We start from the raw sequence: 57,671 nt of genomic DNA on the forward strand, positions 1-57,671 counted from the left end.
GGCCGCCTCCTACTTTTTTTATCACCCCCCCCGCCCCCGGGGGCGGGTCGGGGTCCGCCGTCCACCCACCGCCCCCCCGGGCCGGCGCCCCCCCGGGGGGCCCCCCAGGCCCGGGTGCCCGCAACAGTGCCCTCCCACCTGTGCCTCCTCCCTTCCCGGAACCCCGCGTACGGCGCGCTCGTCGACCTCGCCCGCGGAGGCCACTGCGCGAGGGGGTCGCTCGGCTGGTCCACTCCTTCGACGCGACCCGGATCGGGCGTCGCGACGTTGGCCGTTCGCCCGCCGGCGGGTGTTGCTCCGCGCCCGCCGGCGTGGGTCCGGTGCCGTCCGGACCGGCGGACGGGCGACGTCACGCGGGGACGCCGAGCGGCGGGTGTTCGAGCACGCGGGGTTTGTACTCGACCAGTTGGATGCGGCCGTCGAAGGTGCGGTGCTCGATCATCTCGAGGGCTACGTCCGGATAGCCGTCGTAGATGCGTTCTTCGCCCGTGGCCCCGGTGATCACCGGGAACATCACGACCCGGAAGCGGTCGACGAGTCCGGCTCGCAGCAGGGACCGGCACAGGCTGAGGCTGCCGATCGTGCCGAGGAGCCCCGAGCCACTCGACTTCATGGCGCGGACCGCCTCGACGGCGTCGTCGCGGACGAGCGTGGAGTTGGCCCACGTCAGTGGCTCCTCGAGCGAGGAGGAGAACACCACCTTGGACGCCTGCGTGAGCTCGTCGACGGACGCCTCTTCCTCGGGCCTGAACTCGTCTTGGCCTTTCGGGACCCCGCCTGCGGCGAAGCCCGACATCAGGCGGTAGGTGTTCGCTCCCATCAGGTGGGTGGCCTCGGGCTGCTCGCCGAGCCATGCGAGGTACTCCGGGCCCTCGAGGCCCCAGAACCCGGGCCATCCCTGTGCCGACGCGTGGCCGTCGAGGGAGGTGATGAAGTCGACGAGAAGCTCCGACATGGCGGTGTCCTTTCCTCGGATGTCACGAGCTTGGACCGACCGGGAGCCACAAACTCATCGGCCGCGTTGTGGAACGACGAGAAAACCCGTGACGCTGCAGCCGATCCGGTCGGCGGAGCGGCGGTGCTCCGGAAAACCCGGAGCCCTACTCGATTGCACCATGCACGCAGTCGGGTCGGCATCGTGAAGGCAAGCGCCTCTACTCCTCCGTCGAACCGTCGAACCGTCGAACCGTCGACCCGTAGACCGTTCCGGGTCCGGTCGGCGTCGGCCCGGCTGCGGAGGAGGCGACGCCGGGCGCCCGCTGCGCGGTCCCGGTGGCCGATCCGAGGCTCGTCATTCCCGCCGGGGCGCCGGCCGATCGAACCACTCCTTGGCGGGGGTGCGGGTGAGTTGGGTGGCGACCACGATGGCGCCCGCGATCTGGACCAGGCCGACGGATTCGCCCTCGGTCGCCATCCTGACGGCGGAGAGGAGCGTCAATGCCGCGCAGACGATCGCGGCCACGCGTGTCCTTCCGGTGCCGCGCGCGAATCGGAGGGCGAGCAGCGCACCCACGAGGGCGGCAAGCATGTCGCCCATCAGTCGTCCCGCACGGTACGCGTGGCTCTCGCCCTCGGCGTTCACGAAGACGAACACGCCGACGGCGAAAGCGATCGCGGCCATGGCGAACAGCCACCACCTGGCGACCTGTACCTGCCGCGGCATGGTGGGCAAGGGTGGGAGACGCATGTCGATCCACGTCGGGGGCTCGGTCATCGGCACACCCTACGGCCCGTGCCTGAGCCGTGTCCTCCAATTGCCGCCCGGCGCAAGGGAGATGCGGCGGAGCGAGCGAAGACGTGGATGGTCCGGGCAGGGGTTCACCGGGGAGAGGGAGACGCGGGGAAGCGGCCGCCGAGTTGGGCCGATCGGTCCCTGCGCCTGGACTCGCACCGCTGGTGAGCGTCCTTGTCGGGTGTCGAGGGGCGGGGACCGTGCTGGGCAGGGCAATCGGGGCCGTGGCCGTGCTCGGGCTCTCGGCGGTGGGCTGCGCGGACTCGGGCTCGCCGCCGCCCTCGACTGCGGACTGGGATAACCCACTCACCCCACCCGAGAAAGGTCGCGGTCGGACCGAGCGTGGCCGGCCGCGACGTTCCGGGCGGTCGGCGCAGCCTCGGACTCCCGGGGTCGGGCCGCGCGCGTCCGGATCCGGTGACCGGCCGGCAATGGCGTCGGCCCTTCCCGAACTCGGGAGGTCGGCGAACCCGGGAGACGACGCGTCGCGGCGCTGCCCGGCGGTGGGGTCAGGACAAGCCAAGGTGCCTGGCGATCATCATCTGTTGTACCTCGGTGGTGCCTTCGCCGATTTCCAGGATCTTGGCGTCGCGGTAGAAGCGGCCCACGGGGCTGTCGTTCATCACTCCGGAGCCACCGAAGATCTGGGTCGCGTCCCTGGCGTTGTCCATCGCCGCCCTGGAGGAGACCAGCTTGGCCATCGCCGCCTCCTTCGAGAAGGATTCGCCGCGCAGCATCGAGGCCGCAGCCGAGTAGTAGGCCAGGCGTGCGGTGTGGGCGCGCGTCTCCATGTCGGCGATCTTGAACTGGATCGACTGGTACGCGCCGATGCGCTGCCCGAACGCCGTCCGCTCCTTGGCATGGCGCACACACTCGTCCACGCAGCCCTGGGCCATCCCCGCCCCGACGGCCGAGATCGCGATCCTGCTCTCGTCCAGCACCGACATGAACTGCGCGATGCCCAGGCCGCGTTCGCCGAGCAGGTGCTCGGCCGGCACCCGGCAGTCGGCGAAACCGAGTTCGTGGGTGTCCGAGGCGCACCAGCCCACCTTGGAGTACGACGGTGCCACCGTGAAGCCCGGGGTGCCCGACGGCACGACGAGCGCGGAGATCTCCTTGGCGCCGTCGGCGCGGGTACCGGTCACCGCCGTCACCGTGACCAGGCTGGTGACGTCGGTACCGGAGTTGGTGATGAACGCCTTGCTGCCGTTGATCACCCATTCGTCACCGTCGAGTTCCGCCTTGGTGCGGGCCGCCGCCGTGTCGGTCCCGCCGCCGGGCTCGGTGAGCCCGAAGCCGGCGATCCGCTCGCCGGTGCACAGGGCGGGGAGCCAGCGTTCCTTCTGTGCCGCGGTGCCGAACCGATGGATGGGGATCGCGCCGAGCGTCACGCCCGCGGACAGTGCGACGGCCACCGAGCAGTCCACTCTGGCCAGTTCCTCGATGGCCAGACACAGGGTGAACACATCCCCGCCCATGCCGCCGTAGCGTTCCTCGAAGGGCAGTCCGAACAAGCCCATGCGGCCCATGGCGGCGACCAGTTCGTAGGGAAACTCCTCGCGTCGGTAGATATCGGCGATCACCGGAGCCACCTTGGCGCGGGCGAAGTCGGCGACGGTCTCGCGCAGCAGCCGGCGTTCCTTCGACAGGCGTGAGAGTGTCATCGTGCTCCTTCGGGAGGATCGGACGTGGACCCGGAGCCGGACCCGGCGACCGCCCGTCGGGCCGTCGACGAGAGCAGGCCCGGTGCGGGTTCGCGGTGGGCGTACAGGGCGTGCGCGCAGGCCGACGCCAGTGCGTCGACGCTCGACACCTGGAATTCCGCCGGCAGCCCGCTGTGCGCGTAGGCGAGCGGGAGTTCGGTACAGGCGCTGATCACCGGCAGGCACCGAATGCGCAGCAGCTCGTGGACCGCCGAACCCAGGGTCGTGCCGGCAGCCGGCAGCCGGTTCGCCTTCACCAGCACGGTGGCGGCGTGGATGCGCTGCTGGAGCGCCTCGTCGGGGAGCAGGAGTCGGTATCCCCGGTGCTGCGCATAGCGCTGATAGATGCCGCCGGCGACGGTACCCGCGGTCGCCGTCAACCAGGCCCCGTCGGGACTGGCGACCTCGGCGGCCCGCACGCTCGCCTCCACGATGTGCACCAGGGGCACCGGCAGTCGGCTGCGGAATCGATCGATGTAGACGTGCGCGGTGTTGCAGGGCACCGCGAGCAGCTCCGCGCCCCAGCCGGCAAGGGTGAACAGTGCCTGCCGGATCGGCAGGAGCGGTGCGTCGTCGCCCCTGAGCAGCGCGGCGGTCCGGTCCGGGATGCCCGGCTCGGACAGCATCAGGATCCGGGGGTGCTCCTGGTCGCTGCCGGCCGCGACGCGCACGGCCAGCAGCCGCAGGAACTCCGCCGTCGCCGCCGGTCCCATCCCACCGAGCACACCGAGGGTGCGTGAGCGCGCCACCTCAGCCGGCCTGCTCCCCGATCAGCCGCCGCGCGACGCGCTCGGGGATGTGGGCCGCCGCCAGCCGCGTGCCCACGGAGTCGGGACACCACCAGGTGAGCACGAGCTCGCCGGCGTCGACGACACCGGTGATCGTCGCATCGGTGTCACCCGGGTGCCCCGGCCCGGCGAAGTCCCGCCACACCGTGTCGCGCAGCGTCCAGGACACCCCCGACGGAAGCAGCGCGGCGGCCGGATCGCCGAAGTGTTCGTAGCGCACCGGGGCCGGCTCGGCCGTTCTCGCGACCCGTACGACGCTCGCTCCCCGCGCGAGCGGGGTCACCACCCAGCGGTCCGCTTCGGCCAGCGGACCGATCACCCGTGCCGCGGGCCTGCGCGTGGTGTGATCGAGGACGTCCGCGACCAGTCGCCCGCCGCCGAACTCCTCGACCAGCACGTGCGCGATCGCAGCGGCGACGTCGCGGGCCGTCGCCGCGCGCACCGGGCAGCGCGCTTCGAGCGGCTCCTCGGCGATCGGCTCGGGTGCGGGCGAACCCGGGAGGACACAGCCGGCCCCGGCGACCTTTGGGCCCGCCTCGTCCTCGACGCCGGCGGGCTCGGCCGGGTGGTCCAGGAACGACGCGGCAGGCGGCAACCGGACGTCCGAGCCCGCCTGGAGCTGTCCCAGCCCCAGGGCCAGGTCCGCCAACAGCACCCGCCAGGACTCGACATCCGCGGCCAGTTCGTGCACCACGACCAACAGACCCGCCGGCCGGGTGCCCCGGTCGACCACCGCGGCCCGCAGCAGCGGACCCCGATCGACGTGCAGCCGGCCCCGCATCCGGTCGGTGAGCCGACGCAGCACCTGCCCCTGCGCGCCCGGGTCCTGGCCGGTGAGGTCCACCCGCGAGACGTGGACCGCACCGCCGAGGCCGCCCCGGGACTGCCGCCAGCCCTGATCCCCGTGGCCGAACCGCAGCCGCAACGCCTCGTGGTGCAGCAGCAGTTGCAGCCACACCCGCTTCAGGTCGGCGACCGGGAAACCAGACTCCGAGGTCAGGAACAGGGCTCGGGCCCGGTGCGCCGCCCAGACCGGATCCCGATCGAGAATCCGACGCTGCACCGGACGGACCGCGACCGAGCGATCGGAATCCGCGTCCGCGGTGACGCCCCCGCCCCGCGAGCCCGGGGCCTTCGGGCGGTGCATCCCGCGCAGAGCCCACTGATCCACGGCGCCCGCGACCCTGGGGATCTCCGCCACCTGCACCCACTGCGCCGGTACCAGTGCGGGCGGCAGGGCATCGGCCACCGCGGCCGCGAGCCGGTCGCCCGACGCGCTTCGGTCGGCGACGTAGTAGACCGCCAGCCGGGCGCCCGTCCGGTCGGCGTCGGCCGGGTCCGGATAGCCGATCCTGGCCAGCATCCGTTTCACCTGCGCGGTTTCCACCGGGGCCCGCAGCTCCGCGTCCGCCTCGGCGACGTCCAGATGCCCGAGCCGTACCTCCCAGCGGGTCGGCGCTTCGTAGTTGTGGAAACCGCGCTCCGCGGCGTGAACGTAGGTGCCCACATCGTTGATCATGCAGTTCGAGCTGCAGAACCCCGTATCGGTGGGCTGCGCCCAGAACGACGAGCGCTCGCGCAGGAAGGCTCGCACGTCCTCCTTCGTCACCGCCGAGTAGCGGAAGTAGTCGACGACCTGGACCGCGTTCACCGCGGCGGCGTCGACCGTGCCCGCGGCCCGGTGGTACACCTCCCGGCCCAGCCGCAGCTTCTCCTCGATCTCGGCCACGTCGAAGATGCCCTGCTCGTGGAACCAGGACAGCCGCTCGTCCATGATCTGGCCGCGGGAGAGCCCGGTGACCACCGTGGGGATGTCGCGCCGGTGCGCGAGTTCGGTGCTCAGGTCCAGGAGGGAGCGGAAGCACCCGTTGCACACGCTCTTGTGCTCCTGGAGCGAGTTCAGGAAGATCCGCTTCTGGTCGGCGTGGGTGGCGGTGACGTGTTCGATGCCCAGTTCGGCGGTGACGGTCTCGACGTTGCGCAGCGCGGTCCGCGAGATGAACCCGTTGTCGAAGGTGAAGGTCATCACCCGCAGACCCAGTCCCACGAGCTGGTAGAGCACATATGTGCTGTCCTTGCCGCCACTGAACAGCAGCAGGCAGTCGTAGTGCGATTCGCGCCCTCGCGCGGCCTCGCGCAGCCGCGGCGCCAGCTCCCGCGGGTCACGGAAGTAGGCGTGCATCGCCGATCGATGGGCGGCGTAGCGCGCGCACAGCGAACAGACGCCGTCCGGGTCGAAGCGCAGTCCCGGGTACGCGGCGCTGATCCCGCACCGGACACAGGCGCGGGCGCCCGCTGCCGCGGGGTCGGCCTCGTTGAACACGACGGCGCAGTCGAGGACGCCGTCCTGGTCCAACACGGCCGTTCGCACCCGGCGTTCGACGGACTCGATCTGCTCGGCGTCCAGCGGCTGGTCGGTCATGTCAGCTCCCGAAGAGGTCGTCGGCGTCGTCGTCGTCGGCGAGCAGCAAGCGCTCGACCAGGTTCGACAGGCCCTCGATCGTCTGGTTCGCCAGGAAGTCCGCCAGCGGGACGGACACCCCGAACTCCTCGGTCAGCCGCGCCAGTACCGAGATCACGGCCAGCGAGGTGCCCACGTCGAAGAACCGGGTGTGCACGTCGTCGACCGGGGCCGGCAGCGTACGCGCCCAGATCCCGGCGATCGTGCGTTCGGTGGCGGTGCGCGGTGCGACGGCGTCCGCGTCGGGTCGGGCGGGGGACCGCACGGGCACGGTGAGCGCCTTGCGGTCGATCTTGCCGCTGATGGTGCGCGGGATGAGCTCCAGCGGCACGATCACCGCCGGGATCGCGCCGTCCGGCAGGTGTGCGCGCAGATGCTCGCTCAGCCGAGCGCGAAGTTCCTCGGAGTCCGTCCCGGTGCCGGTCTCGACGAACGCGCACAGGTATGGCGGGGCGTCGTCCGGCTCGACCGACACGACGGCCGCCTCGGCGACCGACGGGTCCTCGCGCAGGAGCTGCTCCACCCCGTCCAGCTCCACCCGCACGCCGCCGACCTTGACCTGTCGGTCCCGGCGGCCGAGGAAGTCGAGCGTGCCGTCGGGCAGCAGGCGGGCGAAGTCCCCGGTCCGGTAGACGACTTCGTCGTCGCCGGGCCGGGTGGGGTCGGCGATGAAGGCGCGTTCTGTCTCCTGCGGCCTGCGGTGGTACCCGAGGCTGCGGTAGGCCGTACGCAGGTGAACCTCGCCGACCCGCCCCGGTGGTACCTCCCGGCCGCGTTCGTCGAGCAGCAGGACGGCGGTGTCGGGCATCGGGCGTCCGATCGGGACGGACCTGCCTCGGGCATCGGCGGCGGTGACGAAGTGGAAGGTCTTCGTCATGGTGGTTTCCGAGGGCCCGTAGAGGTTCAGCAGCCGGATCCGCTCGCCGAAGCGGTCGAACCAGCCGGCGGCGTCGGCGGGCAGCACGCGCTCGCCGGACAGGGCCACGCACTTCAGCGCCTCGAACCCCGGCCGGACCGTGTCGATCGCGCCCGCCAGGGCGCGAAGGACCGAGGGCACGCAGTGGATCAGATCGATCCGTTCCCGGTCCAGCCACCGGCACAGGGCGACCGGGTCGAGCCGGACGTCCTCGGCCGGCACGCATACCGTCGCGCCCACGCTCAACGGCAGGAGCAGGTCGCGCAGCACGGCGTCGAACGCGGGCGAGATCAGCTGGCCCACCCGCCATTGGGGACCGGCGCCGAGCAGCTCCGCCTCCCAGCGGATGTAGTGGTCCACCGCGCTCAGCCGGCCGAGGATCCCCTTGGGTCGGCCGGTGGAGCCGGAGGTGAAGAACAGGTAGCAGGGATCGTCCGGCGCCGGCACGTGGGGCGGGTAGTCGTTCCCGGGTCGGTCCTTGACCGTGCCGAGATCGACCAGGGTGGCCCGGTCGCACGTGTCGCGCACCTCCTCCGCGAGGTCACCGTCGTCGGCGCCGACGACCAGCAGATCGGGGTCCGCCTCGCGCAGCATCCAGCCCAGCCGATCCGGCCGGGTGCCCACGTCGAGGGGGACCACCACACCGCCCAGCCGCAGGACGGCGAGCAGGGCCGCGGTCAGCTCGGCCCGGTCGCCGGCGAGGACCGCGACGACGGAGGCGCCGCGTGCTCCGCACCGGTACAGCTCGGCCGCGACGGCGTCGACGCGTTGGTCCAGTTCGCGATAGCGCAGCGAGCCGTGCGCGGTCTGTACGGCGACTCGGTCGGGGAAGCGGTCGATCGCGCGGGCGACAAGCGACTGGATCGGTTCGAACGCCATTGCGGTTTCCTTTGCTCGACCCGCGTTCACACGTGACCGGGAAGGTTGAAGGTGTCCAGCAGAATTCCGAACGTCAGGACGACCAGCAACAGATCGTCGTCCAGGTGCGGATGCAGGTCGAAGCCCGCGTCCAGGCTGCGCGAGCGCAACTGCTCCACGACCGCCGGATCGAAGTAGCCCTGACGGGCGATGCGCGCCGGGGACAGCAGGTCGTCGACCCATTCGACGTTGCGCCGGAGCAGCCGAGGGCTCGCGGGCGCGCGGAACCCGTACTTCTCCCGGCGGATGATCTCCGGCGGGACCAGTCCCTCTGCGGCCTGTTTCAGCACGAGCTTCTCGCCCCGCGTGCCCACCTTGAGCCGGTTGGGAATCCGCGTGGCGAAATCGAGCACGGCGCGGTCGAGGAACGGGTAGCGGGCCTCCACGGAATTGGCCAGGGCCATCCGGTCCCCGTGGTCGGTCAACAGGTGGTCCGACAGCCGCAGGGTGAAGTCCAGATAGGAGCGCTGACTGAGCCGCGGCCTGCCCACCAGGCGCTCGTGGTCGACGACCGGGTGGTGCAGACAGTCGAACTCCTCGAAGGCGGCCCGGGCCTGCTCGGAGTAGAGCTCGAGCTTCGCGTCCCGCCACGCGTGGTACCGGCGCTCGTAGAAGAGCTCCGGGTCGCCCCACAGCCGGGCGCGAAGGTCGTCCTCGAAGGCGTCCTCCAGGGGATCGCCCGACACCACCGGGCCGCGCCCGCCCGCGTCGAACCGGTACCCGGGATACCCGCCGAAGAGTTCGTCGGCCCCCTCGCCGGTCAGGATCGCCTTGACGCCGTGTTCTCGCGCGAGCGCCGACAGGACCAGCGAGCAGGTGTTGTAGGTCTCCTTCACCGGGCACTCGGCATGGCGCACCATGCGCTGGAGTTCGGCGACGGTGTCCTGCTCCGTGAAGACCGCCTCGTGGTGCACGGACCCCACCTTGGTCGCCATCAGGCGCTGATACCCGGACTCGTCGATGGCCGCGTCGGGGAAGGTGATGGAGAAGGAGTGGGCGGGGGGTCCCGATTGCGACGCCAGCGCGCCGATCAGCGAGGAGTCGAGGCCGCCGCTGAGATAGAAACCGACCTCGACGTCGGCTCGCATCCGGAGCCGAACGGCCCGGGTGAGCAGTTCACGCAGGTGTTCCGGGTAGAACTCGTCGGGCCGGTGCGCGACGTCGTCGCGGGGGTAGTCCAGGGCCCAGTAGCACCGGTCGGTGACGACACCGTCCCGCACGATCAGGTAGTGGCCGTTGCGCACGCTCTCGATGCCGCGGAACATGGTGCGCGGACTCACCAGCCCGGGGAAGGTGAGGACCTGGTCCAGACCGGTGAGGTCCACGTCGCGCGGTACGCCGGGGTGTTCCAGGATCGACTTGATCTCCGATCCGAAGACGAAGTGCCCGCCGGTGTCCGTGTAGTACAGGGGAGCGATCCCGGCGTGGTCGCGCGCGAGGAAGAGCTGTCGCCTGCGCCGGTCGTGGATCGCGAACGCGAACTGGCCGTTGAGTCGGGCCAACAGCTCGGGCCCCTCGTCCTCGTAGAGGTGCAGGATCACCTCGACGTCGCAGGACGACCCGAATCGGTGGCCCCGGGCGAGCAACAGGGCACGCAGCTCGACGTGGTTGAAGATCTCGCCGTTGCACACCATCGTGACGCTGCCGTCCTCGTTGGACATCGGCTGCCCGCCGCCGGCGAGGTCGACCAGACTCAGCCGGCGGCAGGCCAGCGCCACGCCGTCCTGGATCAGGGTGCCCGCCGCGTCCGGGCCGCGGTGCGTCAACGTATCGCTCATCCGCTCCAGTACCTCGGCCGTCGTCGGTCGAGCGTTGTGCAGGACCATGGACCCGGTGATGCCGCACATGTCAGATCCGCTCCTTGATCGCCGGCGACAGGGGCATCGTCGATCGCAACGCCCGGGCGAGGACCGGTCCGATCACGCGCACCGCCGCGGGGCGCATCATCCGCAGGTGCTCGCTGTCCACCGGCACCACCGCGATGTCCCCGCCGATGCAGGACCGCCACCGTTGCCCGGCCTGCGTTTCTCGGCCGCCGGGCGCGGCCTCGAAGAGCAGCAGCGAGCCGTCGAAGAACTCCGGGACGATCCCCGGATCCTGCAGGAGGCGGATGTTGTTGCCGGTGGCCCGCAGCAGCGCGGCCACCGACTCCTCGTCCAGGGCCGCCATCGCCTCCCCGCCGTCGAAGGCCACCAGCCGGACGTCGGAGGGCTCTTCGGTGTCGCGATCGGTACGGGCGCCCGCCGGCCAGGCGTCGATGGCGGCGAGCAGAGCGACCGCATGCCCCGACGCGCGCAGTCGGACCGCGACGGCATGGGCCGCGGCTCCGCCGAAGGACCAACCGACAAGCAGATACGGCCCGTTCGGTTGCATGTCGACGATCCGCGCGCAGTAGTCCCGGACGAGCTCGGAGAAACTGCCGGCCAGGGCGGTGGAGCCGTCGAGGCCGCGCGCCTGGAGGGCGTACACCGGGTGTCGGGCCGGAATGTACGGCAGCAGGCCCGCGTAACTCCAGCCCAGGCCACTCCCCGGATGGATGCACCACAGCGGCAGACCCGTTCCGCCGCGTAGGCGGATCAGCGGGCCGAGCAGGTCCGCCGTCGCGGGCTGGTCCCGGAGCAGCTGCGCCACGGTGGGTCGCACGAACAACTGCTTCAGGGTCAGTTCCAGCCCCAGGGCCTCCTTGGCCCGGGTGAGCAACCGCGGCATGAGCAGCGAGTGCCCGCCCAACTCGAAGAATCCGTCGTCGATGCCGACCGTGTCGACGCCGATCACCTCGGCGAACACCTGGCACAGCGACGCCTCCGCCGGGGTACGTGGCGCCCGCCGGTCACCGACCGCTGCGTCGGTCTCCGGCAGCGGAAGAGCGGCGCGGTCGAGCTTGCCGTGTGGCGTGACCGGCAGTTGGGCAAGGACCACGACGGCCGAGGGGACCATCGGCGCGGGCAGTGCGTCGGCGAGGGCCGCCCGGACGGCTGCCGGGCTCACGCTCGCGACCGGACCGGTCGGGACGACATACCCGATCAGGCGTCTGTCGTCGGAAGAACGCTCGTGGACCACGACCGCGCACCGGGAGATCCCGGGCAGGGCCAGCAGCGCGGCCTCCACTTCGCCCGGCTCGATGCGGTGGCCGCGCAATTTGATCTGGTGGTCCGCCCGCCCGACGTATTCGAGTTCGCCGTCGGAGCGCAGGCGGACCAGATCACCGGTGCGATACATCCGGGTACCGGCCCGGCCGAACGGATCCGCCACGAAACGCTCGGCCGTCAGCGCGAACCGGCCCAGATAGCCTCGCGCGAGGGCCGGACCCGCCACGTACAGTTCGCCCGCGACGCCGCTCGGCACCGGGCGCAGCCGCTCGTCCAGGACGTACATGCTCAGGCCGTCGTGGGGGCGGCCGATGGGAACCGGTCCGGGCGGTGTGGGCTCGCCCGGGTCGAGCCGGAACCGGGCACAGTCCACGGTCGCCTCGGTGGGGCCGTAGACGTTGTGGACCACGACGTCCGGGTGTTGCTCCCGCCACCCGGCCAGCGACTCCCCGCGCAACGCCTCACCGCCGATCAGCAGGCATCGGGTCGGCGAGGGATCCACCGGCATCGCCGCCATCAGGTCGAGATGGCTCGGCGTGACGTCCAAGAGGGAGTGGCGGTGCGGGCCGGTGTGGGGCCCGGCCAAGTCGTCCAACCGCACGTGCCCGCCGCTCACCAGCGGGGTGTACAGGGCGGTCACCGTCAGGTCGAAGGACAGCGAGGTATGGACCAGGCTCGACCCGGCCGCGCTCGGATACGCCGCCCGTGCCTGTTCCACGTAGGCGGCCAGGGAACGGTGTTCCACCACCACGCCCTTGGGGCGGCCGGTGGAACCGGAGGTGTAGATCACATAGGCGGCGTTCGCCTCGTGCGGCACACCGGCCCGCGCGCTGCGGGTCGGTCCCGCTTCGGGCGGCGTATCCGCCGCCTCGTGCCGCCAGGCGGCGATGTCCAGAACGGGGACGGTGCCCGCCCCGGCCGGGCCGGCCGCGCTCCCCGTGGTGATGAGCAGCGTGGGCGCCGAGTCCGTGAGCATGAAGGCGATCCGGGCGGCCGGGTAATCCGGGTCCACCGGCAGGTACGCGGCGCCGGCCTTGAGCACGGCGAGCATGGCGACGACCGCGTCGATGGAGCGGGGCAGCAGCAGCGCCACGATGTCCTCGGCGCCGATACCCCGGCCGGTCAGCCATCGGGCCAGCCGGTCGGCCCGCGCGTTCAGCGCCCGGTAGGTCGTCCGTGCCTGCCCGGCAATCAGTGCCGTCGCCTCCGGAGTACGCGCCACCTGCGCCTCGAAGAGCCCGGGGAGCAACTGCTCCCGGGTTCGAGCCGGGGCCGGGCGGCACGCGCCGAGGAGGGCGCCGCGCTCACCGGGCCGGAGAATCTCCACGTCGCCGATGGAGCGGTCCGGGTCCGCAGCCATGGCCGCGAGCACCGACTCCAGTCGTTCGACCATGTGTTCGGCGGTGATCGAGTCGAACAGATCGCGGGCGAACTCCAGGCCGCCTTCCAGGCCGTCGGGGCTGCCGTCGCCGGTCTGTCGCTCCCGGAGGTGGAGTGACAGGTCGACTTTCGAGTCCGGGTTGTCGATCGGTTCCTCGGTGGCGGGCAGGCCCGGGAGGTACGGGAGGTTCGTGGTGCGGTCCTCCAGGACGAGCATGACCTGGAACAGCGGGTTCCACGCCGCCGAACGGGAGGGGGAGAGCACGTCGACGAGCCGTTCGAACGGCACGTCCTGACGTGCGTACGCCGCCAGGTCCGTCTCCCGTACCCGGGCCAGGAGTTGCCGGAACGACGGATTGCCGCCGGTGTCGGTGCGCAGCACCAGCGTGTTGACGCACATCCCCACCAGATCGTCCATCGCCTCGTCGGACCGGCCGGCGACGGCCGAGCCGATGGGGATGTCGGTGCCGGCGCCCAGCCGGGTCAACAGGGCGGCGAGCCCGGCCTGCAACACCATGAAGAGACTGACCCGCTCCCGTCTGGCCAGCTCGATCAGGGCCAGGTGCGTTCGCGGTGCGATCAGCATCGGGATCGTCTCGCCGCGATGGGAGGCCGCGGCCGGCCGAGGCCGGTCCAGGGGCAGCGACAGATTCTCCGGGATGCCGGCCAAGGCGCCGCGCCAGTAGGCCAGTTGCTCGCTGATCAGACTGTTCGGATCAGCCTCGTCGCCGAGCAGTTCACGCTGCCACAGGGTGTAGTCGATGTACTGGACCGGCAGCGGATCCCAGCCCGGCGCCCGCCCCGCGCACCGCGCCCCATAGGCGGTCGCCAGGTCGCGCAGGAGTGGTTCTCGCGACCAGCCGTCCGCCGCTATGTGGTGCAGGAGGATCAGCAGGACGTGCTCGTCCGGTCGAAGCGAGAGCAGGGTGAACCGCACGGGCGCTTCGGTGGTGAGGTCGAAGACGTGCGCTCCCGCGGCTCGAAGGACCCCGGGCAGTTCCGGCGGCCGAATTCGTTCGACCGCCAGGACGGGCCAGGCCGCGGAGTCCTCCAGGACCACTTGGCGGGGGGCGCCGTCGGACTCGGGAAAGACCGTGCGCAGGCTCTCGTGTCTGGCCAGGACATCGGTGAACGCGGCCCGCAGCGCCGCCACGTCCGGCTCCCCGACGAGTCGGTACACCAACGGGATGCGGTAGCCCGTCCCGTCGTCCAGCTTGTTGAGGAACCAGATCCGGTGTTGCGCGTACGACAGCGGAATCATCGGCGGTACCCCAGGTGGGTGCGGTCCGAGTGGATCACGAGCCGTCGCTCCGTTCTTCGGCCGCGGGCCCCGGGCGGGGCATCCGCCGCAACGCCGGCCGGCGCGAACGTTTCGTGCCCTTGACCCGGGCGGCCAGCGCCGCCGGCGTCGGCGCCTCGAACACCGCGCCCACGGCGACGTCGATGCCCAGCACGGTCCTGATCCGGCTCGTCAGTCGGGTGGCCAGGAGCGAATGACCGCCGAAGTCGAAGAAGGAGTCGTCCGGTCCGACCCGCTCCAGTCGCAGTACGTCCGCGAACAGCGCACACAGGGCCTCCTCTTCCGGTGTAGCCGGTGCCCGGGTCGAGGCGAACTGCGCGAAGTCCGGGGCGGGCAGCGCCCGGCGATGGACCTTGCCGCTCACGGTCAGCGGCAGGTCGGCCAGGATCAGCACCGCGGTGGGCACCAGGAAGTCCGGCACCGACTCGGCCACGAAGCGGCGCAGCGCGACCGGGTCCGGACGGGTGCCCGCGGCCGGCACGACGTAGGCGACCAGCCGCTTCTCTCCCGCCTGGTCCTCGCGCACGACGACCGCGACCCGGTCGACGTCCGGGTGCCGGCCGAGCACCGCTTCCACCTCTCCGGGCTCGATCCGAAACCCGCGCACCTTGACCTGCTCGTCGACGCGGCCCACATAGTCCAGCCGACCGTCGCCGGACCAGCGCACCAGGTCGCCGGTGCGGTACATGCGCTCGCCGGGGCCGTCGAAGGGGTTCGGCACGAACCGGTCGGCGGTCAGGCCGGGACGATTCCAGTACCCGCGGGCCAGGGCCGCGCCGGCGATGTACAACTCACCGGTCACCCCCGGCGGAACCGGCCGCAGGGTTCGATCCAGCACGTACATCCGGGTGTTCCAGATCGGCGTTCCCAACGGCGCGGTCGAGGACTCCCAGTGCGTCAGGTCCGCCGGCAGCGAGAAGGCGGTCACCAGATGCGTCTCGGTGGGGCCGTAGAGATTGTGCAGCCGCACCTTCGGCCGCGCGGACAGGAACTCCCGGACCCCGGGGGTCAGTCGCAGCACCTCGCCGCCCTGTCCGATGTCGCGCAGTGCCGGCAGCGCCAACCCCTGGGCCGGGGCCGCCTCGCACACCGCCTCCACCATCACGTTCGGCGCGCAGAACTGCTCCACCTCGTGCTTGTCCAGCCATCTGGTGAACGCCGCCGGGTCGCGCCGGACCTCGTCGTCGGGGACGACCAGGTGCCTGCCGGAGGTGAGGGTCTCGATGATCTCCCAGGCCGAGACGTCGAAGCTGATCGCCGCGAACTGCGCCACCGGACCGCCGATGCCCGTCCGCTCCCGCCGGACCCACCGGGCGTGCGCCTGCACCAGGTTCACCATCGCACCCGTACCCATGGTGACGCCCTTGGGCCTGCCGGTCGAGCCGGACGTGTGGATCACATACGCCGGGTGCAGCGCCGACAACGGCCCGGTCCGTTCGTCGTCGCGCAGGTCGTCGGCCGACTCGGCGGCCGCCGCGGCGCCGATCCGCGGCTCGTCCAGGAGCAGGCGCGGGACGCCGGGCGGCAGTTCGCCACTCGTGCGCATGGTGGTCAGCAGCAGGGCCGGCCGGACGTCGTCGAGGAGGAAGGCGATCCGCTCGGCCGGATACTGCGGATCCAGCGGCAGGTACGCCGCACCCGCCTTGAGCACCGCCCACACCGCCGCCACCAGGTCGAGCGAGCGCGGCACGGCCAGGGCGACCACGGATTCGGGCCCCACCCCGGCGGCCACCAGCAGCCTCGCCAGCCGGTTCACGCGGGCGTTGAACTCGCGGTACGTCATGCTCCCGTCGGGCGCGGTGACCGCCATGCGCTCGGGGCCCTGCTCGACCCGGGACTCGAACAGGGCCGGCAGCGTGGTCGCGACGACCGGGTGATCCGTGTCGTTCCAGTCCCGCACCACCCGCTCGCGCTCGCCGGGCGCCCACAGTTCGAACGCGCCGATCCGGCGGGTGGGCTCGCTCACCACCTGGGCGAGCAGGCACCGCAGCCGGTCCGCGATGGACGACGCGGTGCTCCGGTCGAACAGGTCGGTGCCGAAGAGCAGGGCGCCGCTCAGTCCGGTGGGGCCCTGCGACCCGGCGGACTCGTCGTCGAACTCCACCACCAGGTCGAACGGGGACATGCCGGTCCACACCGACTCGGGGCGCACCTCGATGCCGGGCAGCACCAGTTCGCCCGAGCGCGTGTTGCGCAGCACGAGCGCTACCTGGAACAGGGGATGCCGGGCCAGGGAACGCTCCACCGCCAGGTCGCCGACCAGCAGTTCGAAGGGGACGTCCTGGTGGGCGTAGGCGTCCAGACAGGTTTCCCGCACCCGGGCGAGCAACTCGGTGAAGGTCGGATCTCCCGACAGGTCCGTACGCACCACGAGGGTGTTGGTGAAGAACCCCACCAGTTCCTCCAGCGCGTCGTCCAGACGTCCGGCCACCGGCGCACCGATGGGGACGTCATCGCCGGCTCCGAGTTTGGACAGCAGCACGGCCAGCACGGCCTGGAGCACCATGAACGTGCTCGCGTCGTGTGCCCGGGCCAGGTTCACCAACCCCAGGTGCACGTGCGCCGGGATCTCCAGCGGAACCGAGTCGCCCGCGTAGGAGGGCAGGGCGGGCCTGGGCCGGTCCGACGGGAGGCTGATCTCCTGCGGCAGCTCGGCCAGGGCCCGCCGCCAGTAGGCCAGTTGTCCGGCGTGGACACTGTCCGGATCCGCCGCCGAGCCGAGCCGGTTCCGCTGCCACAGGGTGTAGTCGGCGTACTGGACCGGGAGCGGCGCCCAGCCGGGGTCCCGTCCTGCGGCGCGCTCGGTGTATGCCCGGCCCAGATCAGCCAACAGCGGACGCAACGACCAGGCGTCGCCGGCGATGTGGTGCATCACCAGCAACAGGACGTGTTCACTGGGCGACAGGGCGACCAACCGCGCGCGCAGCGGGATCTCCGACTCCAGGTCGAACGCCCGCCGGGTGGCCCGGGCCAGGTCCTGTGCCAGGTCGGCCGGGTCGATCGGCACCACGGGCAGGTCGAGGTCGACCGAGTCGGCGGAGAGCACGTGCTGATACGGATGGCCGTCGTCGGCCGGGAACACGGTGCGCAGGACCTCGTGCCGGCCCACCAGGTCGCGCAGCGCGGCGCGCAGGGCGGCGACGTCCAAGGTACCGAGCAGACGCAGCCCCATGCCCTCGTTGTAGGTGGCGACCGGCCCCTGGAATTGTCGAAGGAACCACAGTCGGGACTGGGCGAACGACAGCGGGATCCGGTCGGGCCGCACCGCCGGGACCAGTGCGGGCCGGGCCGGGCCGGCCGTGCCGAGCCGGGCGGCCAGGGCCGCGACGGTCGGTGCCTCGTACACGGTCCGAATGCCCGTCTCCCGGCCGAGCACGGTCCGGATCCGGGTGAGCAGGCGCGTCGCCGACAGGGAGTGGCCGCCCAGTGCGAAGAAGCTGTCGTCGACGCCGACCGAGGTCAGGTCCAACACCTGGGCGAAGATCGCGCACAGCGCCTTCTCCGCAGGTGTGCCCGGCTCGCGTCCGCCGCTCGGGGCCTGGCGGGAGGGTGCGGGCAGGGCGCGCTCGTCCACCTTTCCCGCGGTGGTCAACGGCAGCGCGTCCAGCACGACGAAGGCGGCGGGCACCATGTAGTCGGGCAGGAAGCCGGCCACCTGCGCACGGATCGCGGCGATGTCCGGCCCCGCTCCCGCTGCGGGCACCAGGTAGCCGACCAGGCGCTTGTCGGTGCCGGGGTCCTCGCGCACCACGGCGAGCGCGGCGGCGACGCCGGCGCACCGGGCCAGGGCGGCCTGCACCTCGCCCGGCTCGATCCGGAAGCCGCGGATCTTGACCTGGCGGTCCGCCCGCCCGACGAAGTCCAGATCGCCGTCCGACGTCCAGCGCACCAGGTCCCCGGTACGGTACATCCGCGATCCGGGCGCACCGAAGGGGTTCGGGACGAAGCGCTCGGCGGTGAGGCCGGGGCGCCGCAGATAGCCCCGGGCCAGGCCGGGTCCGGCGACGTAGAGCTCGCCGACGGCGCCCGGGGGCAGCAGGTGCAGACCGGCGTCCAGCACGTACGCCGCGGCGTGGGCGACCGGTGGGCCGATGGGCGGCGATCGGCCGTCGGAGGGCGCGACACACAGCTTCTGCGCGGCGTCGACGGTGGTCTCGGTGGGTCCGTATCCGTTCCAGAACTCTCGTCCGTCCGCGGCCCACTGGTCCACGAGCGTTGCCGGCACGCGCTCGCCACCGGCGGACACCGTGCGCAGCGCGGGCAGTTCGTCGGGCCGCAGCAGATGCATCAGGGCCGGGGACAGATGCGCGACGGTGACCCGGTGGGCGGCCATCAGCCGTTGCAGGGCTTCGGCGTCGAGCCGTTGGTCGTCGTCGGCCAGCACGATCTGCGCCCCGGCGGCCAGGGAGACCCACAGTTCGAGCATGGAACCGTCGAAGGTGAAGGCGTACGCCGCCAGGACACGGTCCTGCTCGCCCACGCCGTACGCCTGGACGGCGTGGGCCACGTACCGGGCGATCGACCGGTGTTCGATCACCACTCCCTTGGGACGTCCGGTCGACCCCGAGGTGTAGATCACGTACGCCGGATGCGTCGGGAGGAGGTCGGGCGCGGGTGCGTCGCGTGACTCGGCGAGGGGCGTCCGGTCGGCGGCGCCGGTGACCTCGTCCACCAGCAGACACCGTGGTCCGGTCCAGCCGGGTGGAAGTTTCCGCGCCAGGTCCGCCGTCGTCACCACCAGTGCCGGTCGCGCGTCGTCGAGCATGTACGCGATGCGCTCCGGCGGGTACCCGGGATCGATCGGCACGTAGGCGCCTTCGGCGGTGAGGATGGCCAGGAAGGCCACCACGCCCGCCGGGGAGCGGGGCAGCAGTACGGCCACGAACTGCTCGGGTCCGACGTCCCGCTCGGTGAGCACGCGGGCCAGCCGCGCCGCCCGGGCCCGGAGTTCGGCATACGTCAAGGAGGTGTCCCCGTACACCAGCGCGGTCCGCTCCGGGGTGCGCAGGGCCTGCTCGGCGAGCAGCTCGGACAGGGTGCGCGGGGGGAGCGGTGCGGACGGTGGGTTCCACCGGGTCAGGAGCAGCCGCCGAACGGCGGCCGGCAGCACGTCGATTCGGCCCACCGGGGTGTGGCCCGGCGTGTCGACGACGCGGTCGAGCGCTTCGTCGAGCAGGCGCGCGCAGCCGGCGTGCGTGCGCTCGTCGAACCGGTCGGGGTCGGTGTCGACGGCCAGTTGCAGGCTGCCGTCGCGCGAGATGTCCCACAGGTTCAGGGAGATCTCCTCGAAGGGCCCGGTGGCGAGGTTGTGGGCGACGAAGGGCCGGCCGGCGAGGGTGACTCGGTAGTCGAACGGCATGACGTTCAGCGAGACCGCCCAGGGCACCTCCCCCGGGGCGAGGCCGAGGTCGTGGCGGATGTCCTCGTAGCGGTAACGCTGGTGGCGCATCGCCTCCAGGACCTGGACAAGGCTTCGGTCGACCAGGTCCGCCAAGGTCGTCTCGGGATGCACCGACAGGCGGATGGGGACCACGTTGGCCACGACTCCGGGAATCGTCTGCTCGATGCCGGGGCCGCGGCCGGGTACGGCGAAGCCGATGACCACGTCCGTCTCGCCCGTGGCCCGGGCGGCGAAGAGCGCGGTGGCCGCGACCGCGAGGCCGGCCAGGTTGGTTCCGAAGGCGCGGCAGGCGGACCGGAGTCGGTCGGCCGCCGCGGGGTCCAGGTTCCTCGTCTCGCGCCGGCGCGCGCGGGCCGGTCCTTGCACCGCCCCGCCGGCCAGGGACACCGGGCGGGGCCGGTCCGCCAGCAGGTCGAGCCAGTACCGGCGGTCCTCCTCGAACGCGGGGGAGGCGCGGTACGCCGCATCGGCGTCGACGAGGGCCTGCACGGACTCGAGGGGTTCGCCGTCGGCCGAGCCGCCCTCGAACAGGGCGGTGTAGAGCTCGGCGACGCGGGCGACCACCAGGGGAAAGCCGAATCCGTCGTTCACGATGTGGTGGCAGCCCTGGTACCAGTGGAAACGCCGATCGTGCAGCTTGAAGAGCGCGAAGGTGACGAGCGGCCCGTGTTCGAGGTCGCGCGGGCGGGCCAGATCGGCACTCATCCACTCCAGCGCGGACCGGTGCGGGTCCCGGTCCGCGCTGACGTCGACGACGTGCAGGCGATGTTCGAGGTCCGGGTCGACCTCCTGGCGGAGCCCGTCCTCGTCCTCGAAGAATCTCAGCCGCAGGGTCTCCGCCTCGGACACGGTCTGCCGCAATGCCTCCTCGAACAGGCCGATGTCGAGGGAGCCGTCGATGTCGAGATACTCGCCCTCGTTGAGGATCGGGCTCTCGGGGTCGAATCGATGGGCGTACCACAGGCCCCGCTGCCCTGCCATGAGCTCGATACGTCCGGCGCTGCGGTCCGACATCTCACACTCCAGATCAAGACGACGCTTGGCGAGGTGCTCCCTGCGGTGGGTCAGCCGGGGTGGTCGAGATAGGAGTCGAGTCCGCCGCTGCGTCGCACGTCGAGGGTGGCGCAGTGGAAGGAGCCACCGAAACTGTTGAAGTTGCGGAAGCTGCACGGGATGGGGGTGAAGCCCCACTCCTTCATCGCGGAGATCATCGGCTCGTCGTCGCGTTCGACCACGACGCGGTTCTCGTCCAGCATCAGGACGTTCATGTTGATCCACTTGCTGGTCAGGTAGAGCGGGTGACTGTCGGGAATCACCGGCCGGGGGGCGCGCATCACGTCCCAGCCCTTGAAGATCGCGGGTACCTTCGACACCCGCTCGGGGTGCACGAGCAGCTTCCCGGGAGCCAGCGGGGCCAGCGTGGCGTCGATGTGCATGGGGTGCGTGTCGTCGAACTCGAGGACGTGGATCCGGTATCGATCACCGAGATGGCGGCGCAGCCAGTCGATACCGAACTCGTTCGTGACGTTGCTCTTCTGCGCGACGATGTCGCGCCCGAGCCGCAGGAAGTCGGCCGCGTCGAAGGTCGGCTCGAACTCGGTCACGATCAGCCGGGTCGGCATCCCCTCGGCCGGCTCGGTCCAGGTCAAGTCGTATTGTGCGTCGGTGAGTTCGGGCTTGGGTCCGGCGCTCCACCGGGCGCCGGTCCGGAAGTACTCCTTCAGGAGCGGCCGGTAGGCGAGGGTCTCGTAGTACCGGGAGCGCCAGGCCATCGGGCACTCGATGACGTCCTCGCCCACCACCAGGAGGCAGTCCCGCGGCATGGCCGCGTACAGACCGGTGCTGGTCCAGTCGCGCGTGGCGTAGGGCGTGCGCTGCGCGACCGGCTCGGGGCGTCGGACCGTTACCCCCTCGGCTTCGAGGATGTGCACGAACTCGTCGAGTTCCTTGCGGGCCGCGGCGATCAGCTCCGCGGGAAACGGTTGCCCGCCGCGGCGGCGGAAGGTCTCGTGCTGGTGCGCCGGAATGACCGGTTCCAGTGACGCGTGCCACGGGGGAAACGTGGCGTCGTCAACTATCCCGACAATCACTTCTTCGAGTGGATCCCACTCGGTATATGACGAGACGGAAGAATTTCCTGATAAGTGTATGTCTGCTGACGAATCGGACAACGTGAACTCCAGTCATTCTGCCGTATTCCGGTCCGACGGTCGCGCCAAGCCCTATCCAGGGAGGCCGCAAGACAGGCGGGGTGACATGAATTCAAGCCGCCGTCCCGGCGTGCCGAGTGGTCGGCGGCCCTGGTCGTCCAGGTGGGTCATGGTGAACCTGCCGTCGGTGCGGTCGCCCTGTCAACACGACGCCGATGTGACGCACGTCACTTGCGTTACCTGATCGTGATCATGGATATTAAATGTCGCCTGTCGTAAATTTTTGTTTCTCACCATTTTGCGTGAGAGGGGTGGATGTGACGCCGGGGGACAGCGAAAGAGCGATAACCCACATATACAATTCTGCGGTGGCGGCTTCGGCCATCGGTGCCGCCTGGGAACTCGGTATGTTTGACGAGTTACACACGCAGGGAATGCTCGACGTGCAGAGTTTCGCGGCCGAACGGGGACTCGACACCGTTTCCGTTCTCGGCCTCTTTCGGGCACTGTCGGCGGTCGAGATCGTCGAGCGCGAAGAGTTCAAGATATTACCGGGCGTCCACTTCTCCGAGGCATACCGAAACAAATCGTTCTTTCACTGGCTCACCAGGGGGAGTGCCGATCTGTTCCGGCGGGCGCCCGAGGTCGTACGTACCGAGAACCGGGTGGGAAATTTCTGCCCGCGCGACAGCGCCGCCATCGCCTTCGCGTGCCGGGAGATCAGCGAGTTCTGCTACGACCCCTGGTTCTGGCAGACGGTGCAGGGCTTGGACTTCGACTTTCACGTCGTCGCCGACCTGGGCTGCGGCAGCGGCGAGCGGCTCATGCAACTCCTCGGCCGCCATCCGGGTACCCGGGCCGTGGGCATCGACATCGCCCAGCCGGCCGTCCGGATGGCAACCGCCGCGGCGGCCGCGGCCGGCCTTGCCGACCGGATGACGTTCGTGCAGGCCGACGTGCTGACGATGGCCCCGGTTCCGGCGTTCGAAGAGGTCGAACTCCTGACCTGTTTCATGATGGGGCACGACTTCTGGCCCCGGCAACGGTGCATCGAAAACCTTCGGCGGCTGCGCACCCTGTTCCCGCGGGCGCGCAGATTCCTGCTGGGTGACGCCACCCGCAGCGAGGGAGTCGCCGACCGTGACCTGCCGATCTTCGCGCTGGGATTCGAGGTCGCGCACGACATGATGGGCACCTTCATTCCGACCGTGCGCGACTGGGAATCCGTTTTCGAGGAAGGCGGTTGGCGGCTCAGGAGCAAACATTCGATCGACGTCGCCGTCGGCGAGGTCATCTTCGAACTCGAAAGGCTCTGAGCCACGCGGGATGTCGGAACCGGGCCGACGCAGGCCGCCGGCCACCTGAGAGGATTCGTATGCCCGATCTCGAATCGGTGCCCGTTCTGCACCACATCGCGGTGCAGACGGACAACCTCGACAACTCGATTTCATGGTACGAGGACTTCTTCGGCGGCCGGCTGACCTGGGCGACGGACATATTCTCGGACCTGACCGTATCCCGCCTGCCCGGCGTCGTGCGGATGGCCGAACTGGCCGTCGGAGCCGCGCACTTCCATCTCTTCGAACGCGGCACTCCCGCCGAGCGCCGGGCCGCGCCGGACGCACCTCGTTTCCAACACGTGTGCCTGGGCGTCGAAACGCCCGCCGAACTGCGTACCTGGCGCAGCCGTTGGTTGGAACTCTCCGGTTCGCACCGCTACGCGTTCGTCGACCCGGAGCAACCCACCGAGATCGTGACCGACGCGCAGGGCACCCAAAGTTTCTACTGCCTCGACGTGAACGGCCTGGAATTCGAGTTCACCTGCATCGGGGGAGCAGTGGGGGAGAACGCATGAGGCGCCCGTCGGCCGTCGCCGCACTCTCCCTGCCCGGCACCCACGGCTGGGACTTCGGCGACTACCCCTACGGCCTGGAACCGCTGACGATGCCGGCGCCGAACAGCGCCGCGCCCGACGGCGGCAGTCGCGACGAAGCCGACCTCGACGACGCGTGCCTGGGCTTTCTGGCCCGGGCCAAGGAGGGCTTCGGGATCACCCCACCCGTCGACGACAGCCGCCTGGGGCAACTGTTCTGGTTTCGCTGGATCATCGGCCATCACGTCTCCTTCGTGATCTGGCGCCTGCTGGCGGGCGAACTGTCGCGACTGTCCTCGAACCCGAAGGACCGCGAGGCCGCCTCGGTCGCCGTGACGGAATACGTGCGGGCGTACTGCGGGATGCTGCTGTACACGGGCTCGTGCAACAGCGCCATCTACAACGCGGACATCCGACCGAGCATGCATCGGCTGCACAGCACCTTCAGCGGTACCTGGGCGCCGGACTACCCGCCGGTACGAAGCCTGTTCCGAGGCCGGAAACTGCCACCCGTGGTCGACTCCGAGCGGGAACGGCTGTTCCGACAGGTCGAGTTGAGCCACCGCATCCACCTGGGGGTCGCGGCCAAGCTGGTGGAAGGCGGCAGGTCGCTGCTCCAGCAGTCCGTCGCGCAACGCGACGCCAACCAGCCCCGCATGTGGGAGGGGATCTTCGACTGCTACTTCCTGACCCTGCGGGCGCCGACCACGCGGCAGGAGATCCTGGCGCAATTGTTGCGGCGCAACAAGGCCATCGTGATGGACCTCGCCACGAACGGCCTGTACCCGGGGTCGCCCGAGAGCCGAGACGAGACACCGGCGGAGATGCGACACCCCGACATCGTGGAGTGCGAGGAGGATCTGATCCCCTCGCTCTTTCGCGTCGCCGGTGTGGCCGCCGGCTTCTCCGCGGCCCGGGTGGCCAAGGAGATGACCGCCTCGTGAGCACCATGCGGCACGGGGTGATCCTGCTGCCCGAGCAGCGCTGGCTACACGCGCGGCGACTGTGGACGCACGCCGAGGAACTCGGCTTCGACCACGCGTGGACCTACGACCACCTGATGTGGCGATGGTTCCGCGAAAAGCCCTGGTTCGGCGCCGTCCCCACGCTGGCGGCCGCGGCCGAGGCCACCTCTCGGATCGGACTCGGGACGATGGTCGCCGGCGCTTCCTACCGGCACCCGGTGACCTTCGCCAAGGAATTGATGACCCTCGACGACATCTCGGACGGCCGGCTGATCTGCGGACTCGGCGCCGGCGCCGGAGGCCACGACGACCGGGTGCTGGGCCACACACCCCCGTCCCCGGCCGAACGCCACGACCGTTTCGCGGAGTTCGTCGAAATGACCGACCTGCTGCTGCGCCGACGGGTGACCGACCACCGGGGTGCCTGGTTCGAAGCCCACGGCGCCTTCATGGTGCCGGGCTGCGTCCAGCGCCCGCGCCTGCCCCTGGCCATCGCCGCGACCGGCCCCCGAGGCATCCGGCTGGCGGCTCGCCACGCCGACATCTGGGTGACGGCCGGCGACCCCGGCTGGGGTGAACCAAGCGGCTACGCACCGGCGATCGCGAACCTTCGCGCACAGGCGCAAGTCCTCGACGCGGCGTGCGCGGACATCGGCCGCGACCCCTCGACGGTGCGCCGCCTGGTCGTCACCGGCGCGATGATCACCGGCGTGATCGATTCGGTGGACGCCTACGAGGACGCCTGCGGGCTGTTCGCGGACATCGGCTTCACCGACCTGGTCGTGCATTGGCCCCGAGCCGACTTCCCCTACCAGGGCAGCCCCGAGGTCGTGGAGCGGATCGCCGGCAAGCTCTTCACGTCGACGGACACACGATGATCGGCTACGAGCTCGTCAACATGTTCACCGACCGTCCCTTCACGGGCAGCGCCCTGGCCGTGGTCCCCGACGCGATGGGACTCTCGTCCGCCGTGATGCAGTGCGTCGCGGCGGAACTCGGCGCCGCGGAAACCGCCTTCGTCCTCCCCGCGACCTCACCCCACGCGTCGTACCGGGTACGCGTCTTCGGTCCGGACGCCGAATCACCGCACGGCGCGCATTCCGGCGTGGGGACCGCCGCCACGCTGGCTCGGTTGGGCCGCGTTCCCACCGGCCGGCTGGTGCAGGAATGTGGCACCGGACGCCAGGTGCTCGCGGCGCGGGCCGACCGCGCCACCCTGCACGCGACGGGGCCGGTGCGCGGCGAGCCGCTGGATCGGCAACCACTGCTCGACGCGGTGGGGCTGACCGAGGCGGACCTCGCCGATGCGGACGGCGACGGCGGGCCGCGACGGGCGGGCTTCGGCGGGGGCTTCGCGGTGCTCCCGGTCCGCGCCGGCGCGATCGCCCGGGCCCGACCCGACTACGCGCACATGCGCGACATCGCGCTGCCGGCTCTGTGCCTGTTCACCTGGGACCCGGCCGATCGCCTCGCCCGGGCCCGGTTGTTCGCCCCCGGCTTCGGCATCCCCGAGGATCCCGCGTGCGGACCGGTGGCCATGGCCCTGGGCGGGTGGCTGATCGTCGCCGGGCGACTGCCCGCCACGAACGGCGAGCACGGATACACGGTCCGCCAGGGAGCCGAGGCGGGCCGCCCCGCACTGCTCGAGTGCACGGTGACGGTCGAGAACGGCCTCGTGGTGCGAGGCAGCGTGACCGGCCGGGTGACACCGGTCGCCTGCGGACACCTCGCGGGCCCCGTCGAATCCCCTTGACCGACCCCTCGGAAGGACGTCTCGTGCTGCATCGTCCGGAACTGCACGGCACCGCGTGCGCGGTCTCCTCCACGCACTGGCTCGCTTCGGCGGCGGGCATGGCGATGTTCGACCGCGGCGGGAACGCGTTCGACGCCGCCACCGCCGCGGCCCTGGTCATCCAGGTGGTGGAGCCGCACCTCAACGGCCCCGGCGGAGACGTCCCGATCATGGTCTACGACGCGGCGACCGGATCCACCCAGGTCGTCTGCGGACAGGGTCCGATGCCGCGGCAGGCTACGCCCGAGGCGTTTCGCCGGCGCGGGCTGGCGGTGATACCCGGCTCCGGACTGCTGGCGGCCACCGTGCCCGGGGCCTTCGGCGCCTGGATGCGCCTGCTGCGCGACTTCGGCCGGCTGACGGTACAGGACGTGCTGGAGCCCGCGATCGGCTACGCCGAGGACGGATATCCGCTGCTGCCCAAAACCGCCGCGATGATCGAGGTGATGGCGCCGCTCTTCCGCGACGAGTGGACCGAGTCCGGCCGTACCTATCTGCACCACGGCGCGGCTCCCGCGCCCGGCGCCCGGATGCGCAATCCGGCGCTGGCCCGGACGTATCGCCGCATCCTCGCCGAGGCCACGGCGGGCGGACGAACGCGCGAGGCACAGGCGGACGCCGCGATCTCGGCCTTCTACGAGGGATTCGTCGCCGAGGCCGTCGACCGGTTCATGGCGACCGAGGAGCCGATCGACTCCACCGGCCGGCACAACGGCGGCTTGCTCACCGGTGACGACCTGGCCGGCTGGCGGGTACCCGTCGAGGCCACCGTGGCCCTCGACTACCGCGGTCACAGCGTGCACAAGGCGGGTCCCTGGTCCCAAGGCCCGGTCTTCCTCCAGCAACTGGCCCTGCTGGAGGGCTTCGACATCAACGCGATGGGCTTCGGGAGCGCGGACCACGTGCACACCGTGATCGAGTCCGCCAAGTTGGCCTTCGCGGACCGGGAGGCGTGGTACGGCGACCCGGAGCACGCCGACGTGCCGCTGGCCGGCCTCCTCGACCCCGTCTACGCGGCGGCCCGCCGGACCCTGATCGGATCCGAGGCGTCCGATGTCCTGCGCCCCGGCTCCCCCGACGGTCGGAAACCGTGGATTCCCCCGGTACTGGACGTGTCCGCCTCCTCCGGCGACCCCGACTGGCTGCGGCAGTTGGCCGACGGCATCCCGACCGTCCTGCAGCGGACGGCGGCGAAGGGCGACACGTGCTGCGTGAGTGCGACCGATCGCGACGGCAACATGGTGGTCGCCACCCCCAGTGGTGGGTGGCTCAAGAGCTCCCCGGTGGTCCCCGGTCTCGGATTTCCGCTGGGCACCCGAGGCCAGATGGCCTGGTTGGACGAGGGGCACAACAACTCCGTCGCTCCCGGCAAACGGCCCCGTACGACGCTCAGTCCGACCTTGGCGCTCCGGGACGGCGCGCCCTACCTGGCCTTCGGTACGCCCGGGGGCGACCAACAGGACCAGTGGACCCTGAACTTCTTCGTCAACCACGTCGACTTCGGCATGAGCCCCCAGCAGGCGGTGGAAGCGGCGACCTTCCACACCGATCACGTACCGAGCTCGTTCACGCCCCGTCGGGCGCGGCCGCTGGCCGCGGTCGTGGAGCAGGACGGGTTCGATCCGGCCGTCCTGACCGAGCTTCGCCGGCGCGGCCACGAGGTGCAGGCGGTCGCGCCGATGACCCTGGGCAAGGTGTGTGCCACGGGCCCCGACTCGCACGGCGGCGTGCTGGCGGCGGCGAGTCCGCGTGGGCAACAGGCGTACGCGGTCGTTCGGTGACCGCGGACGGGACGGGCGCGGTGGGAGTCGCGCCCGGCCTTGTGGAAAGTGGTGCCCGGTCAGCGGGGGAGCGTCGGATCGTCGACCGGATCCGGATCCGGATCGGCTGCGCCGTCGAGTCCGGCGGGTCGGCTTCGAACCGCCTCGAGACTCGCCAACCTGGGGACCACGACGAGGGACGCGAGCAGGACGACACCGCCGAGAATGGCGGGGGTGCGCACGGAGAACGCGGAACCGAGCCAGCCGCTGAGCCCGGCGCCGACCAAGATCCCCAGACGGCTCAGCAACAGGTAGCAGCTGTTGACCCGACCGAGAAGCCGACGCGGTACGACCCGTTGCCTGAGGGAGACCACCTGCACGTTCCAGGTCACCACACCGAAACTGGCCAAGGCGTACAGGACGGCCGCCAAGGCCACGGAGGAGCCGACCCCCAGACCCAGCAGTGAGGCTCCCATCAGGAAGAAGGACAGGCCGATTCTGGCCGTCAGGCCGAGGCGGTTGCGCAGCCGGCCCGAGGTGACGCCGGCCAACGCTCCGCCGACGGCACCCGAGGCCAGCACCATGCCGTACGCCACGGGCGACGCCCCCAGGGTCTTCGTCAACAGCAGCACCAGCATGGTGACCGCCAGATAGAAGGCCATCGACGCCACCGCGGCCACGATGGCCAGCAGCCGGATCCCGCGGTGCGTCCAGGTCCAGCGAACGCCCTCGCGGATGTCCGCAGCCGCCGGGCGACGAGGTGAGGGCGTGCTCGCGCTCGACCGACCCAACGCGGCCACCAGCGCGGCGGCCAGGACGAAGGAGACGCCGTCCACGGCGAACGGGTACCCCGCGCCGACGACGAACAGGGCGGAGCCCAGCAGCGGGCCGACGAAGTGTCCGCCGACGATGAGACCGCCCTCCAGACGACCGTTGGCGGCCTCGAGTTGCTCGGGCCGCACCACATCCGGCAGGGCGGACGTGGACGCGTTGACGAAGACCGTCTCGCCGCATCCGAGCACGAAGGCCAGCAGGACCGGCACCACCAACGGCGGGCTCGCGACCAGCACCCACGCGGCGAAGCCCAGGACCACCACGGCCCGCACCAGGTCGACCTGCCACATCAGGCGCCGCCGGTCGAACCGGTCGGCCAGGACACCCCCCACCAAGGACATCACCAGCCAGGGCAGCGTTCCGGCCACCGTCACCAACGCCACGGCGCTCGGTGACGACGACACCGCGGCGGCCAACAAGGGCAGGGCCGCGTCCCGCATGCCGTCACCCACGGCGGAGACCGACGAGGCCGACCACAGCAGCGTGAACTTCCTGCCCAGCCTCGACGCCGGAAGCCCCTGCGATGCCGCCGATTTCGCCGTAGTCACCGCCCCAGTCTGGCAGCCGGCCGGCCCCGATGAACGGGAGACGAGAGGGATGGCGCCCGGCAGGCACCAATACGTCGACGGCGCGCTCGACCCGTTTGCCCGATTCGTGGTGAGCACCCGGATCCGGGTGAGGACGTTGCCGGCGTCGGTAGCCGTCGAGCAGTCCGCGGGTACCGAACTCCGCGACGACCCGCTCCGGCCCGGCCGACGATCACGACCCGCAACGGCCACCAGCCTCACCCGGACCCGAGCGCCGGCACCGATGCATGATCGGCCCCGGCGCGAGTAGCCGCACTCTCCAGGTGGCTCAGGGCCTCTGTGACGTGTCCGGGACCGCCTCAGCCCGCATGGTTCGCCGGCGAACTCGCTCCTCTGCACCCCCCATCGAGGACCTGACGAACGACGAAGTGCGGATCCCTTTGATGCAGTTCCGAGCGAACCCGTGGGGACGGGACAACAAGGACCTGTTGTCGATGTACCAGGGCGCTTCTCCCGACAACGAGTGCCCCCTGGCCGTCGACACGACCACCCCTACCGGTGGTTTGTTGACAGCGGGTCAGGGTCGCGGTACGCCGATAGGAGGGAACTTCGCCTGAGCCTCGGGGGGTTGCGATGACCGAGCGTGTGTTCTGTCCGCCCGCACCGGGGCCGCTGGAGGCCTATGCCGCGCGGTTCGACGACCTGTTCTCGACGTTGGCACAGCGACGTGGGTTCCGCGAGTACCTGGCCGGGCTGTTGCTGCCGAGAGACCGCAACAAGACGCTGACCTGCCTGGCAGGTACGGAACCCGTGGCCGGTGCACGGCATCCCGCGGTGCAGCGGCTCCGGTTCTTCCCGTCGGAGTCGACCTGGGACCACGAGCGGATCAACGCCCGCCGCGTGGAGCTTTTGCTCGCGGATCCGGCGACCGCACCGCACGCGGGCGGGGTGTTGGTGATCGACGATTCCGGCGACCGCAAGGACGGCTCGGCGACCGCGCACGTCGGCAAGCAGTACCTGGGATAGGTCGGGAAGATCGACCGCGGCGTCGTCACGGTGATCACGTGTTGGGCGGACGAGCGCCTCTACTACCCGCTGCACGCGGTTCCCTACTGAGGTTGCCCCTGGATCATGGACACCGGTTTTCATGCCGCGAGTGTCACGGTATCGGTCTTGTGTGTTTCTTGTGCCCCGAAGGTGTTGGGGCTGAGGTGGCCGAGGCCGCGTACGGGGCCCTCATCCCGATCTGGTCGGCGCACGCACGGCGGCCTGGTGGCCAGGTCGGCACGGTCGCCTTCGTGGGTGTTCGCCGATTCGATCGGTTCCGGGGGCGTGATCGCGGTGTGGGGTGGACGATGGTCGGATGACGGGGTGGGCGAAGGCCTGGTGGGCTCCGGTCGGCGTCGGCGTCGGCGTCGGGGTGGCGGTCGGGTTGGTGGTGTGGGTGTCTGCGGCGGACCTGGAGCGGTTGGATCAGGTCGCCGGTGCGGTCGGTGCGGTGGTCGGGCTCGCCGCTCTGGGCGTCGCGCTGTGGCAGCTGCGGACGGCGAACCCGCCCCCCGCCCCGGAAGGTGTGCGCGCAGAGGGTGGGTCGGTCGCGGCCCGCGGGAACGTCGGGAACACCCGGGCCCACGACACCGCGCCAAACACGTCCGCCGCCCCGGGCGCTGCGGCGGGCGCTTGGGGGATTCACGCGAGGGGCGGGTCGATCGCGGCCGGCGGCGACGTCGACGGCTCGAGCGCGCACCGCGGCCCGTGAACGATCGACACCCCTGGTGGCGACGCGCTCCGAAACCATCCACCCCGAAGGCGTCCGCCCCGGCTTCGTCCCCGCCCGCACCGGGCCGGGAGGTGTCCGCCGGGCAGGGGTCGATCGCGGCCGGGCGGGACGTGGTGGGCTCGGTGGCGGTGTTCGCCGAGCGGGCGCTGCCCCCGCAGGCGTACGCCCCGATCCCGGCCGACGCGCCCCGCCCGGGCGTCGGCAACATCCCCCGCACAGGACTGTTCGTCGGCCGCGACCACGAACTGGCCGCGCTGGACGAGGCGTTCGCCGCTCCCGGCGAGGTGGTGGTGCACGCGATCCACGGCCTGGGCGGCGTCGGCAAGTCGGCGCTGGCGGCCCGCTGGGCCGCGCGACGCCCGGAACGCGTGCGATGGTGGATCGTCGCCGACACCACCAGCTCCGCCGACGGGGCCGCCGCCGTCGATGCGGGCCTGGCCGCCCTGGCCCGCACCCTGCACCCCGGACTCGCGGAACTACCCACCCCCGCACAGGTCGCGCGGGCAATCCGATGGCTCGCCGAGCACGACGGATGGCTGCTGGTCCTGGACAACGTCGAGGACCCCGCCCACGTCCGCCCCCTGCTCGACCGGATCCCCGGAGGACGGGTACTGATCACCACCCGCCGCGCCACCGACTGGCACCGCGACGCCACCACCCTGCGCCTGGACACCCTGCAACCGTCCGAGTCGCTGGACCTGTTCACCCGGATCCTCACCCACGACACACCCCGAGACACCCGGGGCGCGGAAGCGGTGTGCGCGGAACTGGGGCATCTCGCACTGGCGGTGGAACAGGCCGCCGCGTTCTGCGCGCGGACCGGCACCACACCCACCGCCTACCCGGACATGCTCGCCCGCCGGCCGGGAACGGTACTGGCCACCGCCGAGCGAGGCACGCCGGAACGCGCGGTGGCCCGGGTATGGCGCCTGACCCTGGACCACCTCGCCGACACCCCCCTGGCCGGGGACATCCTGCGGATCCTGGCCTGGTACGCCCCCGACGCCATCCCCCGCGACCTCCTCGACCCCCTGGCCACACCACCCGAAGTGGCCACCGCGATCGGCGAACTCGTCGCGTACAGCATGCTCACCGACAACCGGGACACCACCCTGTCCGTCCACCGCCTCGTCCAACACCTCGCCCGCACCCCGGACCCGGCCGACCCCCACCGCCTGCCCGAACACATCGACCACGCCCGCGACCGCGCCACCACCCTCCTCGCCGCCGCCTTCCCCACCGACGTACGACACCCCGACACCTGGGCCCGATGCCACACCCTGCTCCCCCACGCCGACGCCCTCACCGGCCACCACACACCCGACCACGACACCCCCCACACCGCCCATGTCCTCACCCGCGCCGCCGCCTACCGCTGGGAACACGGCGCACTCGCCCTCGCCGTCCCCGCCCTCGAACGCGCCCACACCACCCATGAGGGGATACTCGGCGACGACCACCCCGACACCCTGACCGTCCGCAACAACCTCGCGGGCGCGTACGAGTCGGCGGGTGATCTGGCGCGGGCGGTCCCGTTGTACGAACGCACCCTGGCCGATTGCGAGCGGGTGCTGGGCGGCGACCACCCCGACACCCTGACCGCCCGCAGCAACCTTGCGTACGTGTACGAGTCGGCGGGTGATCTGGGGCGGGCGATCGAGCTGTATGAACGCGCGCTGGCCGACCGCGAGCGGGTGCTGGGCGGCGACCACCCCGACACCCTGACCGTCCGCAGCAACCTTGCGTACGTGTACGAGTCGGCGGGTGATCTGGCGCGGGCGGTCCCGATGTTCGAACGCGCCCTGGCCGACTGCGAACGGGTGTTGAGCCCGGGGCACCCGCTTACTGCGAGGGTACGGACGCATCTGGAACGGGTGCGGTCCGCGTAGCCGGCGTGGGTGGGTGCGCGGCAAGGTGGGGTGGTCGCCGAGGCGGGACGACGCAGTCCGGAGGCGGAGGAGGCCCGCAAGGCGGAGAACGAGCGGATTTACGCCCTGCGGAGCGAGCGTGCTGCGAAGGCGAGGACGGAGCCGGCCACCGACGCGCAGGTGAAGTACCTGACCACGCTTGCGGAGAAGGTGGGCAAGGAATAATTCGACGCGGAGTTCGCCAAGGTGATCAAGGGCAGCGACATCCTCTTACGCGCTCCCCGGCGGCGTTGCGCGACGGTCGCGAAACGGCTGACCAAGGCGAGGGCCCGCACGGATGAATCACGCCCTCACCACGGCCGCACCCTCCCCGGCAACCGGCTACGCGCCCGGTACGACGCCTTCCACGCCGCCCGGGCCCGCACCGATCTGGTCACCCGCCTGTACGCGCGGGCGATGGGGGAGGACCACCCGACCGACGTCGCCGCCTCCGGCTCGTGCGACATGCCCCTGCTCGGGCCGACGGCCGCGCGCCTGCGGATGCGCCCGGGCCGGCTCCTGATGGACGCCGGCTGCGGCACCGGTGGCATCGCCCTGTGGCTCGCCCGCGCCCTCGCCCTGCGCCTGGACGGCTTCGACTGTTCACCGGTCGCCGTGGCCCGGGCCGGCACACGTCGCCACGTCTTCCTCGGCGCCCGCGCCGGCCGGGCCGTCTTCCGCGTCGCGGAACCGGAGGACACCGGCTGCCCGACGTCGTTGCCGACGGCATCGTGCGTGTGGACGTCCTCGGCCGCGCCGCCGGCCCGGACGCGATGCTGCGCGAGTTCACCTGCGTCCTGATCCCCGGCGGGTGTCCCGGAACGCTCGCATATCCGCCATGGGGGCGGTTCTTTCCCTGCACGACCGCACACGGCACACGGTTTTCGTGGGTCGCGCTTCTGGCTATGACCGTCGCAAGCGGCCCCACCCGGACGGCCCGAGTGGGCCCCGGATGGTTGCCGCTTCAGGGACGGTCTGAAATGGTGCCACCGTTTGACCTGGGTGAAGACCGCCGGGTGGGGCCGATTCGGACCGTCATCGAACACTTGTGGGCGCCAAGTCGAGACGTCCGGGTGGGGCCAGTGCCGGCCGTCATAGCCACGCTTCCTCGGGCACGTTTCCCGGGTCACGCTTCCTCGGTCGCACCCGAGTGTTCCCTCGAACACGCCCGAGGAGGGCCCTCCAGGTCTTGCCCGAAGCCTCCGCTCGATCCCCGTGACCCCGGGCACCCGTTCGGATGTGTGCAGTAGCCGGGTCCGGCCGGTCGGTCGATGCTGTCCGTATGCTTCGTTGCGCTCGTGTCGTCCTGGTACTGGTCGTGGGCCTGTCGGCCGCTTGTTCCTCCGACGATTCCAAATCGACGACCGCGCCATCCGCATCGCGCACGCCGGTGATCGCGGCGACGTCCGGCTATCTGTTCACGGCACCGGACACCGTCGCGTACCTCCAGTGGCAGACGACCGTCCCCGGAGCCATCTCGGGAACCGGCCTGGAGTCCTACGTGGTCGGAACCGCCCCGAACGCGAGCGTCGTCACCAAGGACTACCCGCTGGGCGGACGCACGAATGGAGACGCGATCGTCTTCGAGGTGGAGGACCAACACCTCAGGGCGGGTCGCATCGCCGCCGGCACCCTGACCGTCGAGTTCGCGCAAGCCGACGGCGGAACACGACCTGTCACCTTCCGTTCCGCCTCGCCCGCGGAGTACGCGGACGCGCTCAGCCGACTGCGCGCGAGCGTCGAGGCGAGCAACCACGGCTGAGTGGGGCCGAGTCACCTGCTCCGCTCACCAGGGACGGGCAACGAAAAACGCCCGCCTCTGCCCAAGCCAAGTACGGGCGTCCATCGGGATGGCGGCGCACGGTGCGCGCTGCGCGGGTGCGCGGGTGCGCGGGGGAAACGAAACAGCCCACGAGGTGGGCTCCCTGCGCCGGCATCGTCCGGATCAGGTGCTGGAACCACGGCGCGACGGCCGGGACTTGTTACCACACAGGCGGTGTGCGGGCATGGCCGTAGACCGCGACAACCGGCAGGCTTCTTCGCCGCGACGTACACCGCGACCTCCCGGCCGCGAGCGCGGTCCGGCCGGGACCGGTCCGGCGCCTGCTCCAGGAACGCCGCGTCGTCGGTCCAGGCCCGGGTGGGACGTGGACCTCGCGCAGGGTGTCGACCAGGTCGGGGAAGCGCCCCTCGCGCCGGGCCTGCGCAAGGCGGGAGGACAGCCGGCGGTACATCGACGGCGTGTTCGGCACCAACCCCTCGGAGATCGCCCGATACCAGAGCTGCCTCAACGTCACTCGGGCGTGTACTCGGCGACGATCCTTCGGACCCGGTCGACCACGATCGGCCAGTGGACCCGCTCCGCGCGGTACATGTACCCATCGCCCCGCCACCGGCCCGGAAACGGGTGCGTGGCGACCCGATCGTCGCAATGCCCGCATCCGCTGTCCCCGGTCCTCGTTCACCGGGCGTCGGCGTCACGGATGGGCGCGGTTCCGAGCCTTCCTTCCCCGAGGACCCGGAGCCGCGCCTTGGGATGTGCCTGCCCGCGGGTCGACGGTTCACGGGTCCCCCGTTCGAGTGACCTCTGCCTCGGGCCCACCCGTAGGACCCTCACGCGAACGGAAGACCCAGCCGTGACCACTGCCGCTGTGGACCTGAACTCCCGCGCCACCGCCCTCTTCGGCCGTCACGAGGACGACACCATCGCCTGGCCGTACGCGATCGCCGACCCGCCCCGCCGCAACCCCCGCACCCGCGACGACCCCGACGCCGCGTTCGAGACGGCCCTGCGAGGACGCCGCGACGCCCGGCCCCGTTCTGCTGCTCGGGTAACGCCTGGACCCACCGCCGACCTGCGCGGGCAACGGATTCGTTACCCGTCGACAGGGCCTCGGGTAACACCGGCTCGGGCGCCGGCGGTCTACGTCTGGTCGCCCCGGTCGCCCCGGGCGCCGTGCGGGCCGCGCACGAGGCCGACCTCGGGGACCGGGCGCGCGAGCAGCGACTGCGGGACCACCCGGACCTCGCCGTCCTCGACGCGGACCCGGACCGCATCCGACACGGCCCCTGACCCGGCCCCGCCTCGCTGCGCCGGTCCCGCCGCGAGCACGTCCAGGAGCCGGCGCAGCGAGCGCAGGGCGGGCGCCTCGGCCCGCACCGCGGTGGGCCCCGCTATCGGGTGACATCCGGATGTGCTGAGGGCGGGGCGGAGTGTCCGCGGTAAAGATGCGGGTGTGAACCGATATCTTTGGTCGTCCCGGGCCCTTTTGTCCCGTCTCCCTGACAGGCGCGGTGCAGAAGGGGCCGGCTGCGCCTGTCGCAATGTGGCGCCCTCCGAGCGGCAGGGAACCTGGTGGTCGTCATCCGCGTCGTCGCCATTCGGCGGCATCGGTCAACGGCTTATCCCCAGGTGAGGGGATCGAGGTGCAGATAGAAGTCCTCTCGGCCACGATCGAGGACGATGTCGTAGCGGTTGGCGAACGTCTCGTCCGCTGAGTTCGACTGTTGGTCGTCGGTCCACATTTCGCGGGCAGTGGCGAGAAGAAGGGCGATGTCGGCGTAGGGGTCGGCCCGTCCGAGGCGGCCGAGATCGATGAAGCCCGCCACGGTCATGCTTTCCGGGTCGAGGATGATGTTGGGCAGGCATAGATCCCCGTGGCAGACCACAATTTCTGCGGCTTCCTGCGCGAGACGGCATTCAACTTGCGGGGCAAGTCGCGCGAGCAGCTCGTCGGGAGACGTTTGCTGCTGATCTTGCGGGAGGAAATCCGGGTTGACCGCACCTCGCGCGACGACGTCGCGCGCAGTGGCGAACATCTGAGCAAGGCCGCGAGTGAATGGGCACTGCTGCGGAGGAAGATCGTGCAACCGACGCACGGCATCAGCGATCGGCTTCCAGGCCGCCTGGAGCATCGAAGCCGAAACACGATCGGCGGGGACTCCTGCGACCGTGCTCGTCAACAAGGCGGCACCATTGGCGCTGACGCGCCAGTCGAGTACGCGTGGACCAGGCACACCCTGCGTGCTGAGCCAGACGACACGGTCCCGCTCCGCCTCCAATGAGGCCACGTGGTCGGCAGCGACGCACTTGGCGTATCGCGACCCATCATGAGAACGAAAGACACTGGCCTCAGACTCGCCTTCCGTGACGGGTTCCCACCCGCCGCCGTCGCGGCCGACATCCAGCAACGTTCGGAATACAGACATCGGATCGATCATGCCCGCCAACCTAACCAGCATGGCCAGCACCCCGCACCGCGATTAATCCCGGAGGTCGACCATGCCGGCGCGTTGGGCGTTGACGGTGAGGACGCCGGTCACGGCATCGGCTTCGCCCGGCTTTCGGCCTCGGTAGCCTGGTAACGGTAGGATTCGGTGCAGGTCTGGATCAGCGTGCAGCGGAAAGTGATCCGGTCGGCGATGGCCGCGCAGAGCCTCGGGTCGGCGAAGATCCCGTCCCATTCGGCGAACGGCGAGTTCGTGGCCACCGCGGTCGCCTTGCGTTCCTCACGCTCGGTGAAAATCTGGAACAGCAATCGGGCGCCCTTCTTCTCCAGATTCAGATATCCGAACTCGTCCGGGCAGAGGAGATCGACCTTGCTGTAGCGGGCGATCACCGAGGAAAGAGGGCGGGCTGCGTCAGCCTCGGCGAGTTCGTTCACCAGCGCCGAAGTAGTGGTGTAACGGACCGACAGACCAGCCTCCGCGATCGCCGTACCGACTCCGATCAGGAGATGCGATTCGCCGGTGCCGGAGTCACCAATCAGCACCAGGGGGCGGCCGTCACGTACCCAGGAGGTGCTTTTGAGGTCACCGACCGTCTCGGGCAGCACGTTGGGGTTGCGGTCGAAGTCGAAGCCTTCCAGCCGTTTGGGCCGGGGGCCGTCGGCTCTGAATGCCGCCCGGTTGCGGGCGGATTCGGCGCAGTAAAGGGGCAGGGGACGCTCTCGGGCTTCTTCGCGCTCACCGGACATCGCGTGCCGGGGCGGGGACCGGTCTCCGACCGGCCCCGTCGGGTCGACCTGTGCAGCGTGGTGTCGTCCACGGTTCCGGTCGAGGGTGATGCCGGGTCCGGAACGATTACGTGGCGAAATCCCGATTCGGGACACCGGTGCGCGTGCCCCGGCCGGCCGAACACGGGGTGAGCGACCAGCCGGAACACTCGGGACGCGGGGCGGGTTTATCGCGGCTGCTGCTTACTGATCACCATCCTGTAGACCCTTTGAATGTCCCCCAAAGTCCTCATCCTCTCGGTGGGGGTCAAGTCGAACGGTTCGGCGAGAGGTGTATTGGGGTTGATCGGAAGTCTTTCTGTGTACTGCTGATACAAATTCCGGAGGCCGATCGACTGATGGGAACGGTAATGGCGCAACGCGTCGAGATAAACCTGCACAGATCTTTCTTCGTGGTTCATTGCCTCCCCGACGCGATTGCGGTAGGCGGTGAAGCGCGCGCCCAGTTCATAGGCTGCAGCCAGGAAGAGCATGCTTTCCGCGATGTTTCGATTCCAGGCGGTGGGGTCCGCGGGCACGTCGTAGAGGGTACGTGCGGAGCGCCGGAAGTCTTCCACCCCCATCTGATAGGGAAGGGACCAGTGGGAGGCGTTCAGCGTCGCCTCCCAGGAGGTGTAGGAGCCGTTCATTCGAAGCGCTCTGGCCTGCCTGCCGTTGTCGGCGGCGTACCGTTCGATCTCCTGAATTACTTCCGGGTGCGCGTCCTGGAAGTAGAAGATGACGCCGGCCCGGGTGTCGAATCCGGCGAGGTAGCCGGAGTGCGGGTTCATGAAGAGCCTGCCCAGGGTTTGATGGAAGGCGTCCTCGATTTGGATCCCGACCACCCCCCCTACATATTCCTGTGTCACCAGGACATCCCCGAGAAGATTATGCCCGACGGTATTGCGAAGTCGGGTGATGAAAGCCCAGTAGTCTTCCCTGCCCTGGCCGATTCCGACGCCGGGCAACGAATGATAAACCCACGTCACTCGGCCGGGTCGGACGTCCGCGGATGCCGGCGGGACGGTGACCGTCATCATCACCATGGCGGTGCACAGTGACAGGGCGAGCGCCACGAATCTGCTCGTTCGGATTCTTCTTTTCACCGCTGTCGCTCCGTTGTCCGTATCGGCGTCGGTACGTGACGGCAGGGGGTGAACCCCGGAGGCCGCCCCGGGAGGTGCCCCGGGGAACGGGGCACCCTGTTGTGCGTCACCTGTCACGGGCCGGGACTTCGGTGCCCCGGTCGCGGATCACACCCCAACGGCCTTGTGCCGCCCGACCGATGACGCACACTCACATGACCGCGCAGCCGCCCCATCCGTGACATCGACAGTCCCCGGCCGTGATCGTGCGTGATCGAGTGCCCGGGTCGGTTCCCGGTTCGCGCTTCTCGCGGCTTCGAGTTCCGCCTCGGCCTTCTGCGAGGGGCGGCCATCGTGAACGGCCCACTCGCGCACTGCCCGTTCGCGTCGACGACCAGGCGCAGCGCGCAGTCCCCGGTGGTGTGGTCGGTGCCCCAGGGCATGACGATCACCGTGCCCGGCCTCGCCTGCTCGATCCACGCCGCGGGGATGTGGCGCACGCTGGCGGTGACCTGGACTCGGTCGTAGGCGCCCGCGTCGGGGTCTCCGAGGACGCCGTCGCCGGTGATGATCCGGACGGCGTCGCGCCGGATTCGCCCGGGCCCGTTCCGCGAGTTCGGGGTCGATGTCGACGGAGACGACGTCGCAGCCGTGCGCGGCCGGCAGCGCGGCGCCGTACCCGGTCCCGGTCCCGATCTCCAACACCCGCATACCGGGGGCGGCGTCGAGGTCGTAGAGCATCTCGGCGACGGTCGAGGGCGCCGACGTCGCCAACCGCCCCGCGTCGCCGCCTTTGTGTCGACCGTCGTCCCACTGGGTCACCAACGCCGATCCGAATACACCGCCGCCCGCCACGTGTCCGGATCACGGCGGCGGTCGACGACGTCGTCGCCGTCCTCGGGCCAGACCCGCTCGGGAACGAACTCCCCCGCACGACGCGCCCGCATGTGGCATCCGAGGTGCGGGACGCGGATCGCCACGAACCCGCAGCGACCATCGGCCATTTCGGCTTCGCTCCGCACCACCCCCTGCTGTTCCCGCCCCGACCGCCGGGGCCGTGAGCGCCTCCCGGAAGGCGCGGGTCTTGCCCGTCGACGACCCGGCCACCAACGTGACCATCACGCTCTCCCCGTCCGCCGTCCGCCGTCCGCCGCCCGCCGCCCGCCTCACAGCGTCGCCCGTCACCGCGTCGTGGGCGCGTGCCACGAGCCGGCGGAGTCCGAGACCATCGGCTTCGGCATGCACTTTGCCGACGTGGTGTTCGGCCGCGTCGGGCGGGACGGCGAGCACCCCGCGTGGCGCCCCCTGGACGCCTGACGACGACAACGCGTCCGCCGCTGCGAGCGCATCCGCCCCACCGCCACCGACGCCGACGCCACGAAGGCCGGCCACTCCGTCCGCCACACATCGTAGGATCGCGTCTGCGAGTGGTCGGGGCGTGCGACGCGGAGCGCGTCGAGCACGCCGAATCGGGGCTGACAGGGGTGAGTTCGGTGGGTTCGGCGTCCGATCGGGAGGCAACGCCAGGGCACATGGGCCCCTACGTCGCCCTGCGGCTTCTCGGTGAAGGCGGAATGGGTCGGGTCTTCCTGGCCCGCCGGTCCGGCGATTCGACGGCGGCTCCGGTCGCGCTCAAGGTCGTGCACCGCCGTCTTGCCCGGGACGCGCAGTTCCGGGCACGGTTTCGGCGGGAGATCGCCTCCGCACGAGCGGTGGAAAGCCGGTACGTGGTACCTCTGGTCGATGCCGACGCCGAGGCGGACGTGCCGTGGTTGGCGACCGCCTACGTCCCCGGCCCCAGCCTCGCCGAAGTCGTCGCCGCCGACGGTCCCCTCGCCGAGGAACCTCTGCGCACCCTTTCGGCCGCACTGGCCGGCGCCCTGGGAGATATTCACGGTCGCGGATTGGTCCATCGTGATCTGAAACCGTCCAACATCCTGATCCACCCCGACGCCGGCCCCCTGGTGATCGACCTGGGCATCGCCCAAGCCGTGGACGCGACACGGATCACCTCGACCGGGGTGGCGATCGGGACACCCGGATACATGGCACCCGAACAGTTCACCGGCGGCAGCTCGCATCCGGCGGTCGACGTCTTCGCGTTCGGTGCGGTCCTCGCCTTCGCGGCGACCGGGAGGAAACCGTTCGGCGAGGGCCCGGTCCATCGTGTGGGATACCGGATGCTGACCGAGGAGCCGGACCTCGCCGGCTGCCCGGAGTTCCTGCTTCCGCTGCTCACCCGATGCCTGGCGAAGGACCCGGAAGAGCGCCCCGGAACGCGCGAGTTGCTCGATGCACGTCCCTTCGGAGACGCTGCGAATCCGCCCCCGCCGGGGGTTGCGAACGGATCGGGCCCACGGGGGGAACGCCTGCGCGCGCGGCCCTTCCCCGCCGGAATACGGCCGCATACCCCACGGTCGAAGCGCGGACGCCTCGCTCTCGCCACGGTGCTCGTCGGCGCGCTCGTCGCAGGGGGAATCGCGCTGCACACGGGTACGGACGGCGCGGCCCGGCCGAGCGCCCGCGACCTTGCCCCTCCGGCCGCGCAACAGCCCCCGAGCCCGTCCGCGGCAAACCCGACGTCGGGCGCGTTACCACCGCCGGTATCGGTGCTGGGAACTCTTCCCTCGGCGGCCGACTGGCCGGTGGCCTGGCGCGACGTCAAGACGTACACCGATTACTCGGACGCCGAGTGGGACGAGATGCCCAGGGAGTACGCGCTCGAAGTGTGGCTCACGGACAAGCTGTTCGTCCGCGTGACCCGGTCCGGCGTGCAAGGGTTGGCTCCGGCCACCGGGCAGACCCTGTGGACGTTGTCGCCGCCCGCCCCGGGCATGCTGCCGTGCCGGGTGTCCCGCACCACGGAGAACGGGATCGCCGCCGTGGTGTTCGGTTCCCTCAAGGGCACTCGCCGGCCCACCGACTGCGATCGGGTCGTCGCCATCGACCTCGACAAGGGAACGTCCCTGTGGGACAGGCAGTTTCGAGCCGCCCCCCACACCTTCGACGACTTGGACGACACCGAGGTGGTCGGGGTCGGCTCCGGCAGGGTGGTGGTCAAGGCCGGCTCCGTACTCACCGCGTGGCGCTCGCGTGACGGCGAACAGCTCTGGCAGAGCGACAGCGCCGCGGAGAACTGCGCACTCAACGCGATCGCGATCGGCCCTTCCACGATCGCGGAAGCCCTCACCTGTCCTCGCCCGGCGCAGGGCCTCGCGAAATACCCCACGTCGGTCCGGTCGGTGGACGCGGCCGACGGCCGAGTGCGCTGGACCTCACCGGTACCCGACGGCAATACGCTCTTCAACCTGGAGACGGCCGAACCACTGACGATAAGTCTGCCCGGGCCGCAGTCCGGCGCCCGGGACACGGGCCCGATGCTGGTATTCGACGGGAACGGCAAGCCCGGACCACAGCTGCGCACGGGGCAGGACTTCGGGGATCTCGGTGCCTGGCCGCGCAATCGGGATCAGCTCAGTCCTCGCGTGTTCGGGTGGAAGGACACCGTCGTCACCACCACGAGTCGGGGCGAGTCGGGCGCGGACAAGAGCGAGGTGGTGGCCATCGGCGCCGGCACGGGGCGCATCCGTTGGCATGTTCCGGTGCGGCGTGGATACGACCCGCTCATCGCGGGTGTCGGCGACCGTGGAGTACTTGTCGTCGAATGGGGCCAAGACCCGGCGCTGCTCTGGCTGGACCTGACCGACGGACGCATCAGTTCGGCGGGTGCGCTCTCCGGTGTGGACACGAGCCGGATCGCCTTCGACGCGGTCCGCGTGCGCGGACCGCACGTTCTGGTGATGAGTTCGCAGGCCACCCTCCTGCGCACGGGCGCACTGGCGTACACGGCGGCCGGAGCGGGTGCATCGTGAACTCAAGTGGGGGACCCACACGGTGGCTTCGGTGAACGCGGGGATCGAGCCGTTGGCGGACGGCGATCCGAGACAGGTCGGCGGATACGTACTGATCGGGAGGCTCGGCCAAGGCGGGATGGGCCGGGTGTTCCTCGGCGAGGACACCGACGGGCGCCGAGTGGCCGTGAAACTCGTGCACGAGGAGTTCGCCGCGGACCCCGAGTTCCGCACGCGTTTTCGCCGTGAGGTGGAGACCGCCGAGAGAGTCCTGAGTTACTTCACCGTTCCGCTGCTCGACTCCGGACCGGACGACGAGATCCCGTGGTTGGCGACCGAGTTCGTCCCCGGCCCCTCCCTCGCGACCGCGGTGCGCGGGGAGGGAACGATGTCCACGTCCGAACTCTGCACGCTGGCGGCGGCTCTCGCCGAGGCGCTGATCGTCATCCACGCGGCGGGGCTGGTGCACCGTGACCTCAAACCCTCCAACGTCCTGATCGCCGACGATGGGCCCAGAGTCATCGACTTCGGCATCGCCCGCGCGGTGGACGCCGACGCGCTCACCGGGACCGGCGTGGCCCTGGGGACCCTGGGTTACGCCTCGCCCGAACAGCTCACGGCCGACGGCCCCGTCGGACCGGCCGGCGACGTGTTCGCCCTGGGCGGCGTACTCCTGTTCGCCGCCACGGGACACGACCCGTTCGGTGTCGGGCCGCCGGCCGCGCTGATCTTCCGCACGGTGCATCAGGAACCGGATCTCTCGGGCGTGCCGGCACCGCTGCTTCCCCTGATCCGGCAGTGCCTCGCCAAGGACCCGGCGCAACGACCCACGCCGCGCCTGGTGATCGCCGCGGCCCGGGCGGCCCGATCCGGAGTCCGGGGCGCCGAGGCGGCGGCGCGACGGAACGCGGTCGCGCGCCGCGCCGAAGGCACCACCGTCGTGGTGTCCCCGCCAGGGTCGACCGACTCGATGTCCAACCCCGAGCCGACCGGTCCGGAGCTCGAACCTCACCCGGCCGAGCCGGAGTTCGAGCCCGATCCGGAGCCGGGGTCGCCTGCTTCGTCACCTCCCGACCGCCGAGCGGTCTCCCGCCGGCGTGCCTGGACGATCGGCGCCGGCCTGGTACTTGCGGTCGTCCTCGCGATCGTCGCGGCGATCGGGCTGCCGGACACAGACGGCGCCAGTGGCAAGGGCGCCAAGGAGGCGCGCGACGGCGCCGGCACCGCCGCGCCCGCCGGTCGGTCCGCGGCGCTGCGGCCGGGCGCGGCGTTCGGCGGAGACCCGCTGCCTCCTCTGGTCGTCGAGGGCGAGCGGCACCGGACCTGGTCCGCGATGCCCGGCGACCGCGATCTGGACGTCGACGTGGTCGGCCTCTGGCTCACCGCGGACGTCCTCGTGCGGATCGACGTGTCCGGGGTGCGCGCCTACGACCTCCACTCCGGTGCCCAGCGTTGGGAGGTGCCCGCCCCCGTCGAGAACCTGGTCCCGTGCAGCGCTTCCGCGGGTGGCACGGCGACCAGCGGCGGCGTCGGTGTCATCGGATACGGGAAACCGCACAGCGACCCGGTCGCCTGCGAGGAGATCGCAGCCCTCGACACCGCCAAGGGCACACTGTTGTGGCACCGAAACGTCGGCAAACCGCAGAACGGCATCCGGCTCGCGGCCACTGCCGGCGACACGATCACGGTGAGCGCGGGCGACGGCATCCTGGGCCTCGACCGGGCGACCGGGACCACCCGCTGGACGTACCGCTGGGTCGTCGGTGACTGCCGGGTGACCAACGTTCTCGCCGGGCCCACCGACACCGCCGTGTCTGCGACGTGCGAGCCACCGGGCAGCCTCGACCGCTTCGCGCGCGTACTCGAACTCGACACCGGCACCGGCGTCGAACGGCGGCGCCACGACATCCCCGACTCCTCCCAGGCCGTACTCCTGACCGCCCAGCCGCTGGTGGCCACCTACCCGGCGCGCGGGCGGGGCGGAGACCGGCTGTTCAGCTTCCTTCCCGGCGACCGGGGCGGTCAGGGCGCCCAAGCCGGCCGGGACGCCGCGGCACCACCACTGCTCGCCGAACGTTCCGGCACCGTTCACGCGACGGCGTCACTCCTGATCGTCCGAGCCCCCACCCCCGGAGGCGCCGGTCGCGACGCCCGGAGCATCATCGCCCTCGACCTCACCACCGGAGGGGTCCGCTGGAGCCGCCCCCTGCCGGAATGGGTCGGCTTCAAGATCCTGCGCGTCGGAGCCGAGGAGATGTACACCGTGGAAGCGCTGACCGCCGACACCATGCAGATCACCAGGCGCAACCTGTCGGACGGCGCGATCGCGGCAAGGGCCGCCCTGCCCGAAGACTTCGCGAAACACAGCTACCCCGACCACCTCATCGCCACCGGCTCCCTGTTGATCCAAGCCAACCACTCGTCACGGCCGGCTCTGGTGGCGTACGACATCCCACCCACGTGAGACGCAGGGCTCGCACGGCGCCGCCCTGCTCGGGCCGCCGACCAGGACCGTGACCGGCGAAGCCACCGGGGAGGTCGTTCCCGCCCCATCCTTGGTCCGGGTACACCTCCACCCGGATGGTCGAGCCAGGAATCGACTGAATTTTCAGTAACCTGAACTTCCCTGCCCACACCCGAAATCCACTGTGGACCTCAGACAGCGACGCCGCCGTGCTGCGCGCCGAAACGCCGACTCCGACACCGGAGGAGTGCGTGGCCGCCCTCGACAGACGCCCCACCGGGACCGTCACCTTGCGCGACGTGTCGGCGGGACGGTCGTTCTGCGTCCGCTCGCGCACGACGCGCGAGTTGGCTCTCGTCCGCGTCGTCACCGCAGCGGGCGGCTCACCGGTCGAGGTCGGCCTGACCGCGTACCGCCCGCGACGCTGACCGCCCCCGCGCGCGAACGCCCCGAAGCGCGGTACTCGGGAAACGCCGGTTGCCCCGGTCGGCGCGTCGGCTCGTGGCCGAGACGCCGCCCGGGGCGACCGGTCTCGGTCAGGCCGAGCGCAGCGCGTCCGTGGGGGAGGCTTTCGCGGCGCGCAGTGCGGGGTAGATCCCGGCGAGCGCGGCCACGACCACCGACACGGCGGGGCCGGCGAAGAGCGTGTAGAGCGGGATGGCCACCGCCCAGCCTTGGACGAGCGCGTACCCGTAGACGGCCAGGCCGCCGAGGAGCAGTCCGCCCATTCCGCCGAGGAAGCCCATGAGTACGGCTTCCAGGAGGAACTGCATGGCGATCTGGCCGCCGCGGGCACCCAGGGCGCGGCGCAGTCCGATCTCGCCGCGGCGTTCCATCACGCCCACGACCATGGTGTTGGCGATGCCGACACCGCCCACCAGCAGTGCCACGCCGGCCAGGGCCAGGACGAGCCCGGTGAGGGTGTTCTCGGTTTCGGCGCGGGCGGCGAGGAGGTCGGACGGGCGGCTGACCGCGACCATGTTCGGGCTGCCGGGGTTGGCGCTGGCCGCGGCCACGGACTGTACCTGCGGGACGCGTTCGGAGTACGACCGCAGGTAGACGGTGGCGGCGGTGCCGTCCGCGCCGAGGTGGGCGACCGCCTGTGGCCAGCCGACCAGGGCGGTGGTGCTCAGTTCGGGGGCGAGTTCGTTGGGGGCGAGGATGCCGACGACCTTGTACCACTGGCCGCCCAGCCACACCCGCTCGCCCGGCGTGGTCACGCCGAGGCGCTGTGCGGTCTGGTCGCCGAGGACGGTCACCGGAAGGTTCTCGCTCGCGGCGTCGAGCCAGTGCCCGCTGCTCAGGGTGGCGCGCAGCACGTCGAGCAGGTTCAGGCGGGCGGCCAGCACCGTGATGCTGCCGGTCTGCTGCTCGGGGACGAGGTCGTTGCGGTAGACGTCGGCCTTGGTGGCGCCGGTCGCGGTGACCTGCTGCACGGGGCCGATCGCGGCGAGCATCTTCTCGGCGGCGGGCGGCAGCGGTACCGGTTTCTGGTCCGAGCCTTTGCCGGGGGCGACGGTGATCAGGTTGGAGCCGAGTTGGTCCAGTCGTTCCAGCAGGTGCTGTTGGTTGGAGTTGGAGATGCCGGTGACCGCGACGACGGCGGCGATGCCCAGCGCGATGCCGAGTGCGGACAGCGCGGAGCGCATCTTGCGGGTGCGCGGTCCGATCATGCCCAGGCGGAGCAGGTCGGTGGGGCGTAGTCGGGTGCGGCGGCGTGTTGTGGTGCTCACAGGCCGGCTCCGGTGGGCTGGGGGGCGCGTTCGTCGAAGTCGATGCGGCCGTCGTGGATGCCGATCCGGCGGGGGAAGGAGGCGGCGAGTTCGCGGTCGTGGGTGATGACGACGACGGTGGTGCCGTCGGCGTTGAGGGTGCGCAGCAGGTCGACGACGGCGGTGCCGGAGACGCTGTCGAGTGCGCCGGTGGGCTCGTCCGCGAGCAGGAGTGCGGGGCGGCCGACGAGTGCGCGGGCGATCGCGACGCGTTGTTTCTCGCCGCCGGAGAGCTGGTCGGGGTGGTGGTCCAGGCGGTGGCCGAGTCCGACGGAGCGCAGCGCCGCGGCGGCCCGCGCGCGCCGTTCGGACAATCCCGCGCCGCTGTACAGGAGCCCGGTGGCGACGTTTTCGACGGTGGTGAGTCCGGACAGGAGAAAGAACTGTTGGAAGACGAAGCCGATGCGGTGGGCGCGTAGCGCGGCCAGTTCGGCATCGGACAGGTTCGACACGTCGCGGCCTTCGAAGCGCAGTCGGCCCGAGGTGGGGCGGTCGAGGGAGCCCAGGAGCGCGAGCAGGGTGGATTTGCCGGAGCCGGACGGGCCGACGACGGCGAGGAGTTCGCCGGCCTCGATGGTCAGGTCCAGGCCGTGCAGGATGCGCAGCGGGGGTGAGCCCGGGTATTCCTTGACGATGCCGGAGAGTTCCAGGACCGGGGTGGGGGATTGCGGTGGGGTGGATGTCATTTGGGGATCGCCACCTGTGCGCCGGGCTGCACGTCGCCGGTGATCTGGGCCTTGGCGTCGGCGATCAGGCCCAGTCGGACCTTGACCAGTCGGGTGGTGGGGCCGTCGGCGACGCGAATGCCGTAGCCGCCGCCGTCGAGGGCGAGGAGCGCGGTGACCGGGACGACGAGCGCGTTGTCGGCGGTGTCGCCGACGACGTTGACGGTCACCGGGGAAGGCCCCGCCTGCTGGGCCTTGTCCTGGTTCTCCAGCACGATCGTGACGGTGGTCTTGTTGCCGTTCGGGCCGTCTCCGGAGCCGCCCGACTTGTCCTCGCCACCGGTGGAGCCTCGGGCCAGGGAGCGGATGCGGCCCTCGACGGCGGTTCCGTCGGTCAGTTTGACGCGGACCTTTCCGTCGGGTTTGAACCGGGAGACCTGGTTGTCGGCGGGTTGCGCGGTGACGACGAGGTCGGTGCGGGTGACGGTCATGATCGAGTCGCTGCCCACGGTCGAGCCGAGTTTGGCGCCGAGTTGCTGTACGCGCACGGACTCCTGCGCCAGCATGACGACGCTGCCCAGGGCGACGGTTCCGGTCTCCTTGACGCCCAGCGACTTCTGCCAGCGTTTGACGGCGACGGCGGTGGCGGAGGTGAACTTTCGGTCGGCGGACAGGTCCAGGCCCTTGGCGTGGCCGAGTTTGATCAGGTTCTTCTCGAGTTGCTCGACGTCGGAGCCGTCGGGGACGTCGAGGCCCAGGTCGCGCCACATCGGGCGGTCGCCGGTCATCAGCACCACCGGTTGCCCGTCGACCTCGTACAGCCTGCCGCCGGTCTTGACGACGGCGCCGACGGCGGGCAGGGCGGTGACGGTGCCCTTGCCGGAGGCCACGATGGGGGCGGGGGTGTCGAACGCGAGCGAGCCGGTGAGCTGGATGCTGGTGGACAACGATCCTTGCTCCACCGGGACGAGGTCGTACCGGACGGCGGCCTGCTTCGTCGTTGCGCTGTCGCGGTCCCAGGGGCGGACCACCGCGACGACGCCGCCGCCGGCCAGCACGGCGACCACCAGCAGCGGAACGACGACCCTCGCGCGCTTCCTCTTGCGGCCGGGGCCGCTCTCGTCGCAGGCGGGGGCGGGGGTTTCGGCGGTGTGGGTCACGGTCATTCGCCGATCGAGTAGCCGGCCATCGGGAACTGCGCGTCGCAGGCGCGCGAGGCCGCGTCCCACTTGGTGGGGTCGAACACGGCGCGCGGGATGGTGACGATGGCGGTCTTGGGGTCGGGGTCGGGCATGTCGGTGTAGCCGTTCTTGCGGGCGCACGCGACCCACTTGCGGGACATCTCGACGAACTTGGTGTTGTCGGCCTGCTTGGCCTGCTTGATGCCCGGGACCTTCTCGTCACACAGCTTGGTCGCGGTCTCGTAGCCGGGTTCCAGGCCGGTGTCGGTTTTCGCGGCGGGGAGGCCGATGTTGCCGTCCTTGTTCTGCGTGACGCTGGTCTGGCCCTGCTTGTGCATGCAGTCGACCCACGCCTTGCGGACCGCGTTGTCGTCCTGCGGCTTGGCCTGGCCGGCCCCTTCGTCCCCGGCGACCTTGGGGGCCGAGTCGTCGGAGGAGCAGCCGGCGACGGCCAGGATCGTGCCCGCTGCGGCGGCGGCCAGCCCGACTCGTATCGACCTGCGGCGCATGGTGGAAGTACGCATGTTCGATCTCCCTTGTGAACGTGGGGTGACGTGCACAGTTCTACGGAGGCCGCGGTTAGCCGGCTGTGACTGCGCGCCTAACCGGTGGCTAACACCACGCCGGGCAGGCTTGGTCTTCGGTGCCCGTGCGGCACAGCGGCGGTGCGAGCGAGCGGAGCGGGACACATGCGGGTGCTGATCGTCGAGGACGAGCGGGAACTGGCGGCCATGCTCGCCGAGGGGCTGCGCGGCGAGGGCATGGTCTGCGACGTGGCCCACGACGGCCTCGAAGCGCTCCAACGCACGGCCGCCGCCGACTACGACGTGGTGATCCTGGACCGGGACCTGCCCGCACTGGGCGGCGACGCGGTGTGCCGGGCGCTGGGCTCCACCGGCCATCCGGCGAGGATCCTGATGCTCACCGCCGCCGACACTCTCTCCGACCTCGTCGAAGGTCTCGGGCACGGCGCCGACGACTACATGGCCAAGCCGTTCTCCTACCTCGAACTCGTCGCCCGGCTGCGTGCACTCGGACGCCGCTCCGCCGGGAACCGCGCCGCGGTCGTGATCGGCAGGCGCGGCGTCAGCCTGGACACCGCGCGCCGCGCCGCCGAACGCGACGGCCGCCCACTGAACCTCACCCCCAAGGAACTGGGCGTCCTGGAACTGCTGCTGCTCGCCGACGGTGCGCCGGTCCCCACCGAGGAACTCCGCGACCGCCTGTGGGACACGGCCGTCGACCCGGCGACCACGGCGGTCCGGGTGACGGTGCACGCGCTGCGCCGCAAGCTCGGCGACCCACCGCTGATCGTGCACGACGCGGGTTACGGATACCGGCTGTGAACCCACCCGGCCGCGCATCGCGTCCTCCGTCCCGCCTCCGGTCTCGCCTCGCCCCCGACCGGCTGCCGCTGCGCGGCCGACTGACCCTGGTCACCACGGCGGTGTTCGCGGTCCTGGGCTGCGGAATGCTCGCACTGAACTGGTTCAGCGCACGCCAGCTCATCCACGCCAACCGCGACCTCGTCACGTCCGCCAAACCCCTCGAACCCGCCCAGCCCGTGCAACCGGGCACGCCCGTACCGGCCCTGCCCGGCACGCCCTCGGAGGGGTCGGTACCACTCCCCACCTCCCCCGCGCAAGGCTTCGGGAACTTCCAGGACACCATCCTCGCCGACCTGCTGACCCGCTCCGCGTTGCTGCTCGCCGCGTTCACCGCGCTCGCCGCACTGCTCGCCTGGTGGGCGAGCCGCCGCTCGCTGACCCGCCTCCACCAGGTGACCGCGACCGCCCGCCGGATCAGCGCCGACCGCAGCATGGACGAACGACTGGCCCTGGACGGCCCGTACGACGAGATCCGCGAACTCGGCGACACCTTCGACGCCATGCTCGACCGCCTCGACCGAAGCTTCACCGCGCAACGACGCTTCACCGCCCACGCCTCACACGAACTGCGCACCCCCCTCACCATCCAACGCACCGCATTGGAGATCCCGCTCGCCCAGGGCCGCGTCCCCGACGAACTGCGCCCCGCCGTACAACGCGCGCTGGACGCCAACGCCCGCACCGAACGCCTGATCGCCGCACTGCTGACCCTGGCCCGCGGCGAGAGCGCCACGCTCCAGGCGCGTCCCGTCGATCTGGCGGACACCGCCCGGGCCGCCGCGCACGATCTGGCCGACGAGGCCCGTGAAGCCGGTGTCCGGGTCACGCACACGACGGCTGCCGCGCCGGTCGAGGGCGACCCCGCCCTCCTGCGGCAGGTCGCGCTCAACCTGCTGGCCAACGCCGTGCGCCACAACCACCGCGACGGCACGGTGACGATGACCACCGGCCTGGTGGGGGACAGCGCGTACCTGGAGGTCACCAACACCGGCCCGATCCTGGACCCCGAAGAGGTCCCCGCCCTGTTCGCACCCTTCCACCAGGCCCGCGAACGCGGCACCGGGTTCGGCCTCGGACTCGCCGTGGTCGAAGCGATCACCACCACACACCGCGGCGAAGTCACCGCCGACGCCCGCCCCGGCGGGGGGCTCACCGTGCGCGTTCGGCTGCCCACCCCGCAGCACGGCGACCCGCCCGCACTCCGATGACGCGTACCGACTCGCCGTCCTCCCGGAACGCCGACGCGGCCGGGAGCCCCGCCCTCGCTCGGGTCGGCCACGGCACCGCGGACCCCGGGCCCGGAGGTGCCGGGGCAGCGGGCCGCCGAGTCGGTCCTGTCTGCGGATGCCCAACCGCTCCCGCAGCACGGACCGGGCCAGGGTCGCCGCGGTCGCCAGGTCCGCCCGCGCGGCCGGGTCGTCGGGGGCAGGGCGAGGGCCTCGCCGGCGACGCGCGGCCAACGCGACCAGCCAGGAGACGTGTTCGGCCTGGAACCGCAACCGCAGGGCCGACGTGCCCCGGGCGGCGAGGTCGCCGTCCCCCGCCCGCTCCAGATCGATGATCGCCGTCGCGATCCGGTCCGCGATCTCGGACAACTCCACCGCGCTCTCCCGCGCCCGGTAACGCGGTCCCACGCACGTGCCGCCGGCAGCCTCCACGAGGACAGCGGCGGCGGCCAGGGCCAACGCCGCGACGTGCGGTCCCCGGGCGACGCCCGGATCGGGACGCGCCCACGACCGGAGCATCGCGCCGAACGGCCGGAGGCCGTCGCGGCCTTCCTCCGGATCGTCCTCCAATTCCATGCGGTCCTCGACCGTGACGGGATCGGCGTTGCGCGTCCCACGCGGCTCGAAACTCATACCGCGAACGTAGACAAGGAATGTCCCCCTCCGGGGCCGAAATGGCGATTCGCCACTCTCCGGGGCGTCCGGTTCCGTCCTCGCCCGGACCCGTCGGCACGCCGGGCGGGTCCGGGCACAGCGCGGGCGGTGTCGCATCCGCTCCGATGCGGCGTGGTCGCAGTCTCCACAGCCCCGCCTTGCGGTGAAGCTGGGCCGGTGAGCATCAGCGGCGAGCACCCGGTGAGTGCGGAGCAGATCTGTGGTGCGCTGGTGGCCTTGGGGGCCGAGCCGATCCTCGATCCGGAGTCGTCGCGCGAAGGCCCGCAGGAGGACGACCGTCCGCGGCTCCTCGGCGCGTTGCCGGCCAAGGCGGAGTCGGAGATCGCCGCTTCGACCAGGTTCGCCCACGAAGGGGTGGAGGACGCCGCCGAAACGGCGGCCGGATGGGCCGAGTTCGTGGGACCGGACTCCGATCTCTCGGCCAACGTGCTGTCCAATCGGTTTGAGCGCACCGGGGTGCAGCTCATGGGCGAAGCCGAGGAGACGCTCCCGGGGCGGGCGTGATCGCGCCCGTCGTACGGCCAGGCCGGATGCGAACGGGGGCGGCGACGGCCGTCGAACCACAAGCCCGGTTCCCCGGCGGCATCCTCCGTCTCCGTGTCCTGCTCATGGAGCCCAGGGGCACGCGGGCCCTGAACACCCGGGCCGGGGTTCAGTGCATCGCGGCGAGGAGTTCGCCGAACTCGACGCCTTCGCGGGGCAGTGTCGTGCCGAACTCGGTGTGCATCATGCGGTGGACGAGGCGTTGTCGTCCGTCGATGCGCACGCGGTTCCTTCATAGGGAGGGGCCGCCCGGGTACGCCGCCGGGATGGGTGTGGGCGGACCGGACCCGAGCGGCACCGCCTCCGCGAGGCTGTGAACTCGCCGCGCACGCGGGACGATTGCGCGATTCGCCGGCGGGAGCCGGTTCGAGGTGCGATCATGTCGCGCTGTGACCGACATCGAAGACACGTTCGAGCTCCGTGACCGCGTGGGGGCGCCGTACGCCGGGTTCTGCGCCGTGGGCGGAGCCGTCACCGCGGTCGTCCTGCTGATGCCGGGGTTCCCCGCAGAAGTGGCGGTGGCGTCCTGGGTGGTACTGGGTCTGGTGCTTCTCGGGTTGACCGTCCGATGCGTGCGACGCGAGTCGGTCCTGTACCTCGACACGGAGGGTGCGACGGTCGGACGGGGAGTCCACCGCCGGCACCTTCCTTGGGACGACGTGCGTCGGGTCGTCGTCTCCGGCTTCGGCACCCGCACGGTGCAGTTCCACTCGCCGCTCGACGACCAACTCCACACCCCTTCCCAATCCGCTTGGAGCGTCCGGGTCCACGGGGAGCGGAAGCCGCCTCCGCGGACCAGGGTGGGGGTGGCGTGGATCGGTCGCCGGCGCGACACGCACGACTTGGCCGCGGCACTCGAACGACTGGCTCCGCAGGTGCCGTTCACCGACCAGGCGGGGTGGCGCTGACAACAGCGGCGCCGCGCATTGCGACCCCGGTTCCCATGGGACACGGCTGCGGCTTCGGATCGGATCCTCGAACCGACCCCCCGAGCCGAAGGAGGTGAAGCAGCCGAACAGCGCGTGGCAAGGAACCTCGGGGCGGCGCAGGCCGGTGGGCAATGGAGCCGATGGCGGTCGGGCGGTGGGAGGTTGTTCTCTCCCGTGGCGGAACATTGCGGTGGCGGGTCAAAGCCGTCGGTCCTACCGGCGCATGCCGAGTCGGGTGAGCAGGTGCTCTCGTTCTTCGCCGGCCTCGCGAGAGTGACGGCGGCCCGGGCGTGTCGGGGTGGTGGCCATCGCGCGTTGGATCGATCGGGTTCAGACGTGGCACCTGAGTGTGACGAGGAGTGCGTCGTCGGGGAGTGATTCCAGGTAGGTGACCGGATCGGTCAGGCACAGGGGATCGTGCGGTGCGTGCTCGCATGGCACCGGTTCGGCACAGGGGCCGTGGACGCCGGGGTCGTTGAGGGGCCTCGCGTCTTTCGGACAGGGCTATGACTGTCGATTCATGCGGCGAGTCGCAACTCTTCGAACTCGGTGTGTACCTCGCTTGGAGGGCGGTATCCCACTGCCGAGTGAAGGCGTTTGCGATTGTACCAGAACTCTATATACCGGACGATGTCTCGTCGGGCTTCCTCGCGGGTCGCGTATTTCGTGCGTGAGACCCGTTCGTTCTTCAGGGATGCGAAGAAAGACTCGGCCATTGCATTGTCGAAGCAGATCCCCGTACGGCCGACGGAACGGCGCAGTCCGAGTCCGCTCAGCACCTGCACGTACTCGGCCGACATGTAGTTGCTTCCGCGGTCGGAATGGAATATGGCACCCTCGGCAAGGGTGCGATTCCGTGCCGCGTTGCGAATCGCCCGTGATATCAGCGGCGTCTGGTAGTGGTCGTCCATCGCATAGCCGACGACTTCTTTTGTGCAGCAGTCGATCGCGGTCGCCAGATAAAGCCAGCCCTCGGCGGTCGGAATGTAGGTGATGTCTCCGACGAGCTTTTCGCCGGGAGCGGCAGCGGTGAAGTCGCGGCCGACAAGGTCCGGCGCGGGCGCGGACGCAGCACGGGTGAGGGACCGGCGCTTCGGGCGGGGCTGGCACGGCAGCAGGCCCAGGTCGCGCAGGATCCGACGTACCAGCTCCGAGCCGGCCGCCACGCCCCAGCGCAGCAGCTGCGCGTGGATACGGCGATATCCGTATGTGCCATCGGACATCTCGAATGCCTTCGTGACCAGCCGTTTCAATTCCTCGCGCCTCCCGGTGGTTGCGGATTCCGGGCGGTGACGCCAGTCATAGTAGCCGGATTTGGACACACCGAGACGGTCGCACATGAACGCGACGGGATATGCGTACTCCACGGTATCGAGTCGCATCGTCTCGATGAACTCGTACTTGCTGCCTACCGGGGATCCTTCGCGAAGTACGCTGCGGCTTTTTTCAGAAACGAGTTTTCCATCTCGAGTTCTCGATTGCGGCGTTCGAGTTCCTTCAGCCTGGCGCGTTCGTCCACCGCAAGCGGCCCTTCGGCTTTTTCGTGCCTGCGCTGATGTTCTCGGACCCACGCGCGGAGCGTTTCCGGGTGGACATCGAGATCTCGCGCGGTCTGTGCGATCGACCGGGGCGCGGATTTCAATGCGAGTTGAACCGCTTCCTCGCGGAACTCGGGCGTGTACGGGTTGGGGCGTGCCATCTTGCTGCTTTCCTCGGTTCCTTACAGGTCAACCTTATTGGATCTCTGTCCGAAACCTTCGAGGCACCCCACGTTTCTTCCCGTCTCGATCCACCAGCCGTCGAGGGTGAGGAGGTCCCCGAAGTGTCGGAGCGCCCTCGGGGCCTCGCGCTCGACGAACTCCTCGCGGTCGCCCGCGAACCAGGAATCCAGATCCGTGACGTCGGAGTACCCGAAGTTGAGCATGCCGGGGATGTCCTTCATCCGGCACCAGTGGTCGTAGAACTCCCTGACCTTCGGTTGGGCACGGTAGTCCCAAAAGGCTTCCGCGCCGCAATACGCCCCGTGCTCCGATTCGTACCGGGCCTCGAACCGGGACAGCGGCTGAACGGGCCGACCGTCCGCGCCGATGCGACGCCACAGATCCCACCCGGCGCCAAGGGCCGAACGAATATGCGCGATCTGCACGACCGGTGTCAGACGACCGCGCTCCCGCAGAATCAAGGAGTGCCCACAGCCGGGGTACGCGCAAGGGACCCCAGGCCAACGAGCCCACCGAGCGGGCACCGGCGGCAAACAGCGAAGACCGAGCCTCGCCAGAGCAGTTCCCGGCCGGAGGCCTACCCGGCACCGTGGCAGGGCCGTACGACCCGCAGCCGACATGCGGCGTCGTCTCGGCATCCGTGGGGCGTAGTTGCACCGATTTGACGATCAAGCTGTTGTTCGGCGGCGCGCAGTCGCGCCCGGGCATGGCTCGCGGACGCACCCGTCCCCTTCGACGCCGCCGCCGACCTGGAGGACTTCCTCACGCACGCCGCGCTGGGCCCCTCCCTGGCCGACCGGACCGAGGGCGAACGCCGAGCCCTGATCCACGCCGTCTCCGCACGCCTGGAACGACCGGTACTCGACTTCGTCCGTCTGAACATGACGGCAACCGCCTCGGACATCGTCTGACGGCGATCACAAGTCCCTCCGCACCAATCCTCGGGAACGGACGACACCGACGAGGACACGGACGAACCACTGCCCCCGGGACCGGCCTCGTCGGCCCCCGGAGCCGAGCGCCCATCCTTGATGCGCATCCTTCGCGCCACCGGGCCCGGAGATCGTCGCTACGCGTCGCCCGGCCGGCGCGGCGTGCCATGGGTCGGCCGCGTGTGGCAGGCTCGCGTGCTGCTCGGCCGGTCACTCGGCGTCGATGGTGATGCGACCGCCCGCCGGGACGGTGCAGTCGTGGTTGTCCGCGGTGAGCGGTACCGGTTCGTTGCCGGCGTGGACCGACACGTCGCGGCCGAAGGCGAGCCGTACCCTGCCGTTCGCCAGGGATTGGGCCATCACTTCGAGGCCGTTGTCGGCGAAGCGAATGTGGAAGATCCGGTGCGTCTCGAAGGTGATCTCGAAGTCCTCGTTGTTCCGCCGATATCTCGCCGAATTGCCGGTGACCCGGAAGTGACCCAGTTGTTCGAGATTGGCGAAATGGAGGATTGTCTTTACCACAGGGCCGTCGTCCTCCGTGGCGTGCCCGGGCGACTCGCTCGGTGCGGCGACCGTCGTGGAGGTCCGTGGTTGTGCGAGTGGGCCCTTCGACGCGTCATCCGTACGCCCCGCCCCGGCGGCCCGGCGCAGGCCGATGACGATGAAGTCTTCCGGACGCACGCGGAATCCGGCGGCATGCGCGTCGAACGGCACAGCCCTGTCGTCGGGTGCCGCGACCGTCACGTTCTCGCGGTTGAACGAGAGCAGCGCCTGCCCGTCGACGGCCTCGACCATCATTTCCAGGCCGGATTCGGCGAATGTGACGAACATCCACTCTCCTTCCCGCGGATCGAACGCGATGGTCGAGGTGGAGTTGTGGGATTCCACGACGTCCCCCCGGTCGATCGTGCAGGGGCCGAGGCTCCCGACGGCGATGAGCAGATCGGGTGTGCCCAGGACGAGGTGCGT

The 57,671-nt window shown here is 70.8% G+C and carries 43 protein-coding genes and 1 pseudogene (1 of these 44 running past the window's edge); 19 read left to right on the forward strand and 25 right to left on the reverse strand.

Going from position 1 to position 57,671, the window contains the following annotated elements:
* Positions 1-349: 349 nt before the first annotated feature.
* The 10 genes from ACFXMF_RS09930 to ACFXMF_RS09975 form a co-directional block, all read right to left on the reverse strand.
* Complete coding sequence (locus ACFXMF_RS09930) at positions 350-955, reverse strand: dihydrofolate reductase family protein (protein ID WP_379988555.1); 606 nt, start codon at positions 953-955, stop codon at positions 350-352.
* Positions 956-1,291: 336 nt separating this feature from the next.
* The gene (locus ACFXMF_RS09935) at positions 1,292-1,714 is read right to left on the reverse strand and encodes a hypothetical protein (RefSeq protein WP_379988557.1); all 423 of its coding nucleotides are present in this window, start codon (positions 1,712-1,714) and stop codon (positions 1,292-1,294) included.
* A 527-nt stretch (positions 1,715-2,241) separates the two neighbouring features.
* Positions 2,242-3,396 carry an acyl-CoA dehydrogenase family protein gene (locus ACFXMF_RS09940; RefSeq protein ID WP_360324823.1) on the reverse strand — a complete coding sequence of 385 codons (1,155 nt, stop codon included), beginning with the start codon at positions 3,394-3,396 and terminating at the stop codon, positions 2,242-2,244.
* Complete coding sequence (locus tag ACFXMF_RS09945) at positions 3,393-4,184, reverse strand: aspartate/glutamate racemase family protein (protein WP_379988558.1); 792 nt, start codon at positions 4,182-4,184, stop codon at positions 3,393-3,395. The genes ACFXMF_RS09940 and ACFXMF_RS09945 overlap by 4 nt, the downstream gene beginning before the upstream one ends.
* Position 4,185: 1 nt before the next feature.
* Positions 4,186-6,645: a condensation domain-containing protein gene (locus ACFXMF_RS09950; protein WP_380017702.1), complete on the reverse strand. Its 2,460-nt coding sequence runs from the start codon at positions 6,643-6,645 to the stop codon at positions 4,186-4,188.
* 1 nt (position 6,646) lies between these two features.
* Entirely contained in the window at positions 6,647-8,479 is a 1,833-nt protein-coding gene (locus ACFXMF_RS09955) for an amino acid adenylation domain-containing protein (RefSeq protein ID WP_379988560.1), read from the reverse strand.
* A 26-nt stretch (positions 8,480-8,505) separates the two neighbouring features.
* Complete coding sequence (gene asnB / locus ACFXMF_RS09960; RefSeq protein WP_360324053.1) at positions 8,506-10,365, reverse strand: asparagine synthase (glutamine-hydrolyzing); 1,860 nt, start codon at positions 10,363-10,365, stop codon at positions 8,506-8,508.
* A gap of 1 nt (position 10,366) precedes the next feature.
* A complete protein-coding gene (locus ACFXMF_RS09965) occupies positions 10,367-14,248 on the reverse strand; it encodes an amino acid adenylation domain-containing protein (RefSeq protein WP_379988561.1) in 3,882 nt (1,293 codons plus the stop codon).
* A 34-nt stretch (positions 14,249-14,282) separates the two neighbouring features.
* Positions 14,283-20,702, reverse strand: a complete 6,420-nt coding sequence (locus tag ACFXMF_RS09970) for an amino acid adenylation domain-containing protein (protein WP_379988562.1) — start codon at positions 20,700-20,702, stop codon at positions 14,283-14,285.
* A gap of 50 nt (positions 20,703-20,752) precedes the next feature.
* Positions 20,753-21,778 carry an amidinotransferase gene (locus ACFXMF_RS09975; protein WP_360324059.1) on the reverse strand — a complete coding sequence of 342 codons (1,026 nt, stop codon included), beginning with the start codon at positions 21,776-21,778 and terminating at the stop codon, positions 20,753-20,755.
* 428 nt (positions 21,779-22,206) lie between these two features.
* Here ACFXMF_RS09975 and ACFXMF_RS09980 point away from each other — a divergent pair, with 428 nt between their 5' ends.
* The 6 genes from ACFXMF_RS09980 to ACFXMF_RS10005 are packed head-to-tail and all read left to right on the forward strand — an operon-like array spanning position 22,207 to position 28,249.
* The gene (locus tag ACFXMF_RS09980; RefSeq protein ID WP_379988564.1) at positions 22,207-23,154 is read left to right on the forward strand and encodes a class I SAM-dependent methyltransferase; all 948 of its coding nucleotides are present in this window, start codon (positions 22,207-22,209) and stop codon (positions 23,152-23,154) included.
* A 59-nt stretch (positions 23,155-23,213) separates the two neighbouring features.
* Positions 23,214-23,693 carry a VOC family protein gene (locus ACFXMF_RS09985; protein WP_360324063.1) on the forward strand — a complete coding sequence of 160 codons (480 nt, stop codon included), beginning with the start codon at positions 23,214-23,216 and terminating at the stop codon, positions 23,691-23,693.
* Positions 23,690-24,655, forward strand: coding sequence for a hypothetical protein (locus ACFXMF_RS09990; RefSeq protein ID WP_379988565.1), 966 nt, complete (start codon positions 23,690-23,692; stop codon positions 24,653-24,655). The genes ACFXMF_RS09985 and ACFXMF_RS09990 overlap by 4 nt, the downstream gene beginning before the upstream one ends.
* A 5-nt stretch (positions 24,656-24,660) precedes the next feature.
* A complete protein-coding gene (locus tag ACFXMF_RS09995) occupies positions 24,661-25,554 on the forward strand; it encodes an LLM class flavin-dependent oxidoreductase (RefSeq protein WP_379988578.1) in 894 nt (297 codons plus the stop codon).
* Positions 25,551-26,429, forward strand: coding sequence for a PhzF family phenazine biosynthesis protein (locus ACFXMF_RS10000; RefSeq protein ID WP_379988566.1), 879 nt, complete (start codon positions 25,551-25,553; stop codon positions 26,427-26,429). Before ACFXMF_RS09995 ends, ACFXMF_RS10000 begins: the two co-directional genes overlap by 4 nt.
* A gap of 23 nt (positions 26,430-26,452) precedes the next feature.
* Positions 26,453-28,249 (forward strand): gamma-glutamyltransferase family protein, encoded by a 1,797-nt coding sequence (locus ACFXMF_RS10005; RefSeq protein ID WP_379988567.1) that lies wholly within the window; start codon positions 26,453-26,455, stop codon positions 28,247-28,249.
* A gap of 59 nt (positions 28,250-28,308) precedes the next feature.
* Here ACFXMF_RS10005 and ACFXMF_RS10010 read toward each other — a convergent pair whose 3' ends face one another.
* The gene (locus ACFXMF_RS10010; protein WP_379988568.1) at positions 28,309-29,610 is read right to left on the reverse strand and encodes an MFS transporter; all 1,302 of its coding nucleotides are present in this window, start codon (positions 29,608-29,610) and stop codon (positions 28,309-28,311) included.
* A gap of 612 nt (positions 29,611-30,222) precedes the next feature.
* Between ACFXMF_RS10010 and ACFXMF_RS10015 the strand changes: the two genes are divergently transcribed.
* The 6 genes from ACFXMF_RS10015 to ACFXMF_RS10040 all read left to right on the forward strand — a co-directional run bounded on the left by ACFXMF_RS10015 (position 30,223) and on the right by ACFXMF_RS10040 (position 35,038).
* Positions 30,223-30,615 (forward strand): transposase, encoded by a 393-nt coding sequence (locus tag ACFXMF_RS10015; protein ID WP_379988569.1) that lies wholly within the window; start codon positions 30,223-30,225, stop codon positions 30,613-30,615.
* A gap of 337 nt (positions 30,616-30,952) precedes the next feature.
* The gene (locus ACFXMF_RS10020; RefSeq protein ID WP_379988570.1) at positions 30,953-31,348 is read left to right on the forward strand and encodes a hypothetical protein; all 396 of its coding nucleotides are present in this window, start codon (positions 30,953-30,955) and stop codon (positions 31,346-31,348) included.
* Between the two features lie 92 nt (positions 31,349-31,440).
* On the forward strand, positions 31,441-33,258 hold the full coding sequence (locus tag ACFXMF_RS10025; protein WP_379988571.1) for a tetratricopeptide repeat protein: 1,818 nt from the start codon (positions 31,441-31,443) through the stop codon (positions 33,256-33,258).
* 9 nt (positions 33,259-33,267) lie between these two features.
* Positions 33,268-33,462 (forward strand): hypothetical protein, encoded by a 195-nt coding sequence (locus ACFXMF_RS10030; RefSeq protein WP_360323761.1) that lies wholly within the window; start codon positions 33,268-33,270, stop codon positions 33,460-33,462.
* Positions 33,463-33,483: 21 nt separating this feature from the next.
* Positions 33,484-34,077 carry a hypothetical protein gene (locus tag ACFXMF_RS10035; RefSeq protein ID WP_379988572.1) on the forward strand — a complete coding sequence of 198 codons (594 nt, stop codon included), beginning with the start codon at positions 33,484-33,486 and terminating at the stop codon, positions 34,075-34,077.
* Between the two features lie 481 nt (positions 34,078-34,558).
* Positions 34,559-35,038 carry a hypothetical protein gene (locus ACFXMF_RS10040; protein WP_380020604.1) on the forward strand — a complete coding sequence of 160 codons (480 nt, stop codon included), beginning with the start codon at positions 34,559-34,561 and terminating at the stop codon, positions 35,036-35,038.
* A gap of 1,161 nt (positions 35,039-36,199) precedes the next feature.
* Here ACFXMF_RS10040 and ACFXMF_RS10045 read toward each other — a convergent pair.
* The 7 genes and pseudogenes from ACFXMF_RS10045 to ACFXMF_RS10075 form a co-directional block, all read right to left on the reverse strand.
* Positions 36,200-36,436, reverse strand: a complete 237-nt coding sequence (locus ACFXMF_RS10045) for a hypothetical protein (RefSeq protein WP_379988573.1) — start codon at positions 36,434-36,436, stop codon at positions 36,200-36,202.
* A 242-nt stretch (positions 36,437-36,678) separates the two neighbouring features.
* The gene (locus tag ACFXMF_RS10050) at positions 36,679-37,497 is read right to left on the reverse strand and encodes an APH(3'') family aminoglycoside O-phosphotransferase (protein WP_360323753.1); all 819 of its coding nucleotides are present in this window, start codon (positions 37,495-37,497) and stop codon (positions 36,679-36,681) included.
* 98 nt (positions 37,498-37,595) lie between these two features.
* The gene (locus ACFXMF_RS10055; RefSeq protein ID WP_379988574.1) at positions 37,596-38,252 is read right to left on the reverse strand and encodes an ATP-binding protein; all 657 of its coding nucleotides are present in this window, start codon (positions 38,250-38,252) and stop codon (positions 37,596-37,598) included.
* Between the two features lie 206 nt (positions 38,253-38,458).
* On the reverse strand, positions 38,459-39,346 hold the full coding sequence (locus ACFXMF_RS10060; RefSeq protein ID WP_360323751.1) for a ribosome-inactivating family protein: 888 nt from the start codon (positions 39,344-39,346) through the stop codon (positions 38,459-38,461).
* Positions 39,347-39,489: 143 nt separating this feature from the next.
* Complete coding sequence (locus ACFXMF_RS10065; RefSeq protein WP_379988579.1) at positions 39,490-39,948, reverse strand: hypothetical protein; 459 nt, start codon at positions 39,946-39,948, stop codon at positions 39,490-39,492.
* 37 nt (positions 39,949-39,985) lie between these two features.
* Positions 39,986-40,096, reverse strand: a pseudogene (locus tag ACFXMF_RS10070) (hypothetical protein); the annotation flags it as partial.
* A gap of 77 nt (positions 40,097-40,173) precedes the next feature.
* Entirely contained in the window at positions 40,174-40,302 is a 129-nt protein-coding gene (locus ACFXMF_RS10075) for a hypothetical protein (protein WP_379988575.1), read from the reverse strand.
* 585 nt (positions 40,303-40,887) lie between these two features.
* Here ACFXMF_RS10075 and ACFXMF_RS10080 point away from each other — a divergent pair.
* The 3 genes from ACFXMF_RS10080 to ACFXMF_RS10090 all read left to right on the forward strand — a co-directional run bounded on the left by ACFXMF_RS10080 (position 40,888) and on the right by ACFXMF_RS10090 (position 46,098).
* Complete coding sequence (locus ACFXMF_RS10080; RefSeq protein WP_379988576.1) at positions 40,888-43,227, forward strand: protein kinase; 2,340 nt, start codon at positions 40,888-40,890, stop codon at positions 43,225-43,227.
* A gap of 31 nt (positions 43,228-43,258) precedes the next feature.
* Complete coding sequence (locus ACFXMF_RS10085) at positions 43,259-45,670, forward strand: protein kinase (RefSeq protein ID WP_380020606.1); 2,412 nt, start codon at positions 43,259-43,261, stop codon at positions 45,668-45,670.
* 251 nt (positions 45,671-45,921) lie between these two features.
* Complete coding sequence (locus ACFXMF_RS10090) at positions 45,922-46,098, forward strand: hypothetical protein (protein WP_379988290.1); 177 nt, start codon at positions 45,922-45,924, stop codon at positions 46,096-46,098.
* 108 nt (positions 46,099-46,206) lie between these two features.
* On the opposite strand, the gene ACFXMF_RS10095 is transcribed toward ACFXMF_RS10090, so the two are convergent.
* The 4 genes from ACFXMF_RS10095 to ACFXMF_RS10110 are packed head-to-tail and all read right to left on the reverse strand — an operon-like array spanning position 46,207 to position 49,812.
* Entirely contained in the window at positions 46,207-47,403 is a 1,197-nt protein-coding gene (locus ACFXMF_RS10095) for an ABC transporter permease (protein WP_360323739.1), read from the reverse strand.
* Entirely contained in the window at positions 47,400-48,128 is a 729-nt protein-coding gene (locus ACFXMF_RS10100; protein WP_360323738.1) for an ABC transporter ATP-binding protein, read from the reverse strand. The genes ACFXMF_RS10095 and ACFXMF_RS10100 overlap by 4 nt, the downstream gene beginning before the upstream one ends.
* Positions 48,125-49,273: a peptidoglycan-binding protein gene (locus tag ACFXMF_RS10105; protein WP_360323737.1), complete on the reverse strand. Its 1,149-nt coding sequence runs from the start codon at positions 49,271-49,273 to the stop codon at positions 48,125-48,127. The genes ACFXMF_RS10100 and ACFXMF_RS10105 overlap by 4 nt, the downstream gene beginning before the upstream one ends.
* Positions 49,270-49,812 carry a hypothetical protein gene (locus tag ACFXMF_RS10110; RefSeq protein ID WP_360323735.1) on the reverse strand — a complete coding sequence of 181 codons (543 nt, stop codon included), beginning with the start codon at positions 49,810-49,812 and terminating at the stop codon, positions 49,270-49,272. The genes ACFXMF_RS10105 and ACFXMF_RS10110 overlap by 4 nt, the downstream gene beginning before the upstream one ends.
* Before the next feature lie 165 nt (positions 49,813-49,977).
* Between ACFXMF_RS10110 and ACFXMF_RS10115 the strand changes: the two genes are divergently transcribed.
* The 4 genes from ACFXMF_RS10115 to ACFXMF_RS10130 all read left to right on the forward strand — a co-directional run bounded on the left by ACFXMF_RS10115 (position 49,978) and on the right by ACFXMF_RS10130 (position 54,028).
* The gene (locus ACFXMF_RS10115) at positions 49,978-50,634 is read left to right on the forward strand and encodes a response regulator transcription factor (protein WP_379988289.1); all 657 of its coding nucleotides are present in this window, start codon (positions 49,978-49,980) and stop codon (positions 50,632-50,634) included.
* Positions 50,631-51,884: a sensor histidine kinase gene (locus ACFXMF_RS10120; RefSeq protein ID WP_379988288.1), complete on the forward strand. Its 1,254-nt coding sequence runs from the start codon at positions 50,631-50,633 to the stop codon at positions 51,882-51,884. Before ACFXMF_RS10115 ends, ACFXMF_RS10120 begins: the two co-directional genes overlap by 4 nt.
* Before the next feature lie 849 nt (positions 51,885-52,733).
* Positions 52,734-53,081, forward strand: coding sequence for a hypothetical protein (locus ACFXMF_RS10125; protein WP_379988287.1), 348 nt, complete (start codon positions 52,734-52,736; stop codon positions 53,079-53,081).
* Positions 53,082-53,509: 428 nt separating this feature from the next.
* On the forward strand, positions 53,510-54,028 hold the full coding sequence (locus ACFXMF_RS10130) for a hypothetical protein (RefSeq protein ID WP_379988286.1): 519 nt from the start codon (positions 53,510-53,512) through the stop codon (positions 54,026-54,028).
* Between the two features lie 539 nt (positions 54,029-54,567).
* Here ACFXMF_RS10130 and ACFXMF_RS10135 read toward each other — a convergent pair.
* From ACFXMF_RS10135 to ACFXMF_RS10145, 3 genes are all read right to left on the reverse strand, one after another.
* A protein-coding gene (locus ACFXMF_RS10135; protein ID WP_379988284.1) for an IS3 family transposase occupies positions 54,568-55,748 on the reverse strand; the annotation gives its coding sequence in 2 pieces (ribosomal slippage) (positions 54,568-55,484 and positions 55,484-55,748; 1,182 coding nt in all).
* Between the two features lie 21 nt (positions 55,749-55,769).
* Entirely contained in the window at positions 55,770-55,991 is a 222-nt protein-coding gene (locus tag ACFXMF_RS10140; protein WP_379988283.1) for a hypothetical protein, read from the reverse strand.
* Between the two features lie 921 nt (positions 55,992-56,912).
* On the reverse strand, positions 56,913-57,671 hold the final stretch of the coding sequence (locus tag ACFXMF_RS10145; protein ID WP_380017758.1) for a hypothetical protein. It continues 1,602 nt past the right edge of the window; 759 of the gene's 2,361 nt are visible here — the last part of the coding sequence; its start codon lies beyond the right edge, outside the window; it ends in the stop codon at positions 56,913-56,915.

This window comes from Embleya sp. NPDC059213, assembly GCF_042754445.1.
In the GTDB taxonomy this organism is placed as follows: Bacteria; Actinomycetota; Actinomycetes; order Streptomycetales; family Streptomycetaceae; genus Embleya.

Coding starts and splice junctions, on each gene's coding strand:
- ACFXMF_RS09930 (WP_379988555.1), bottom strand. CDS start 955: ATGTCGGAGCTTCTCGTCGACTTCATCACCTCCCTCGACGGCCACGCG.
- ACFXMF_RS09935 (WP_379988557.1), bottom strand. CDS start 1,714: ATGACCGAGCCCCCGACGTGGATCGACATGCGTCTCCCACCCTTGCCC.
- ACFXMF_RS09940 (WP_360324823.1), bottom strand. CDS start 3,396: ATGACACTCTCACGCCTGTCGAAGGAACGCCGGCTGCTGCGCGAGACC.
- ACFXMF_RS09950 (WP_380017702.1), bottom strand. CDS start 6,645: ATGACCGACCAGCCGCTGGACGCCGAGCAGATCGAGTCCGTCGAACGC.
- ACFXMF_RS09955 (WP_379988560.1), bottom strand. CDS start 8,479: ATGGCGTTCGAACCGATCCAGTCGCTTGTCGCCCGCGCGATCGACCGC.
- asnB (WP_360324053.1), bottom strand. CDS start 10,365: ATGTGCGGCATCACCGGGTCCATGGTCCTGCACAACGCTCGACCGACG.
- ACFXMF_RS09965 (WP_379988561.1), bottom strand. CDS start 14,248: ATGATTCCGCTGTCGTACGCGCAACACCGGATCTGGTTCCTCAACAAG.
- ACFXMF_RS09970 (WP_379988562.1), bottom strand. CDS start 20,702: ATGTCGGACCGCAGCGCCGGACGTATCGAGCTCATGGCAGGGCAGCGG.
- ACFXMF_RS09985 (WP_360324063.1), top strand. CDS start 23,214: ATGCCCGATCTCGAATCGGTGCCCGTTCTGCACCACATCGCGGTGCAG.
- ACFXMF_RS09990 (WP_379988565.1), top strand. CDS start 23,690: ATGAGGCGCCCGTCGGCCGTCGCCGCACTCTCCCTGCCCGGCACCCAC.
- ACFXMF_RS09995 (WP_379988578.1), top strand. CDS start 24,661: ATGCGGCACGGGGTGATCCTGCTGCCCGAGCAGCGCTGGCTACACGCG.
- ACFXMF_RS10000 (WP_379988566.1), top strand. CDS start 25,551: ATGATCGGCTACGAGCTCGTCAACATGTTCACCGACCGTCCCTTCACG.
- ACFXMF_RS10015 (WP_379988569.1), top strand. CDS start 30,223: ATGACCGAGCGTGTGTTCTGTCCGCCCGCACCGGGGCCGCTGGAGGCC.
- ACFXMF_RS10020 (WP_379988570.1), top strand. CDS start 30,953: ATGACGGGGTGGGCGAAGGCCTGGTGGGCTCCGGTCGGCGTCGGCGTC.
- ACFXMF_RS10040 (WP_380020604.1), top strand. CDS start 34,559: ATGCTTCGTTGCGCTCGTGTCGTCCTGGTACTGGTCGTGGGCCTGTCG.
- ACFXMF_RS10050 (WP_360323753.1), bottom strand. CDS start 37,497: ATGATCGATCCGATGTCTGTATTCCGAACGTTGCTGGATGTCGGCCGC.
- ACFXMF_RS10055 (WP_379988574.1), bottom strand. CDS start 38,252: ATGTCCGGTGAGCGCGAAGAAGCCCGAGAGCGTCCCCTGCCCCTTTAC.
- ACFXMF_RS10075 (WP_379988575.1), bottom strand. CDS start 40,302: ATGCGGGCGCGTCGTGCGGGGGAGTTCGTTCCCGAGCGGGTCTGGCCC.
- ACFXMF_RS10080 (WP_379988576.1), top strand. CDS start 40,888: ATGGGCCCCTACGTCGCCCTGCGGCTTCTCGGTGAAGGCGGAATGGGT.
- ACFXMF_RS10100 (WP_360323738.1), bottom strand. CDS start 48,128: ATGACATCCACCCCACCGCAATCCCCCACCCCGGTCCTGGAACTCTCC.
- ACFXMF_RS10105 (WP_360323737.1), bottom strand. CDS start 49,273: ATGACCGTGACCCACACCGCCGAAACCCCCGCCCCCGCCTGCGACGAG.
- ACFXMF_RS10110 (WP_360323735.1), bottom strand. CDS start 49,812: ATGCGTACTTCCACCATGCGCCGCAGGTCGATACGAGTCGGGCTGGCC.
- ACFXMF_RS10115 (WP_379988289.1), top strand. CDS start 49,978: ATGCGGGTGCTGATCGTCGAGGACGAGCGGGAACTGGCGGCCATGCTC.
- ACFXMF_RS10140 (WP_379988283.1), bottom strand. CDS start 55,991: ATGAAGGACATCCCCGGCATGCTCAACTTCGGGTACTCCGACGTCACG.